The following is a 57671-nucleotide window of genomic DNA, read 5'->3' as shown; positions in this document are numbered from 1 at the left end:
GTGGCCGACCCGCCGGGTGTCACGGACGCCGCTCCCGGCGTGGCACCGATCGAGAAGTCGTCGCCCACCGGCACGCTGCCGCCGCCGGTGAAGGGGGCGAAGGTGTGGCTGAAGTACCACGTGTCCTGGGCGATCCCGGAGCAGGTGTCCGAGCCGCCGGTCCCCGGGCAGCCGCCGTTGTCGCGCTGCAGCGCCCAGAAGGAGAGGGTGCTGAGCCCCTTGGCGGTGGCCCAGTCGTAGACCGCGGTGGCGTCGGCCGTGGTGAAGGTCTCGGCGGCCCCGAAGTCGTCGATGCCCGGCATCTCGATGACGCCGATCATCCCCCAGAGCTGCGCCTCGGTCTTCGACGGGTAGAGCGCGGCGAGCTGCTTCTCCAGGCCACCGGTCGCGGTCTGGGTGTCGTTCGCCATGTTGTGGGTGGCGTTGTCGTAGTAGTCGAAGGTCATGAGGTTGACGACGTCGACCTTGGCACCGTAGGTGTTCGCGCTCTTCAGCACCGCGAGCCCGCTGCTCGCGAGACCGCTCGTGGTGGTGGGGAGCGTGTAGGAGAACTGCACCGAGCGGCCGTTGGCCGCCGCCCAGTCCTGCACCTTCTTGATGGCCTGGTTGCGGCGGTCGATGCCCGCCTTGTTGGTCAGCGAGTTGTCCTCGATGTCCATGTCGAGACGCGAGACGTCGTAGGTCGTGATGACCTTCTCGTACGCCGCGGCGATGGAGTCCACATCGGTGCAGCTGTCCGCGATCTCGGTGCTGCCGTTGTCCGCCGCGTACCCGCCGAACGACGGGATCACGTCGCCGCCGCGCGAGCGCATCGTCGTGATGTCCGCTCCGTACACGGAGGAGGACACCGGCTGGCCCGTGTCGCCGTTCCAGTAGGGCGTGCAGGAACCCTTCGCTTCGGACTGGAGGAAGGCCATGGTCAGGTACTTGGCGCCGGACTGCTGCGAGAGGTCCGCGAGGCTGTCGCCGTTGTACGCCTCGAAGTACGGGGCGAAGACGTGCGCGGGCAGGGGCGTCGCGGCCGCGTGCGCCGCGCCGCCTCCGACCAGGACCATCCCGGCGGAGGCCGCGGCGGTCACCAGAGTGGTCAGCAGGGCGCGGACGGATCTCTTACGTCTCATGGGGGCTCCCAGTGGGTGAGACAACAGGCGGATCGAGCCCCATGATTGGTCTGGACCAACAAGGCGTCAAGGGTCCAGACCAGTTCGTTCCCGAGTGTTTGCCTTGCACTCCCCCTGCCGGGCAACCGAATTGACGGCCCATCAGGTCACCACGGCGCCCCGCTCACCTCCGCCGCGCCACGACAAGGCGCCAGTGCGGGCTGCCGTCCGGGCGGCGTCCGAACTCCTCCAGCGGCAGCAGCTCCACCGAGAATCCGGCCCGGGTCAGATCGTCCCGCACAGCGCCCAGCGGGAACGTCCGGTAGTACATGACGAACTGCGGCCGCCACACCAGGTTCCGCACCCGCATCACCGAGTCGAAGCCGAGCAGCGTCCAGTACAGCGGATCACGGAAGGACTGCGGCGCCCCGATGGGGAACGCGAAGACCCCGCCGGGGCGCAGCGCCCGGTGGACCCCGGCGAACAGGCCTGGACGCTCAGCGGGCAGGAAATGGCCGAAAGCGCCGAAACTCACCGCCAGATCGAACGCGCTCCGGAACGGCAGGTCCCGGGCATCGGCGCGCACCCACTCGGCCGCCGGTGACCCCGCGCCGGCCGTCTCCGCCCGGCGGGCGGCCGCCAGCATCCCGGCGCTGAAGTCCACCCCGGTGACACGCTCCGTGCAGAGGGAGCGCAGCACCGGGGCGCCCGCTCCCGTCCCGCAGCAGACATCGAGTCCCGCACCGAACGGGCCGAGTGGGCGAAGCGCGCCGCCGACCGCGTCCAGGACGCGGTCGGGCGTACGGAACGGGGTCTGGTCGAATTTCGGCGCCAGCAGGTCGTAGCCCTGCTCGATCGAGGAGAGCGCCTGCACGGTCAGCTCCCGGAGAGTCGGCCCCTGCGGGGCGAACGGCCGGCGCACGCCCGTGAGCACGGCCGCGGCGCGGGAGGAGAACGTCGGGGCGCCGCGTTCCGCGGGCTCGTCGGCGAGTGAGGACATGGGCCGTGCCACCTTTCAGAGGCATCAGGTTACGTGGACGGCGACCCGGAGTATCCGGCCCGCTCTCCTTGCGGGCGCCGGGTGCGGGTGGTTCAGTGACAGGGAAGATATGAATCGGGGTTCAGACCATGGCGTACCGACCGACGGCCCGTACGGAGGCGACCCGTACCGCCCATCGCGAACGGCTGCTCGAAGCCGCCCGGAGCCTGCTGGCCGAAGGGGGTTACGCGGCGTCGGGTGTCGCCGCACTCGCGGCGCGGGCCGGTGTCTCCACCGGCAGCGTGTACAACCACTTCGCCTCCAAGCAGGAGCTGATGGCGGCGGTCTTCCGGCACACCGCCGGTCATGAACTCGCCGCCGTACGCGATGCGGTGCGGGCCGAGGACGACACCACGGCCCGGCTCGGCGCCCTGGTCGAGGTGTTCTCGTACCGTGCGCTGAAGTCGCCGCGTACCGCCTGGGCGCTGCTCGCCGAGCGGGTGGATCCACTGGTGGAGGCGGAGCGCCGCACCTATCGCAGCGGTTATCACGGGCTGGCCGAGGAGATCATCGCGGCCGGGGTCGCGGCGGGCGAACTGCCGGCGCAGGACCCCGGCCTCTCCGCCGCCGCAGTCATCGGCGCGATCAGTGAAGCCCTGCTCGGACCGCTCTCACCGGTCGGCGAAGAGCACCGCCCCGGGCCCGTGGTCGCCGCCATCAGCGCCCTCTGCCTCCGGGCTGTCGGCGCCCGCCGGCCCTGAGCCACTCCCGCCCGGCCCCGCCCGCACCACAGCCCGTCCCACCGACAGCAGACAGGATTCAGCCATGACGGAGCACCCGCCCCCCGCCGCCGGTCTCCCCGGGCCGCGGCTCACCCATGAGGTCGCCAACCAGGTGCCACCCCGCGTCGGCATCGACGAGTACGCGGCCAACACCCCGCTGATGGCGGCCGTCCGGGAGTTCGGCGCGGCCCGCCACGCACCCGGATTGCACGGGATCGGCGCTCTCGTCGGCTCCGGTGAATTCCAGGGCTGGGCCGAACTGGCCCACACCAGCCCGCCCGTGCTGCGGACCCACGACCGCTACGGCAACCGGGTCGACGAGATCGACTTCCACCCCGCGTACCACGAGGTGATCGGCGCCTCCGTGCGGCACGGCACCCATACGGCGGCCTGGGCGGACCCCAAGCCCGGCGCGGTGGTGGCCCGGGCGGCCTCCTTCATGCTGTTCGCCCAGATCGAGCCGGGCCACGCCTGCCCGATGTCCATGTCGCACGCCGTGGTCCCGGTGCTCCAGCGCGACCCGGAGGTCGGCCGCGACTGGCTGCCCGGTCTGTTCAGCCGCACCTACGACCCACGGCTGATCGCGCCGGGCCGCAAGGCGGGGCTCACCTTCGGCATGGGGATGACGGAGAAGCAGGGCGGCTCCGACGTACGGTCCAACACCACCCGGGCGGTCCCGCTGCCCTCGGACCCGGACGGCCGGGCCCATCTGCTCACCGGCCACAAGTGGTTCTTCTCCGCCCCGCAGTCGGACGCGTTCCTGGTCCTGGCACAGGCCGGGGCCGGGCTCACCTGCTTCCTCGTCCCCCGGGTGCTGCCGGACGGCACCCGCAACTCCGTCCGTGTACAACGCCTCAAGAACAAGCTGGGCAACAAGTCCAACGCCTCGTCCGAGGTCGAGTTCGACGGCACCTGGGCGCAGCGGGTCGGTGAGCCGGGCCGCGGCGTGCCGACCATCATCGAGATGGTGAACCACACCCGGCTGGACTGTGTGCTGGGTTCCACGGCCGGTATGCGGCAGTCGCTGTCGGAAGCGGTGTGGCACGCCACGTACCGGAGCGCGTTCGGCGCCCGGCTGGTGGACCAGCCGGCGATGACCGCCGTCCTCGCCGACCTGGCGCTGGAGACGGAGGCCGCCACCTGGACCTCGCTGCGGCTGGCCGCGTCGTACGAGGAGGGAAGCGGCGAGTCCGAGGTGGCGTTCCGGCGGCTGGCCACGGCGGTGTCCAAGTACTGGATCTGCAAGCGCGGTCCGCACCACGCCTATGAGGCGCTGGAGTGCCTGGGCGGCAACGGCTACACCGAGGACTGGCCGCTGGCGCGGCGCTACCGCGAACAGCCCGTCATGGCCGTGTGGGAGGGGTCGGGCAACGTGATCGCGCTCGACGTCCTGCGCGGGATCGCCAGAACACCCCGCTCCCTCGACGTCTTCTGGGCCGAGCTGGCAGGGACTTCCGGCGCGCATCCGGTCCTCGACGCGCACATCGGGCGGCTGCGCCGGAACCTGACCGAGGACCTGCGTGACCCCGTCGCCGCGCAGACCCGCGCGCGGGCCACCGTCGAGGGGATGGCGCTGGCGCTCCAGTCGTCGCTGATGCTGCGGTACGCACCGGACGCGTCGGCCGAGGCCTTCATCGGTGCCCGGCTCGGCGAGGACCGCGGACACCAGTACGGCACCTTGCCGCGCGGCACGGACGCCGCCTCGATCGTGGCGCGGCACTCCGGCGCGGACGCCGTACCCCCGGCCTGACACCGCGCGGCGCGCCGGACGGCACCGGTCACCGCCGTCGGCGGTCGCCCGGACGGTCGGGTCTGCCACTCTCTCGCAGCGTAGTTGACGTAGTGTCAGCTGAGCTGACCGTCCAGCAGCCGTTGTCCGCTGCGCACCGGTGCGGTGGACTCCCGCACCACGAGACGCGGACGGATGAGCAGGGACCGTCCGGCCGCGGGCGCCGCGTCGATGCAGGCCCGCAGCTGCTGGAAGGTCTCGGCAGCCATCTCCGGCAGCGGCTGGCGGACGGTGGTCAGCGGCGGCTCGAAGAGGTCGGCGAGCAGGATGTCGTCGAAGCCGACCACCGAGATGTCCTGCCCCGCGCTGTGGCCCGCGTCCTTGGCGCCCCGGCAGATCCCGATCGCGCACATGTCGTTGATGGCGACGAACGCGGTGGGCGGGCGGTCCCCGGTCAGCAGTTCCCGTGCGGCGTTCCGGCCCAGCTCGGCGGCGTCCTTGTCACCGAACTCCGTGGTCACCGCGCCCGGCCAGACCACCGCGTCCCGGGGGTCGAGCCCCGCCGCCTCCAGCGCGGCGTGGAAGCCGCGCAGCCGCTCACGGCGGTTGACGCTGTGCACGGAGCCGGAGACGAACGCCAGCCTGCGGTGGCCGAGTTCGATCAGATGACGGGTGGCCAGCTCGGCGCCCATCGCGTTGTCCACGCTGATGCTGGCCAGCGAGGGCGGGTCGCCCGCCTGCGCGGTCCGGTCGAAGGCGACCATCTTCAGTCCGCGGCTGAGCAGTGGCGTCACATGGTCGAGCGTGGGCAGTGAGGAGCAGAGGACGACCCCGCTCACTCCGTCGGCCAGTAGTTCCTCGCCGTACTTCAGCTCGCGGGCCGGGTCGCGCTCGCTGTTGCAGAGCAGGACGTGGTAGCCGTCGGCGAGCGCGATGGCCTCCAGCTCCCGGGCCAGCGCCCCCCAGAAAGGGTTGGCCACGGACGGCACGATGAGACCGATGACCTTGATCCGGCCGGTGCGCAGCATCCGGGCCGCCCGGTTGGGCCGGTAGCTGAGCTGCTCGATCGCCTGCTCGACGCGGGCGAGTGTGGCGGCCTGCATCCGGTCCGTACGCCCATTGAGGACGTTGGAGACCGTACTTGCGGAGACCCCCGCGGCCTCCGCGACCTGATGGATCGTTACCTGGCTCATGCCACCTCCGGTTCGGACCGCACTAGCGACGTCAGTGTACCGATTTACTGAACTCTCTTCACCGATACATCCGTTAACTTCTCTGAAAAATTCTTGTGTACCAGCTGTTGACGTCGTTCCAGAGGCGTTCCTAGTCTCAGTGCATCGATTTACAAGCACATCCCAGCCATTCGCCTGGGTGCTTCTGACTGGATCGATCCACTACCTTCACCTCAAGAGGGGTGCCCCATGGAACTCAGCAGACGGTCGATGCTCACGGTCATCGGCGCGGGGACCGCCGTCGCACTCACCGGCTGCGGCGCCGGCACCACGGCGGCGGGCTCGGCCGACGGCCCCGCCGAGGGCGAGATCACTCTCCTCACCCCGATCTACGAAGGCTCCGACGGCAAGCAGCTGCTGGAGCAGAAGATCCTCGGCGGGTTCCGCAAGAAGTACCCGCACGTCAAGGTCAACGTGGACTACACCACGTACGCGCAGCTGAACGAGAAGATCACCACCGGTCTCGCGGGCGGACTGCTTCCGGACGTCCTGATGATGGGCGTCGGCTGGATCCCGCCGTTCGCCGCCAAGCAGGCGATCGCCCCGCTGCCGGAGACGCTGGCCACCGCACACGACTACGAGAAGCGGGTGCTGGAGCCGTCCCGCCACGACGGGAAGCTGTACGCGCTGCCGGTCGTCCTCGACACCCGGATCGTCGTGTACCGAAAGGACCACTTCGCCGAGGCAGGCATCACGAAGACACCCGCGAACTGGTCGGAACTGCGCGCGGTGGCAAAGCAGTTGACGAAGCACGGGCGGATCGGTTTCGACCCGTTCTCGATCGACCTGCGCCAGTGCTGGGAAACCTTCCTCTACGCCAACGGCGGCTCGCTGTTCAGCGCCGACGGCAAGCAGGCGCGGTTCACCGACGCACGCGGGGTCGGGGCCCTGCAGTTCTTCAAGGACCTGATCTCCGACGGTTCGGCGGACTACACGAAGAAGACCGACGAGGGCGCCCCCTCGAATGTCCAGACCGGCAAGGCATCGATGATGATGACGAGCAGCGCCCTCTGGAACCAGCTCGAAACGCAGAACCCCGAGCTCATCAAGGAGGACAAGGTCGGCGCGTTCGTCCTCGCCAACCGCAGGCCCGCGATGCTCCAGGGCGGCACGCTCGTCACCCAGTCCGCGAGTTCCAAGCAGCCCGCAGCGGCCCGCGCGCTGGTCGAGTACCTCGCGACACCGGCATCCGTCCTCGGCGCAGCCGAACAGCGCGGCTCCGTGCCCGGCCTGAGCGATCTCAACAACACCGGCTACGTCAAGAAGAACAAGTTCGTCGGCCTCTCCCTGCGGAACATGAGCGCCGCCTGCTCCGAGGGCGGCACCGCGGCCTGGATGGAGATCCGCGAAAAGATCAAGCCGACGCTGGAACCCGCCATCGTGGGCGGCCAGTCCGCGAAGGACGCCATCGCGGAACTCGGCCGGCTCGCCGAGGCCGCCATCGGCCGGATGTAAGGACCCGTCACTGTGGGAGCACCATCCGTACTCAAGGCGCGGCCCGCCCGGCCGCCTTCCCCTCCCGGCAACACCACGCCCGTACGTACGCGTCGCACCCCGGCGGGCCCCGGCCGCAGGCGCCGCCGCGCCGGCATGCTGATGGTGGCGCCCGCGCTGCTGCACGCCTCGCTCTGGATCGGTCTGCCGGTCGTCGCCTCGGTGGTCCTGGCCTTCACCAAGTACGACGTGCTGACGGCGCCGCGCTTCGTGGGCCTGGACAACTTCCGGGAGATGCTCGGCGACGCGGTCTTCCGCAAGTCCGTTGCCAACACCGTCGTCTACACCTTCTTCACCGTGCCGTTCGGCATGGCGCTGGGGCTGCTGCTGGCGCTGGCCCTGCACACCGGGCTCAAGGCGCGGGGTCTGTTCCGCACCGCGATCTTCCTGCCCCAGGTGACGGCGACCGTCGCCATCGCGCTGGTCTGGCTGTGGATCTACAACCCGGGAAACGGTCTCTTCAACACACTGCTCTCGTTCGCCGGGATCAGCGGCCCCGCCTGGCTGTCGTCGACGTCCTGGGCGATGCCCTCGGTCATCCTGGTCGGCATCTGGCAGGGCATCGGCATGAAGATGCTGATCTATCTGGCCGCGCTCCAGACCCTGCCGAGGGAGCTGTACGAGGCGGCTTCGGTGGACGGCGCCTCCAGGACACGGCAGTTCTTCTCGATCACCCTGCCGCTGCTCAAGCCCGCGACGTTCTTCGTCCTCATCACCTCGATGATCAACGCGTTCCAGTCCTTCGACCAGATCTACATCCTCACCGACGGCGGCCCCGCCAACAGCACCACGATGATGACGTACGAGATCTACAAGTCCGCCTTCCGGGAGTTCCGCGTCGGATACGCCTGCGCGCAGTCGCTGGTGCTCTTCGTGCTGCTGATGGGATTCACCCTGGTCAACCGGCGGATCATGGGAGGCACCCGTGGCCACAGCTGAGCTCCGCAAGCCGAGGTCCCGCACGGCGCCGGTGCCGCCCGGCCGGGTGGCGCTCTATCTGACGCTGACGGTCGTCTCGCTGCTGATGGTGGTGCCGTTCGTCTGGATGGTGCTCACCTCGCTGAAGACCCCGGTGGAGATCGCCTCGTCCCACACCGAACTCCTCCCGGAGCACTGGCAGTTCGGAAACTACGCGGACGCTCTCAAGGCCGCGCCGTTCGCCACGTACGCCCGGAACAGCTTCATCATCGCCATCAGCCACACGCTGATCAACGTGGTGGTGGCCTCGATGGCCGGGTACTCACTGGCCCGCATCAGGTTCCGCGGCAGCGAGGTCATCTTCTACCTCTTCGTCGCCGCGCTGATGATCCCGACGTACACCAAGGTGCTGCCCGAGTTCCTGATCGTCCGCTTCATGCCGCTGGCCGGCGGGAACGACCTCTTCGGCCAGGGCGGCAGCGGCTGGCTGGACACCTGGTGGGCACTGATCGTGCCCGGCGCCGTCACCCCGTTCGCGGTCTTTCTCTTCCGGCAGTTCTATCTCGATCTGCCGGTGGAGCTGGAGGAGGCGGCCAGGCTCGACGGACTCGGTGAGTTCCGGATCTACGCCAGGATCATGACGCCGCAGGTCAAGCCCGCGCTCACCACCGTCGCGCTGCTCACCTTCGAGGCGTCGTGGAACAACTTCCTCTGGCCGCTGCTGGTGACCCGCAGCGACAACCTGAGGGTGATCCAGGTGGGGCTGTCCGTCTTCAAGACGGAGAACGGCACCCAGTGGCAGTACCTGATGGCCGGTACCACGCTGGCCACCCTCCCCATGGTCGTCCTCTTCCTCATCGGCCAGCGCTATTTCGTGCAGGGCTTCGCAACCGCGGGTCTCAAGTGACCTGCTCCAGAAAGGGCTTCACGCATGTCTGCTGATCTCAACGGATCCCGCGCACTGGTGACGGGAGCGGGCCACGGCATCGGCCGGGCCATCGCCGTCGCCCTGGCCGGGGCGGGCGCCGACGTCGCCGTGCACTACCACTCGTCCGCCGGGGAGGCCGGGCAGACCGTGTCCGCGGTCGGGGCGCTGGGCCGCCGGGTGAAGGCCTTCCACGCCGACGTGACCGTCAGCGGGGACGTGGACCGGCTGCTGGAGGAGGCCACCGGATTCCTGGGCGGCCTCGACATCCTGGTCTGCAACGCGGGCCATCTGATCGGCCGCGCGAAGATCGCCGAGATGACCGACGCCCACTTCGACCAGGTCATCGCCACCAACCTCACCTCGATGTTCCGCACCTGCCGGGCCGCGCTGCCGCACCTCGCACGGTCGTCCGCGGGCCGCATCATCACCATGTCGTCGCTCGCGGCGCACAACGGCGGCGGCCCCGGCTCGGTGGCGTACGCGGCGGCGAAGGCAGGCGTACGCGGTTTCACCAAGGGACTGGCGAAGGAGGTCGCGGCGGACGGGATCACCGTGAACGCCGTCGCCCCCGGCTTCATCAAGGGCACCGCCTTCCACGACACCTTCACCGCGCCCGCCGCCCAGCAGGCCATGGAGGCGGGTATCCCGGTCGGCCGGGCCGGCACCCCCGAGGACGTCGGCGCGGCCGTGGTGCATCTGGCGTCCCCCGCATCCGGTTTCCTCACCGCCACCACGGTGGACATCGACGGTGGCGTATGGCCCCGCTGAAGCGGATCGCCCGCGAGCGGGGCGGCTGGTGGCACGCGTACGTCTGCCCGGCGCACGGTGTGGAACTCGACCACGGCGATCTGCTCTCGGGGGTGTTCCCCGAGGGCGGGGCGCGCTGCGCGCACGGCTGCCAAGTCGACGACGAGAAGGTGCGCGGGGCCTGGCTGGTGCTCTCGCACCAGGCGTGGGCGCGCCGGCTGCGGCTGCTCGCGCACCGGGGCGAGCGCGCCGAGGCCGTCGCCCGGCTGACCGAGTACGCGCAGTTGTACGCAGAGCTGGCGGGCCGTCAGCATGACGCTGCCCAGGGCTGGATGCTGCGCGGCCGGCTCTTCCACCAGGCGCTCACCGACGCCATCTGGGCCGTGAACATCGGCCACGCGGTGAGCACACTCGCCGAGCGGGGCACCGCCGACCTGGCCCCGGTGCTGCCGCTGCTCGACGCCCTGGAGCAGGCGGCCCTCGATGCCCGCGGAGCCCTGACCGGTCAGGGGCTCCTGGCTTCCAACTACACCGCCTGGCTGAACGCGGCGGGCTCGGCGGCGGGCCGCGCGTCGGCCGCGGTGCGCGGCCTGGAGTGGGACGGCGACAAGCGGTGGCTGGAGGGCGAGCACGGCCTGTACGCGCATCTGCGGGCCGCGGTCGCCGACGACGGCTGGGAGTGGGAGGGCAGCACCTATTACCACGGCTTCGTGCTGCGGGCCGCGCTGCTCGCGCTGCGGTCGGCCGATCCGGCGGCCGTCCCGGCCGATGTCCTGGACGTACTGGCCGGGATGGTGGATGTGCTGGCGGCCGTCGCGACCCCGGGCGGGATCCTGCCCGCCCTGCACGACGGCCCGTACCTGCGCGGGCCGCTCGCCCTGGAATGGCTCGAACTGGCCTCGATGGCACGGCAGTTGGTTCCGTCGGCGAGGCTCGACACGATCGCGGTCCGGGCCAGGCAGGAGCTGGGTGACCACGACGACGGGCTCGACCGGGAGCTGGCCGGCTGGTTCGCGGGCCCCGCGCTGCCACCGCGCCCGGCGCCCGGCGCGGTCACCGTGTTCCCGACGACCGGGTACGCGGTGCTGCGCGGCGCGGGGATCCATGCCGTGCTGGACTTCGGGCCGCACGGCGGCTCGCACGGGCACCGCGACAAGCTGTCGCTCTACCTGTACGGGGACACCACCGCGTGGCAGCCGGATCCCGGTCAAGTCCCTTACGCACACACGGAGTTCCGGGAGCTGTACACGTCGTCAGGTGCGCACCCGGCGTTCCGCGCGGACGGCGCGGAACAGGCCGAGTGCGCGGGATTCCTGCTCGGCTCGGACCGCGCATCCGTCACAGCGGGGGTGAGCGGGGCGTACGAAGGGGTGCGCGCGGTCCGGCGGATCGCCCTCGGCAGCTGTTATCTGGTCGACCTGCTGACGGTGAGCGCCGACAGCGCCCGCCGGTTCACCGCACAGCTGCGCCCCGGGACCGCGCTGGACATCCGGGTGCGGGCCGCCGGCCCGGTGCGGACCACCTGGCACGGCGACGAGACGCTGCACGGCCTGCACACCCACTCGGCGGGCGTCCCGGTGCGCCCGTTGACCGTGCCGGGCCCCGGGCCGGCCGACGACCCGCAGCGCGTGCGCACCCGGGTCGACTTCACCGCCGAGGCGGAACGCGTCACCTTCGCCGCGGTGTACCAGGCGGCCGGGGCGGGCCCGGCTGTCACCGTCGCCCGGCTGGACGGTGACGTGCTGACGGTCGGACTGGCCGACGGCTCGACCGCGCTCTTCCGGACGGAGGACTGACCGTGCTGCTCTCCGCGACCCCGCCGCCGGGCCCGCGCCCCGCGCAGGAGGCCCGGCTGTACGAGGAGGCCGCCCGCCTCCGCGGACTGACCCCGCCCGCAGACCACCCGTCCGCCAGCATCACCTGGCTCGGCCCCGCCGCCTCCAACCCGGCACTCGCCTTCCGGACGGGCGGTGACCCCGCGCACCTCGCGGAGAGCCGCCGCTGGATCGAGGCCGCGGTTCGGCTGCCGCACTGGGGCAGGGCCCATATGCCGGACCACGATCTGGACGCGGGCTGGCTGCTGCACCACCTCTCCCTGGCGTACCGCTGGGCCGGGGACGCGCTGCCCGACGGGACGAGCGCGCTGCTGCGCTACAAGCTGCTCCTCCAGGGACGCCGGCTGTACGAGTTCGCGGTGGCGTCCGAGGGCCGCTGGTGGTCGTCGTCGTACTGGCAGAACCACAACTGGATCTGCTACGCGGGGCTCGCCACCGCGGGGTACGTGCTGGGCAAGGAGGAGTGGACCGACCGGGCCAGGGACAATCTCGGCCGGGTGCTCGACCTGCTGCCCGAGGACGGTTCGCATGCCGAGGGGGTCGTCTACTGGCGCTACGGCGTGCCCTGGCTCGCCATGCATCTGGATCTGCTCCAGGAGTCGGAGGGCACCGACTGGTGGGATCGCGGCGGGTTCCTCTCCCGCACCTTCCACTACCGGCTGCACCAGACCGCGCCGGGGTTCGCACTCAATGTGGACCACGGTGACTGCCACGACCGGCGCAGCGGTCACAGCGCCGGGCTCTACTACCGGCTCGCCGCGCAGTACGGCATCGCCGAGGCGCAGTGGATGGGGGATCTGGCCTCGGGCGAACTGCTGCGCGCGGAGGCCATGGAGAGCGGAGTGCGCCCCGGCATCCTCCCGGAGGCGTATCTGGAGTACCTCTGGTACGACCCGTCGGTCCCGGCCCGCAAGCCCACCGCGACGCGGGCGTTCTTCCCCGATCTGGGGCTGCTCGCCGCCCGTACCGGCTGGGACGACGGCGACACCCTGGTGTCGTTCAAGGCGAGTCCGGGCGGTGGCCACAAGGCGTGGGAGACCGCGGAGAAGCACCGGGCCGAACAGGGCTGGGAGACGCTGAACCAGGGGCACCACCACCCCGATTCGGGTTCGTTCGTGCTGGTCTCGCAGGGCGCTTTCCTCGCGGTCGACGAGGGCTACAGCAACAGCAAGCGGGCCGCGCACCACAATCTGCTGCTGGTCGACGGCCAGGGGTACGCGGACGAGGACCGCTACCACGTCTACGAGGGCATCCCCCACGAACGGCAGGCCAGGCAGCGCGATGTGCTGCTGGCCGGGGGCTGGGCGCACGCCACCGCGGAGATCGCCGCGATGTACGATCCGGCGCTCGGCGTGCACAGGCTCGACCGGACTCTGGTGTTCACCCCGGCGGGCCGGCTGGTGCTGCTCGACCTGGCCGAGGCGGGCACCGGGCGGGAGTGGTCGTTCCTGCTCCAGACCGACGCGCCCACCGAGGAGCTGCCGGACGGTACCCGGCTGATCCGGTCGGGCGAAGCGACCGCCCGCGTACGGCAGTTCGCGCCTGAGAGCGCCGCGTGGACCTCGAAGGTGACGGAGGTCGAGGCGAACCCGACGTCCAGCACCCCGGGGCTCACACTCACCCGGACCCTGCACACGCTGCGTTCCACCACCGCGCGTACCGCGTCCGGCCGGTTCCTCACCGCGGTCGAACCCGGTGCGGTGGGCTCGGCCCGTGCCCTGGAGTGCGCGGCGGGCGACGGGGTGGCCCTCGCCGGTGAACGGGTGCTCCTCTCCCCCGCTGCCCGCCGGATCAGGACGGCAGGGGTGAGCGCGGACGCGGCGGCCGTGCTGCTCGCCGACGGCGCGGCGCCGTACGTGGTGGCCGCCCGGCGGCTCGAACTCGACGGCCAGGTGCTGCTCGACACGGCGGAGCCCTACACCGGAAAGGTCGGCTGACCATGGCGCGAACCCTTTCGTCCAGCTGGCCGACGCTGCTGCGCGGGCTGGAGTTCGTCGCGTACCCGGCGGCTGCCGGGGCGGCGTGCGCCGTGCTCTCGCTCGGGGTGGTGACCTGGCTGCCCGCGCTGGCCGCGCTGGCGCACGCCCTCCAGCGGTGGCGCGTGGACGGCGACAGCCGGTGCTTCGTCCACACGTTCACCGCGTTCCCCCGGTACTGGCGGGCCCTGTGGCGGCACGGGCTGGTGTCCACCGCCGCCGCGGGGGTGCTCGCCGCCAACATCGTTCATCTGCTCGGGCGTTCGGAGCCCTGGACGTTCGCGGTGCTGGCCGCGCAGGTGGGTGTCGCGGCCGCGGCCGTCATCCACCATGTGGCGCTCGCCGCGGAGGCGGGCCGGGCCCCGGACGGATCAGTCGGCGCCTGGACACGGAACGCGCTCGCGCTGGGCTTCGGCTCCGCGGGCCGCGGCACCGCGCTGCTCGGCGCGGTGGTCTCAGCGATGCTCCTCTCGCTGGTCGTACCGCTGGGCCCGCTGCTGCTCGGTCCCAGCATCCCGGTGCTGCTCGCCCTCTCCTTCGGCGACAGTCCGTCCCCCGCCGGCCGGCGGGGACACACCCCGCAGCCGGCCAGGATGCGGCCCGCGTACGAGCGCGGCGGCCATCCGCACCCCGATCCATACCGCCTTCACCCGGAGTAAGGGGCCAGCGCCATGAACCACACGGAGCACACACACCACAGAGACAGCACACACCCCGTAGGCCCCGGGCCTCGGACCGGCGCTCTGCCCGGCGGGGCCAGCAGGCGTACCGTCCTGGCCGGCGCGGCGGCGGTCGGCGCGGGCGCCGTGCTGCCGCTCGCCCCGGGCGCGGGCCCGGCGCGGGCCGCGACAGGTGGCGCCGCCGCGCTGCGGGAACGCTGGCACACCCTGCTCACCGGCGGGCCGGACCTGGACCAGGGGGATCAGCGGATCGCGGCGGCCGTCGAACGTACCGGGAAGGCGGCGGTCACCGCCGCGAAGGGGCTCGACCCCACCCGGACCGACGGCCTCTTCCCCGATCTGACCGGCACGACGCTCTCCAACCAGGTCACGACGGCGTTCAAGCGGCTCGCCACGGCCGCGACCGGCTGGGCGGTCCCGGGCACCCCGCAGTACGGCGACACCGCACTGCGCGATCTGCTCCTTGCCGGGGTCGACTGGATGCTGGCCAACCGGTACGGACCTGCCCACACCCGGTACGACAACGACTGGGACTGGGAGATCGGTTCGGCGCTCGCCCTCAACGACGCGTCGGTGCTGCTGTACGACGCGCTCGGCGCCGACCGGCTGGCCCGGATCACCGCAGCGGTGCGGCACTACACGCCGGATCCGAACCTCTGGCGGGCCGACCGGCAGATCGCGACCGGCGCCAACCGGGTCTGGATCTCCACCGTGGTGGCCGTCAACGCCGTGCTGCGGGACGACGGCGGTGATCTGGTGCGGGTGCGGGACGCTCTTTCGGACGTCGAGGGTTCGGGCGCCAACAGCGTGCTCGCGTTCAACGACGTGAGCGCGGCGGCGGAGGGCACCGGCGAGGGCTTCTACTCCGACGGGTCGTTCCTCCAGCACTACAAGCACCCGTACAACGGCGGGTACGGCAAGGAGCTGCTCAGCAGTCTCTCCCGGCTCCTGCACCTGCTCGCCGGGACCGACTGGGCCGTCACCGATCCCGACCTCGACAACGTCCGCCGCTGGGTCGACGAGGGCTTCGACCCGCTGATCGCGCGCGGCGATGTGATGGCCTCGGTCTGCGGGCGGGAGATCGCCCGGCCCAGCAAGCAGGGCCATGTGTCGGCGCAGACGGTCGTCGAGGCGGTGGTGCGGCTGATCCCGGGCTTCCCCGGTGAGACCGCCGACCGCTTCACCGCGCTGGTCAAGCAGTGGATCGCCGAGGACACCTACCGGGACTTCCTCGGCGTGACCGATCTGGCGTCGCTGGTCGCCGCGCAACAGGTCATGGCGTCCGCCGTGCCGGCGCGCGGACGGCTGGTCGCGCACCAGCAGTACCCGCGGATGGACAAGGCGGCGCACCACCGGCCGTCGTTCGCGCTCGGCGTCTCCGCCTGCTCGACCCGGATCTACAACTACGAGTCGATCCAGAACGAGAATCTGCACGGCTGGCACCTCTCCGACGGGATGGTGCTGCTGTACACCGATGATCTCGGGCACTACAGCGAGGACTACTGGCCGACCGTCGACCCGGCGCGGCTGCCGGGCACCACCGTCATGGCCGGCCGGCCGGCCGACGCCGCGGGGCAGCGCACCACCAGTACGGCCGACTGGGCGGGCGGGGCGGGACTGCCGGGGACGACGCTGGGTGCGTACGGCATGGAGCTGCGGGCGTACGGCTCCACGCTGACCGGGCTCAAGAGCTGGTTCTGCCTGGACGACGTGATCGCCTGCACCGGCTCGGGAATCACCGCAGGCGCGGGCCGGGCCGAGACCGTCGTCGAGAACCGCAAGCTGCGAGACGCGGGAGCGGCGCTGCTGGTCGACGGGGTGCCGGCGGCCACCGGTACCGGCTGGTCGGCCGACCTGGACGAGGTGCGCTGGGTTCATCTGGAAGGCACCGGCGGCTATGTCTTCCCCGTGCCCGCCACGCTGCGCGGGCTGCGCGAGGAACGCACGGCGGCCTGGCGCGAGATCAACACCAAGTACGGCACGGACACCCCGGTGACCCGCCCCTATCTGACGCTGTGGCAGGACCACGGCGAGGCGCCGGACGGCGCCGGATACTTCTGGCTCCAGGCCCCCGCCGCGTCGGCCGAGCGCACCCGGCTCTGGTCGCAGGCACCGCCCGTCGAGCTGATCGCGGCCACCACCGCGGTCCACGCGGTGCGGCGCGTCGCGGACGGTCTGCTCGCGGCGAACTTCTGGACGGCGGGCACCGCACAGGAACTCACGTCGGACGGGCCCGCGTCGGTGCTGGTGCGGCCGGACGGGAAGACGGTCACCATCGCACTCTCCGACCCGACCCAGTTGCGGGCCTCGGTCACCGTCACACTGGCGCAGCGCGGCCTGACCGTCGTGTCGGCCGACAGCGGGGTGAGCACGGCCCCCGCACCGGAGGGCATCCGGATCACCGCCGACACCTCGGGCCGCCACGGCGCGGCCCTCGGCCTCACTCTGAAGAGGAGCTAGACCCTTGCTGTTCGACATGGAGCTCGATCGGCTGCGCGAGTACCGGCCGGAGCCGCAGGAGCCGGCGGACTTCGACGCTTTCTGGGAGAAGACGCTGGGCGAGAGCGCCCGGCACCCGCTGGCCGCCGAATTCGTCCCGTACGACGCCGGGTTCGCGACTGTCGACGTGTTCGACGTGACGTTCCGCGGCTGGGGCGGGCAGCCGGTGAAGGCCTGGCTGCTGCTGCCCCGCGACCGGGCGGAGCCGCTGCCCGCCGTCGTGCAGTACATCGGCTACAACGGCGGCCGGGGCATCCCGTACTCCTGGCTGACCTGGAGCGCGCTGGGCCACGCCCATCTGGTGATGGACAACCGGGGCCAGGGCGGTGGCGGCAAGCAGACGGCCGACACCCCGGACATCGGCCCCGAGGGGCACGGTTCGTCGTCGCCCGGCTTCCTCACCCGCGGCATGGAGGATCCGCGGCTGCACTACTACCGGCGGCTGATCACCGACGCGGTACGGGCGGTCGACGCCGTGAAAGCCCATCCGGCGGTGGACGCCGCCCGGGTCGCCGTCCTCGGCGGGAGCCAGGGCGGCGGTCTCTCACTGGCGGTCGCCGGGCTGCGCGACGACGTGGTGGCGGCCGTGGCCGATGTGCCGTTCCTGTGCCACTACCGCCGTGCCTCGCAGATCACCGACGCGGGTCCGTACGCGGAGATAGCACGCTGGCTCTCCGGGCACCGGTTCCGCATCGAGGAGGCGATGGAGACGCTCTCCTACTTCGACGGGGTCAACTTCGCGGCGCGTGCCACCGCGCCCGCGTGGTTCTCGGTGGGGCTGATGGACAGGATCTGCCCGTCGTCCACGGTCTTCGCCGCCTATCACCGCTATGCGGGGCCTGCCGAGATCGAGGTGTTCCCGTACAACGGGCACGAGGGCGGCGCCGAGTACGACCTGCCCCGCAAGATCGCGGCGCTGCGCGGGGTGTTCGCGCGGTAGCAACCCGACTGGGGTAGCTCACAACTACCGCTCTTTCGAGAGCAGTTGAGGAACCAGCCCCGATATGCACCAGTCCGACACCACACCACAGTCGTCATTTTGCGTGTGGACCGTGGTTTCTTGCGCAGACTCATAGACTTCCTGCGGAACCGCTCCTAGCCTTTCGGCGTCCGCAGAGTCCCGACGAGCCGCAAGGACGTATGTCTGTGACACCTCCCCCAAGACGCCGCCTGCTCCGCCGCGGCCTCTCCGCATCGCTCTCCATGGCACTCGCGGTGGCCGGAACGGCCGCAGCAGTGGTGCTCTCCAGTGCCCCCGCCGCCCGGGCGGCGGGGGTGCCGGCCCCCTCCCCCGTCGGTGTTTCCGGCCGGGGAGCCACCGTGCCGTTCAAGGAACAGGAGGCCGAGTACGCCGCCACCAACGGCACCCTGATCGGCCCCGACCGCCTCTACGGACACCTGCCGTCGGAGGCGTCCGGGCGTCAGGCGGTGACACTCGACGCGACCGGCGAGTACGTGGAGTTCACGCTCACCGCGCCGGCGAACGCGATGTCCTTCCGGTACTCACTGCCCGACACGTCGGACGGGGCGGGGCGGGACGCATCCATCGATCTGAAGGTCAACGGCAACCAGCTCAAGAGTGTGCCGGTCACCTCGAAGTACAGCTGGTACTACGGCGGTTACCCCTTCAACAACAACCCCGGTGACACCAACCCGCACCACTTCTACGACGAGACGCGCACCATGTTCGGCTCGACCCTGCCGGCCGGGACCAAGATCCGCCTCCAGGTCTCGTCGACCGCGCAGTCCCCCACGTTCACCATCGACCTGGCCGACTTCGAGCAGGTGGCCGCGCCGATCTCCAAGCCCGCGGGCGCGCTGGACGTGGTGAGCGACTTCGGCGCCGACCCGACCGGGGCCGCCGATTCGACCGCCAGGATCCAGGCGGCCGTGGACGCGGGCAAGGCGCAGGGCAAGACGGTGTACATCCCGCAGGGCACCTTCCAGGTGCGGGACCACATCGTGGTCGACAAGGTGACACTGGCCGGGGCGGGCCCCTGGTACAGCGTGCTGACCGGGCGCGACCCGACCGACCGCAGCAAGGCCGTCGGCGTCTACGGGAAGTACGCGTCGGCTGGCGGCAGCAGCGGCGTCACCCTCAAGGACTTCGCCATCATGGGTGACATCCGCGAGCGTGAGGACAACGACCAGGTCAACGCGGTCGGCGGCGCCCTCTCGGACTCCACGGTCGACGACGTGTGGATGCAGCACACCAAGGTCGGCGCCTGGATGGACGGCCCGATGGACAACTTCACCATCAAGAACAGCCGCATCCTCGACCAGACGGCGGACGGCGTCAATTTCCACATGGGTGTCACCAACTCCACCGTCACCAACACCTTCGTACGCAACACCGGTGACGACGGTCTGGCCATGTGGGCGGAGAACATCCCGAACGTCAACAACAAGTTCACGTTCAACACCGTGGTCCTGCCGATCCTCGCGAACAACATCGTGACCTACGGCGGCAAGGACATCACCATCTCCGACAACGTGATGGCGGACACCATCACCAACGGAGGCGGCCTGCACATCGCCAACCGCTACCCCGGCGTCAACTCCGGCCAGGGAACGGCCGTTTCAGGTACCACCACGGCCGCGCGCAACACCCTGATCAGGACCGGGAACAACGACTTCAACTGGCAGTTCGGAGTGGGCGCCGTCTGGTTCAGCGGCCTGAACGAACCGGTGAACGGCAACATCAACATCACCGACAGCGAGATCCTGGACAGCTCGTACGCCGCGATCATGCTGATCGAGGGCGCGACGAACGGCCTGCACTTCAAGAATGTGAAGATCGACGGCGCCGGGACGTACGCACTCCAGATCCAGGCACCCGGCACGGCCTCGTTCACCAATGTCACCGCCACCCATATCGCGCAGCCGAACCCGATCCACAACTGCATCGGTTCCGGTTTCGAGATCACCCAGGGCGCCGGTAACTCCGGCTGGTACGCCGACCCGCCGGTCTGCACCGGCACCTGGCCCACCCCGGTGTGGACCAACGGCGGTGTCCCGCAGGGCGGCGGCACACCGACCGACCCGCCGACCGATCCCCCGACCACGCCGCCCACCGACCCGCCCACGACTCCGCCCGCCGACCCCGGCAACCTCGCCAAGGGCCGCCCGGTCACCGATTCCGGCCACGCCGATGTCTACACGGCGGCCAAGGCGGTCGACGGCAGCGCCGACACGTACTGGGAGAGCACGAACCACGCCTTCCCGCAGACCCTCACGGTGGACCTCGGAGCGGCGAAAGCCGTGAAGCGGGTCGTGCTGAAACTTCCCCCGTCGGCCGCGTGGGCCACCCGTACCCAGACCCTGAGCGTGTCGGGCAGTACCGACAACTCCTCGTACAGCACGCTCAAGGCCTCGGCGGACCACACCTTCGACCCGGCGAGCGGCAACACTGTCACGCTCACCCTGCCGGGGACGGCGGTCCGCTATCTGCGGGTCACCGTCACCGCCAACACCGGCTGGCCGGCCGCACAGCTCTCCGAGCTGGAGGCGTACACCGGGTGACCGCCTCGGTCACCGGGCCTGACCGCCCGCTGACCGCCCCTCGACCGCCCCCACTGCGCCCGCCGTGCGTCACACGCATGGCGGGCGTAGCCTCGTCGTGTACGTCTCACCGGCCTGACCAGGCACATCTGCAGGAGGCGACGTTGACAGGACACCGCATGGCCAAGCCACTGGCAGCGGGTGCGGCGGCAGTCGTTCTGACGATCGCCGCGGGCAGCTCAGCCGTGGCGGACGGCGGGACAGGATCGCTGCCGGCCCAGGAGATCGCCAACAAGGCACATGACGCCCTCTTCGGGACCTCATCGCTGCACATCAGTGTGCACGGGAGATTCGGGTCGAGGGGCACCCCCACGACCATGGACCTCACCCTCGACCGGCAGGCCAACTGCCGGGGCTCGGTGAGCCTGGGCAGCCAGGGCTCCGTCGAGATCATCAAGCGGGGCGGCAAGGTCTGGATCAAGCCGGACGCCGCGTTCTGGAAGAACCAGGTGCCGGGCGGCAGCGCCGCCGAGGCCGTCCTCAACGGGCGCTATCTCGAAGGGTCGTCCAGCGACCTGCCGCTGCAGGGCCTCGCGAAGGTCTGCGATCTGGACTCGTTCCTCAAGACGAGCACGGAATCGGGCACTTCGGCCGGTGGTCCGCTGACCAAGGGCAAGCAGACGAAGCTCCACGGAATCGACGTCGTCCCGGTCAGCGGGGTGCGCGGCGGCCGGCTGGAGACCCTGTACGTGGCGACACACGGCAAGCCCTACCCCGTCCAGGTCACGGTGAAGGCCAAGGACAAGACCACCCTGGCCACCGTCGGGTTCTCCGGATTCGACAAACCCGTACCGTCGAGCACACCGTCGCCCGACCAGGCGGTGGACATCTCCAGGCTGCGGACCCAGGTCGGTCCGGCCGGCTCCACCTGAGAGAGCCCGGGGCAGACCCGGGTGCCTGCCGAACAGATGCGCCGGGGACCGGGCCGCCGTGGCCCGGTCCCCGGCGCCATGCCGTACGGCTCAGGCCGCGCCCCGGCCGGAGCGGCGGCGGACCGCGAGCACGACACCCGCACCACCGACCACCACGGCCGCCAGCACCCCGGCGGTCAGCAGTCCGGGCCGGTCGCTGGCGCTCCCGGAGAGCTCCTGGATGGCCACGCCCTGCCGCTGCGGGTCGGTGATCTCAGCGGCGGCCGGTGCCACCGGCCGGATCGGGCCGGCCGACTTGACTGAGCCGTCCTTGTTCAGCAGTACCTGCTTGCCGTTGGGATGACGGAAGTCGAGCATCCCGGCCAGCGACCCGGCCCGGGTGTCGAACGAATGGTCCCCGATGCGGCCGGTGTGCCAGTTCTCCTCGACGAACTTGATGATGGAGGTCTGCTCGGTGCGGGTGTGGTCGACCTTGTTGACCTTGCCGTACGGAGAGATGACCATCAGCGGCTGCCGGGCGCCCGGCCCGCACCGGTCGGCATAGCCCCCGGCCGCCTTCGGCCCCTTCCGGCACGCCGGTGAGTCCACCGTTTTGCCGTTCGTCTGCTTGCTCGTGTCCTGCGAGCCGTTGCGCGGCGCGGCGTACACGTGGTCGTACCAGCCGTCCGAGTCGTCGTAGGCGAGGACGACCGCCGTGTCCTTCCACTGCGGGGACTGCTGGATCTTGTTGATCTGGCCGATCAGGAAGTCCTGTTCGTCGGTGGGGTCGGAGTATCCGGCGTGCCCGTCCTGGTAGGCGGGCGCCTTGAGGAAGCTCACCGACGGCAGGTTGCCCGATGTGAGGGCTGCGTCGAAGTCCGTCAGGTCGTAGTTGTGGTTTGCCTGTCCGGCGTGGCCGATCTCGGCGACCGACTTCGGGGCCACGTGGTGCGGGTTCGCCGTCGACCGGTAGTACTGGAACGGGTCGTGGTGCGGGCTGTAGTCCACGACCTGCTCGCCGCCGACGTTCGCGTGCGTGGTGCCGCCGCACTCGGCGAGATGGTCCGAGGTGCCGTCCCACGGGGTGCTCGGCCGGAAGCCGCCCTGGAACCAGCCCCAGCTGACGTTCTTCTCGTTGAGGCGGTCGCCGATGTTCTTGCCGCCCAGCTCGGCGAGGGAGGACTTACTGGTGTGGTCGTTGCCCGAGCAGTCGTCGTAGGCCGGGTCCGGATCGGTGATCATGGTGCCGACCCCGTGCGCGTCGGGCGACGCGACCGCTGCGGGATCGGGCTTGTCGGTCCGCTCGGGGTGCTCGGTGGACGAGGCCGGATCGGTGGACACCACTCCGTGCGTCTGGCCCGAGACCAGCTCGATGGCACCGGGTGTCGAAGGACCGTATGCCGAGCCGAAGGAGTTGTCGTTGAGGGCGTAGTGCTGGGCGTAGTTCCACATCGCGGTGACGGTGTTGCCGTCGAAGTAGTCCATCGCGAGGCCGGGTTCGCCGAAGAGGTTGCCCGAGCACTTGCCCGAGTCGGTGTTCTCCACGAACTTGTCGGCCCTGCCGCCGTTGTACGCGTACTGCTCCGGACCGTACGAGTGGTTCTGGTCGCACGTCATGGCCTGGTCGGGGCTGAGCCGCTTGGGCAGGTACTGGTTGGGGTTCTTGTCGAGCAGACCGGCCGTACGGAGATTGTCGATGTCCCGGGGCGTGTGCGGGGACGGGGTGAACTTCGTACCGTCGGTGTTCGCGGCCTTCGGGTAGGTCGCGAAGTAGTGGTCGAAGGAGATGTTCTCGTCGAAGAGCACCACCAGGTGTTTGATCGGCGTCGCCGTGGAACTGCCGTGGTGCGCTGCGGCGGGCGCCGTGGCCCAGACGGGTGCGGCGCCGCCGAGAACGGTCAGCGCGGCGGCGCCGGCCAGCGCTCCCCAGCGGCGCGCGCCTGCTCCTCTGCCCTTGGTGCCCATGCGGTTCCGCCTTCCGGTGCCGGCCGGTGCACCCTGTCATGCACCTCTCAACATGCACACGATGCATCACCATGGCACGGGAGTGAACATCTGGCGTCCGATGGGACCACAAAATTGAGCAAACACCGCTGAGACGGCTCCCTGTGCAGAGCCGATCGGACGATCCCTCAGGACAGCCCCTCAAGAAAGCCCGTCAGGTCGGCGGCTCAGGACGACGCGCCGGGACGGGCGTTCAGGAAGGTCAATGGATCAGGACGACCGGCGTACGTCGCAGAGAGCCGCGATGTCCGCGAGTCGCTCCACCAGTCCGCTCACGGCCGCGTTCACCTTCTCGCGCTGGGCGCGGCCGAGCCGGGCGGGCGGAGTCCAGTGGCCGCCGTGCTCCTGACGGTCCAGCACCGCCCCCGTCCGGCCGAGCTCACCGTCCAGCTGTTCCAGCCGCGGATACCTGCCGGTGAGCACCGGGCGCAGCCGGGAGAGGACCACCCTGGTGCCGTCGAGATTGGCACGGGCCGTCGCGAGGTTGCTGCCGCTGCCGTAGTCGGTGCGGCCCGTGAGCTCGAACTGCACGGTGTTCTCCAGGATTTCGTGCGCGCGCAGCCCGAGGTCGAGGGGGTCCATCCGGGCCTGTCGCCACGCCGTGCGCAGCGCCCGTACGTCCTTGACCAGCCGGTCGGCGAACGGGCGCAGAGCGGTGGCGGACTCGCTGTGCCACAGCCCGTACTCGATGCGGTGGAAACCGGTGAAGTCATGGTCGTGAACGCCGCCGGCCAGGCCCGCGGTCGTTCCGTTGATCGCAGCGTCGGCGTCGCCGAACGCGCCGTAGGCGGCGCCCAGCCGTTCGTATGCGAGGTGCGCCGTGAGCCAGGCCGTCCTCGCCGACGCGGAGTCACCCGCCTGGACCGCGGTGTCGAGTTTCCGCGTGGCGCCGACGAGCGACCCCATCCGGCCCGTGACCCACTTCTGGTAGCTCAGCGTCGGCGGGATCAGATCGTGCTGGCTGACGGGCACCGCCGCGGGACCGCTGCCGCCGCCGGCGCCCCGTACCCGCACGGTGGGACCCGTGACGGAGGCCGCGTCGTCGGGGAAACAGCCGAAGGCGTACGAACCGGCCGCGATGGTCACCCGGAGCGCCCGGGTGGTGCCGGGCCCGAGCCCCTCCACCTCGCCGTACACGGCGCCGCTCGCCGCGTCCTTCAGATACACCTCGACCGGCGTGCTCGACGTGTTGTGCACATCGAAGACCTGGGTGCCGGGGCGCGGGTCGCGCCAGCCCGTTCCGCAGCTGCCCGCCGACGCGTCGACACCGGTGTGCGGCAGACCGTCGGAGGGCCCGGCGGCGGACGGTCCGTGGCCGCTCAGCAGCCCGGCGGCTCCGGCACCCGCGAGCGCCAGCGCGACAGCCGTCGCCACACAGCCCGCGATCAGCACACGGCGCGAACGGCGTACGGTCTTCTTGTCCGGCACACCGGCCTCCTGACGCAGCAGCCCGCGGAAGAACGACATCGTAGACCCGCGGCGGATCAACGGAGCGGGGCGCCGCAGGATTCCACCGGCCGCCGGCCCCACCGCCGGCCTCCCGGTCCGCCACGTCCGCAGTCCGCCTCCTCCCCGACCGGACACCTGCGCGAGCGGGCGGAATGATCACCGGCACGGCCTGCGACCGGCCCCGTTGATAACCTCCCCGGGTGACGATCGCAGCAGAAGCGGACGAACCCGCGAAGGGGGAGCCCGCAGCGGGTTCCGCGCAGCCGCGCCAGTTCATCGTGACGGTGTACGGCCTGTACTCCAGGACCGAGGGCGGCTGGCTCTCGGTGGCCACCCTGATCGGGCTGCTCGCGGACCTGGGAATCGAGGCTCCCGCCGTACGGTCGTCGATCTCCCGGCTGAAACGGCGGGGGCTCCTGCGGGCCGAACGGCGGGGCGGCTCGGCCGGGTACGCACTCTCCGACGAAGGCCTTTCGGTCCTGCGGGAGGGCGACCACCGGATCTTCCGCCGGGATCGCGCGACACCGGCCGACGGGTGGCTGCTCGCGGTCTTCTCGGTACCGGAGTCCGAGCGCAGCAAGCGGCACCTGATGCGCTCCCGGCTGACCAGGCTCGGGTTCGGCACGGCCTCCGCGGGGGTCTACATCGCGCCCGCGCATCTCTACGACGCCACAGCCGAAATGCTGCGCCGCCTGGAACTGGACGGCTACGCGGACCTCTTCCACGCGGACCACCTGGCGTTCGGCCCGCTGGACGAGAAGGTCCGGCAGTGGTGGGATCTCGACCAACTGGAGCTTCTGTACGGCGAGTTCGTACGGAAGCACGCGGGGGTACTGGAGGGCCTGCCGGCCCGCGCCGACGACCACGGCGGAACAGGCACCGGGCCGGCCGAGCGTGACGCGTTCGTGGACTACGTCCGCGTGCTCACCGACTGGCGGCAGCTCCCGTACCTCGATCCCGGGCTCCCGGCGGAGCTGCTTCCGGACCGCTGGGTCGGGATCCGGGCCGCCGAGTTGTTCTTCACGCTCCAGTCCCGGCTGGAGGACGGCGCGCGCGCCTACGTCGCGAGAGGGCTGGGCCCGGACGGCGACTCGGTTTCCACAGGCCGGGCGGCCGACCGCGGCACTCGATGGTGATCGCCCGGACAGCCCTTGGGAGCGGGCCGCCACCGGGGAGGCCGGTGACGTATACCTGTGCCACCCGTTCCTGAGGACGGCTTCGGTGCCTCACCCGAGAACTCCGTACCGGCGAGCGCGGCGGAGCCGGAGACCGAGGCGCCGACCCTCGCCACGGTCTCCGCGCTGCCCTCGCTCACGTACCCCTCCCCGTACCGTGGTTCGCTTCGGGCCGGTACCGCCGCGGAACGGGTCATCCGAATTCTTGGCCGTTCACCGGATCGCGCTCACAAAGACGCGTTCACGCAGCCCCGTTCACATAGATGCGAGGAACGCGCGTACCGACCCGCGTGACGACCTCGTACGCGATCGTGGCACCGGCCTGTGCCCAGTCCTGTGCGGTGGCCTCGCCCCGGTCGCCGGGCCCGAACAGCACGGCCTCGCTGCCCACCGGGGGCTCGTCGCCACCCAGGTCCACCATGAACATGTCCATGGCGACGCGACCGGCGATCGTCCGCAGCTTGCCGTCCACCAGCACCGGGCTGCTGCCCGAGGCGTGCCGCGTGATGCCGTCCGCGTAGCCGACCGGCATGAGGCCGAGGGTGGTCTCGCCGGGGGTGACGTAGTGATGGCCGTAGCTGACGCCGTGGCCGCCCGGTACACGCTTGACGAGGGCCAGCGCGGCGCTGAACGTCATCACCGGGCGCAGCCCGAATTCCTCCGGTGCGCCCAGCGCCGGGCTGGCCGAGAGGCCGTACATGGCGATGCCCGTGCGGACCATGTCGAAGTGGGACTCGGGCAGGGTGAGGGTGGCCGCCGAGTTGGCCATGTGCCGCACCTCGGGCCGTACGCCCTGCTCCTCGGCGTACGCCGTCATCTCCCGGAACAGGGTGAGCTGGGCGGCGATGGACGGGTGCCCCGGCACGTCGGCGCACGCGAAGTGCGAGAAGAGTCCGACGATCCGGACCAGTCCCTCGGCCTCCGCACGCAGTGCGGCCGCGACGAGTTCGGCCCATTCCTCTCCGGGCAGGCAGCCGTTGCGGCCGAGCCCGGTGTCGGCCTTGAGGTGCACGCGGGCGGGCCGTCCCGCCGCCCGGGCGGCCTCGGCGGCCTCCCGCACCGCCCATGTGCCGCCCAGCGAGACGTCTATGTCGGCCTCGATCGCCTGCTGCCAGGGCCCGCCCGGCACCAACAGCCAGCACAGGATGCGGCCGGGAAGCCCGGCCGCGCGCAGCTCGACAGCCTCCTCGGCCGTGGTGGTACCGAGCCAGCTCGCCCCCGCGGCGAGGGCCTCACGGGCGCACCGCACCGCGCCGTGGCCGTACGCGTCGGACTTGACGACGGCCATGACGGCGGCGCCCTCGGCCCGCGAGCACAGGGTCTGCACATTGGCGCGCAGGACGCCCAGATCTATTTCGGCACGTGCGCGCATGGCAGCGGTCGGCACAGCAGCTGTCTCACTCATCGTGTCCCCCAGTCTCCCGGAGGCCGCCGGCAGTCCTGGGACACCGCCCCCCCACGGTCCCCGGGGCACGCTCAGGTACTGGGCCGCCCCCACACGTATACCTTGTCGTTCTTCTTCAGCACGCTCCACGGTTTCTTCGCGTCGCCGAGCTTCATGTCGACGCCGCCCGTGGAACCGACGGTAGTGTAGATGCTGCTGTGGCCGGTGTGAAAGGTTTGGCGCCGTCGAAGAACTGGGCTTACGGCATGGGCCAGTTGCCCGGATCGATATCGACGATTCTTCCGACGTGGCGCCTTGATCACTGCCACGATGTCCGGATGTCCTCTTCCGTTCTTGCAGAGCTGTGGTTGCGAGGTGTCGCGGCCAACCGGGCCGCGCCGAGCGATGTGTTGATGCGGCTGCTGAACGGGCGAGCGCAAGCAGCCTGGACGGTCCTCTGCGAGGAGCGGGACCTTCCCGCTGACGTCATCGAGGCAGTGATAGCGCATCCGGACCGGGCGGTACGTCGTGGCTTCGCACGCAACCGGCATACCGCCCCCGAGCAGCGCGGCCGGCTCGTCACCGACTCCGACGCCTTTGTCCGCGCGGACCTTGCCTCAGGGCCTCGCCCCCGCCTGGGCAGGACCGATCCGCTGCCGGATGATGTGGTGGAAGCCCTGCTGACCGCGCGGGGCGAAGACAGTCGGGGTCAGATTCTGACACCGGACGAGATCAAGATGGAACTGGAGTTTTCCGGGCAGATCTCGCGGTCGTTCCGCCGCGGAATGCTGGACCACCCGAACTCCGAACTGCGCATCCAGGGCGTCGGCTTGTGGCTGTGGCTCACGCCTGAGCAGCGCGACGCGCTCCTGGCCGACCCGGATCCGGGGGTGCGCGAAGCCGCGCTGAGGGACAGCCGTGTTTCGGATCCCACAGCGATGGAGGCGGAGCTACCGGAGCGGGACTGCCACCACCGCTCTCTTCTGCTTGTCAACTACGCCGTCTCCCACGATGTCGCGGAGCGGTGTCTCACGGAACGACGCGACCTGTGGGCGCTCGCCCACAATCCCCATACGCCCAGCGATGTCGTCACCCGCCTTGCGTGCGACCCCGATCCCGAGGTGCGTGAACGAGTGGCCGCCAGAGCCGATCTGGGCCCGGTGCTGCTGGCAGAGATGGCCGAGGACCCGGACAGCGCCGTGCGTACTCGGGCCCTGTCGCATCAGCTTCCACGGACCTGGCCGGAGCGTGATGCCATCGATCAGGTCATCGGCCTCACTGCCGATGCCATCGGCCCTGTCCGCGAGATGATGATCGAGCCGGAGACGAGCTGGTACGAAGCGTGCGCAGTATCCACGCGTCCCCTGCTGCGCCGGGTCGCCGCGACCTGCCCCCGGCTGCCCCGGGAACTGGTGCACCAGCCTGGCCCAGCCGCCCTTACAGCTGCTTGCCGATCCTCAGCCGTGCGTACGCCGCGCCGCGGCAGCCAACCCGCTCCTTCCCCTCGAACTGATCTCATCGCTCCTGAACGACCCAGCGCTGGCAGAGGGAGCTGCAGCCAACCCCAAACTGCCTGCTGAGCGCCTTCGTGAACTGGTCGGCCTCAGCGGGGTCTAGATGCGCCGCGCAAGGCGGAGGATCGCCCCCGTACTGGACGTACTCGGGCTTTCGGCCGGTGCGGCGAGGAATGGGGGCTCCCCTGTTCGAGCGCAGTCGAGAACTTGGGGAAGTGTTGGGCGTCGCGACGGGGCGAACGTTGCCTGACGCGGCGCTAGCGCGCGCTCCATCCGCCGTCGAGCGAGAGCGAGGTGCCGGTGATGAACGCGGCCTGCGGCGCGCAGAGGTAGGCCACGGCCTCGGCGACCTCGTCCGGCTCGACAAGCCGTTTGAGCGCCGACTCCTTCAGCAGTACCTCGCTGACCACCCGCTCACGCGGGATCCCGTGGGCGGCGGCCTGGTCGGCGATCTGCTGCTCGACCAGCGGGGTGCGCACGTAGCCGGGGTTCACGCAGTTCGATGTCACACCGTGCGGGGCGCCTTCGAGCGCCGCCGTCTTGGAGAGCCCCTCCAGCCCGTGCTTGGCCGACACGTACGCGGACTTGTACGCGGAGGCGCGCAGCCCGTGCACGGACGAGAGGTTGACGATCCGGCCCCAGCCCTGTCCGTACATGTGCGGGAGAGCGCCCCTGATCAGCCGGAAGGGCGCTTCCAGCATCACGGTGAGGATGGTGTGGAAGACCTCCGGCGGGAAGTCCTCGATGGGCCGCACGAGCTGCAGGCCCGCGTTGTTGACGAGGACGTCCGTACCGGCGGCGGCCTGCTCCGCGGCGTCGAGATCGGTCAGGTCGAGTCCGTACGGTTCGACGGCACCGGGCAGCCCGGCGGCCCGGCCGGCGACCGCTTCGAGCCCCTCCTGGTCGCGGTCGACGGCCCGTACCGTGGCGCCGGCGGCGGCGAGACGCAGCGTGCAGGCGGCGCCGATGCCGCCCGCCGCGCCGGTGACGAGCGCGGTGCGGCCTGCGAGGTCCAGGCCGAGCGGGGCGGGTGCGGACGCGGGAGCGGTGTGGGTGGTCATGGGGCCGAGCCTAGGCATCGAGGGTGGGAGCGACCGTGGCCGGTTCGAACCACGTGGGGCCGTCGGTCAGGGCCCGCTTGATCCGTGTCAGCGCGAACTCGGCCAGCTCCGGAAGGGCGTCGACGGCGAACCAGCCGACGTCGAGGGACTCGTCGTCGTTCACCCGGGGCGCTCCCCCGGTCGCCCGGCAGAGCAGGCTGATGTCCATGAACTGGCAGTGGTCGCCGTTCGGGTACTGGATCTTCTTGAGTGCCTGGACGAGGACCACCCGCTCCACCACGCACCGTACGGCCGTCTCCTCGTGGACCTCCCGGACGGCTGTGTCGGCGGGCTGCTCGCCCGGCTCCGGGATGCCGCCGATGATCGACCACTTGCCGGTGTCGGCGCGCCGGTTGAGCAGCACCCGTCCCTCGTCGTCGAAGACGATGGCGCTCACGCCGGGCAGCAGAAGCAGCTGGTGGCCGGCGGTGGCCCGGATCTCGCGGATGAAGTCAGGAGTAGCCATGCTCCCGACCCTAACCGCCGCTCAGCGGCGCTCCGTCACGACGTGCGCCGCCGTACCGAGCGGGTGACCGCCCAGCCGACGCCGCCTGCGCCGAGCGCCACGAGCAGCCACTCGGGAAGCGTCCCCAGCCGGGTGGCCGGGGTCTGCGACGAGCGCTTCGGCACATCCGCCACCAGCGCGTCGGCGGTGAACATCTTGGTCTTCTGCGCGACCGAACCGTCCGGCCGGATGACCGCGCTCACACCGGTGGTGACGGGGACCATCACGGCCCTGCTGTGTTCGACAGCCCGTACCCGCGACATCGCGAGCTGCTGGTAGGTCATCTCGCTGCGGTCGAAGGTCGCGTTGTTGCTGGGTACGGAGATGATCTGCGCCCCCGCCTTCACCTGGTCCCGTACGGCCCAGTCGAACGCCGCCTCGTAACAGGTGACCGGGCCGACCCTGGTGCCCGCCATGTCGAAGTCGGCGGCCTTGTGTCCGGGTACGAAGTCCTTGCGGACCAGATCCACGTCGGAACTGAACAGCCGGAAGAACGACCGGTAGGGCATGTACTCGCCGAACGGCTGGAGCCGGCGCTTGTTGTACGTGTCGACGGGGCCCTTCCTGGGGTCCCAGAGGATCTGCTGGTTGAGCGGCGACCCCGCGCCGTTGTCCGGGGTGACGACGGCGCCGACCGAGATGGGCGCCTTGATCGCCTTGGCCGCCTCGTCGATCTCGTCGTAGGCGTCGGCGTTGAGGTACGGGTCGATGTCCGACGAGTTCTCCGGCCACAGCACCAGATCCGGCTGCTTGGCGCGGCCCGCCTTCACATCGGCGGCCAGCTTCAGCGTCTCCTTCACATGGTGGTCGAGCACCGCGCGGCGCTGGGTGGCGAAGTCGAGTCCCATCCGGGGGACGTTTCCCTGGATGAGGGCGACCGTGGCCGTGCCGTCCTCGGCGCTGGTGCTGACCAGCGGCAGCGCGGCGAACCCGGCCGCGACCGGCGCGACGGCGAGGACGGCGGCGATGGCGATCCTGCGGTCCGCGAAGCGGCGCAGAGCAGCCCAGCGGCGTACCAGCTCACCCAGGCCGAAGCCGCACAGGACGACGGCGAAGCCGAGCAGTGGCGTCCCTCCGACCGCGGCCAGCGGCAGGAAGACACCCTCGGGCTGCCCGAAGGCCACCTTGCCCCAGGGGAACCCGCCGAACGGTACTCGCGCTCGGGCCGCTTCGACGGCGATCCACACCGCGGCGGCCCAGAGCGGCCCGAGCGGCAGCCGGGAGACATACGCGATTCCCGCACCCGCGACAGCGATGAAGAGCGCTTCGACCGCCGCCAGGCCGAGCCAGGGGCCGGGGCCGACCTCGACCCCCGTCCAGACCAGCAGCGGGAGCAGATACCCGAGGCCCGCCAGGTAACCGAGGCCGAGTCCGGCCCGGGCCCGGCGTCCGTGCAGGGCCGTCCCCAGTACGGCGAACGCGACGGGCGCCAGCCACCACAGGGGCCGCGGCGGGAAGCTGGCGTACAGCAGCAGGCCGGACGCGGCAGCGGCGGCGGGCCGTACGAGACGGCGGGCCAGGCGTCGGCCGCGCGGTTCTCCGGCGGGCTGCGGTACGAGCCGTTCGGACTCGTCCGTGGGTGTGGTGGGGGCGCTCACCAGGCGGAGTCTACGGTGGTGGGCTGTGCGTCCGGCAAGCGCGGCCCGCGGCAGCGGCAGGGGAACGTCGCAGGCGACGGAGTGATGTCCCGGCGCCCAGCCCCTCGGGCAAGCAGCCGGACAGTCGTCAGCCGGGTGTGAGCCGCAGCCGGTCGCGGATGATCCGGACCGCCGCCTCCGCGTCGTCGACCGTGACGGTGAAGCTCCGGCCGTCCCCCAGCGTGAGGACGAGACCCTCTCCGCGGCGCACGACCACGGCGGTCCCCTTCTCGGGGCGCCACCGGTAGCCCCAGCCGCCCCACTGGCGGGGCGTGACGGCCGGATCGTAGTCGGCGCCCACCACATGGTCGAGGAGGATGCGGCGGCGCGGCAGACCGATGTAGCCGCAGCGCACTTCGAAGGAGTGCTCGTCGACCTTCACCGAGACATGCACGAAGGCGAGCGTGCCGTAGAGCATCAGGAGGCCGACCAGCACACAGCCGATCACGGCCATCAGCAGCGGCGCACCGTCAGCGGTCCAGGCGGAGTTCACAGCCAGTTCGATCCCGAGCGCCAGGCAGGCGGCCCCGGCGAACGAGAGCAGCCACTGCACGCGGTTGGTCGCCTGGCCGGTCCAGACCCGGGAGCCGGGCTCGCTGTGGTCCCTCATGCGTAGCAGCCTACTCACCTTCCGCGAGGGCGGCGGTGGTCCGGCGGGGGCACGGCCCTCAGCGCGCGGGGCTGACGGCCTGGAGCAGGCGCCCTTCCAGGTACGTCAGCGCGGCGGTGGGAAGCGGTCCCTGGTGTCCGCCGAGGAGCACCGTCAGCCGGGCACCCGCCGCGCCGTCGGCCGCGGGCCCGGCCCCGATGCGCCGCAGCGCCTGGGCGGCCACGGCCCCGGCCGAGCCGTACAGCTCGGCGGCGGGACTGCCGTGGCGCCGGACGGCGTCGGCGATCCGCTCTCCGACCAGTTCGTAATGGGTGCAGCCAAGGACGACGGCCCTTACGCCGGACGGGGTGCGGGCGGCTGCCGCGGCCACGGCCTCGTCGATCGCGGCCTCGTCGGCGTGCTCGACGGCGTCGGCAAGGCCGGGACAGGACACCTCGGTGACGTCGGCGCCGCCGGCGAACTGGCGGATCAGCGCGCGCTGGTAGTCGCTGCCGGTGGTCGCCGGGGTCGCCCAGATCGCGACGGATCCCCCGTCGGCGGCGGCCGGCTTGATGGCCGGCACCGTACCGATGACCGGGATGTCCGGTTCGAGTGCGGCGCGGATGGCCGGGAGGGCGTGCACGCTCGCGGTGTTGCAGGCGACGATCAGTGCGTCCGGCCGGTGGTCGGCGGCCGCGCGGGCCACGGCCAGCGCGCGATCGATGACGCCCTGGGGCCCGTGGACGCCCCAGGGCATGCCGCCGGGGTCGCTGGAGAGCACCAGATCCGCGTCGGGCCGCTGGCGGCGTACCGCGGCGGCAGCCGCGAGCAGGCCGATTCCGGAGTCCATGAGCGCGATCTTCACCCGGTCACCCTAGTCGACCGCCCACCCGGACCGGCCCCGGTGGGGCAGACTTCGGCGGATGAGCGCCATTGCCTGGATCGCCGTGTGTTCGCTGGCCGTGTGGATGTGGCTGCTGCTGGGGCAGGGTCTGTTCTGGCGGACCGACCAGCGGCTGCCCCCACGCACCGCCCCCGCCACCTGGCCCTCCGTGGCGGTGATCGTGCCCGCCAGGGACGAGGCCGGGGTTCTGCCGCTGAGCCTCCCCTCCCTGCTGGCCCAGGACTATCCCGGCGACGCCGAGATCTTCCTGGTCGACGACGGGAGCTCCGACGGCACCGGAGAGCTGGCCGCACGGCTGTCCGCACGCCACGGCGGACTCCCGCTGACCGTCGTCTCCCCCGGTGAGCCCGAGCCCGGCTGGACGGGGAAGCTGTGGGCGCTGCGGTACGGGATCGGGCTGGCCCGTGCCGGGGATCCCGACTACCTGCTGCTGACGGACGCCGACATCGCCCATGCGCCGGACAGCCTGCGCGAGTTGGTGGCCGCCGCGGGTTCGGCCGGGCTCGACCTCGTGTCGCAGATGGCGCGGCTGCGCGTCACGAGCTTCTGGGAGCGGCAGGTCGTGCCGGCGTTCGTGTACTTCTTCGCCCAGCTGTACCCGTTCCGGTGGATCAACCGGCCAGGTGCCCGCACAGCGGCCGCGGCCGGGGGCTGTGTGCTGCTGCGGACCGAGGCGGCGGAGCGGGCCGGTGTCCCGGAGTCCATCAGGCAGGCGGTCATCGACGATGTGTCGCTGGCCCGCACGGTGCAGCGCAGCGGCGGCCGCATCTGGCTGGGGCTCGCCGAGCGGGTGGACAGCGTGCGCCCGTATCCCGGGCTCGGCGATCTGTGGCGGATGGTCTCGCGCAGCGCGTACACCCAGCTCAGGCACAGTCTCCTGCTGCTCACCGGCACGGTGCTCGGCCTCGCGCTGATCTATCTCGCTCCGCCGCTCACGCTGGTTGCCGGTCTGCTGGGGCGCGATGCCCCCGCCGCCTGGGCGGGCGGGCTCGCCTGGCTGGTGATGGCGGGCACCTATCTGCCGATGCTGCGCTACTACCGCCAGTCGCCCCTGCTCGGCCCGGCCCTGCCGTTCACCGCGCTGCTGTATCTGCTGATGACGGTCGACTCGGCGGTGCAGCACTACCGCGGGCGCGGCGCCGCCTGGAAGGGACGGACCTACTCCAGGCCGGAAGCGGAACCGGAACCCGGGCCGGGTGCGGCCGGCGCGGCGGACCTCAGGACCGGATCCGACCCCCTCCCGCCCGGAGCGGCGCGGGACGTCTGAGCGCCGCTCCACGGGCGCCGCCACGGTCGTGCCCGGGGCGGCGGGGCGCTCACTTCCTGCCGGGTGTCCAGTTCATGCCCCAGCCGTACGCCTGGTCGACGGTGCGCTGCGGACTGACGCCACGGTCGGGCACCAGATAGCGGGCCTCGCGCTGGACGACGAGATCACCGGCGTTGTTGGTGATCAGCGCCAGCGCACAGACGGTGGACGGCACGGTGCATTCGTCGAGCGAGAAGTCGATGGCCGCGCCGTTCTGCGGCTTGAGCGTGACGGTCGCGTGCAGATCGGCGAAGCTTTTCGCCCCTTCGTAGATCGTCACGAAGATGAGGACCCGTCTGATGTTGTTCTTCTGGTCGAGGTTGACCGTCAGATTCTCCCCGGCCGAAACCGAGCCGGTGCGGTCGTCGCCGTCGAGATGGATGTACGGCGGCCTGCTCAGCGATCCGAACGCATTGCCCAGGGCCTGGACGACGCCCTTGCGGCCGTCGGTCAGCTCGTAGAGTGCGCAGAGGTCGAGGTCGATACCGGAGTTCATGGCGGCCACGGCCTTGCCGAGCTTGGCCGCCCAGCCCTTGGGCTGCTGCTGGCGGGTCTCCCAGTTGAGATTGACCCGCATGGCGCCCGATGTTCCGCCCTGCTTCGCGAGGGAGACCGCCGGCGCCTCCTTCGTCAGGGTGACCTTGCTCAGCCGTACGGGGGCGGGCGCGGTGGCCGGCGGCGGGGGTACGGGGGCGCTCTCCGGCACTGCGGATGTCTCTGCGGCGGCCTGCGGGGCAGCGGAAGTCCGCGGGGCGGGCCGCTGCGAGTCGTCCACGCTGATCCCGAAGTCGGTGGCCAGCCCTTCGAGCCCGCTGCCGTACCCCTGCCCGACCGCACGGAACTTCCAGGCGCCCTGGCGCCGGTAGAGCTCGCCGAGGAGGAAGGCCGTCTCCACCGTCGCGTCCTGGCTGTCGAACCGGGCGATCTCCGTGCCGTCCGCGGCGTCGAGTACCCGGATGTACAGCCCGGGCACCCGTCCGAAGCTGCCCCCGTCGGCCGACGCCGCGAGGACCACCCGCTCGATGGCGGGCTCCACCAGCGACAGGTCGACCGCGAGTGTGTCGGTCGCGGTGTTCGGGGTGGTCGTCTTGCCCTCGTGGCGGACCGCGCCCGAGGCGTGCTGAGGCTGGTTGTAAAAGACGAAGTCGGCGTCGGTACGCACCTTTCCCGATGCCAGCAGCAGGGCCGAGGCATCGACATCCGGCACCCCCGGACCCGGCCGCCATCCCCATTCGATCCGCACGGCCTGAGCCGACACCGGAACATTGGTTCCCTTAAGCATTGACATGCTCGCCCCCAACTGGCGTCGTGAAGCCGTAGGTTTCCGTACGGCCAACCTAATCCCAGCCACCGTGGAGCGCTCCCGAGGGGCGCGGGAAGATCGTTGCGCCGTCTGGCGGCAACCCGTCGGTAACCGGCCTGCGAGCAGGCCACTACCCGATCAGAGTCGGGTCTGACGACCGTTTTTGGCAAGTTCGCTCGCATTGGGGATCCACAGTCACCCGGAACACGCAAAACAACCCTCTTATCGGGCTCCCCAATCAGCACATCGTGGGCTTTACTTATGTGCCATGACGTCCCCCCGTGCGACCTACGGTGGCGGTTACTACTCCGCGCCGTCCTTCCCGGACACCCCTATCTACGATTCTCTCGTCGCAGAGCGGGGCACCCCTCAGATCGCTCCGATCAGAGTCCCGTCGGCTTACGACTCCGGCAACAGCTACCTGCCGGCGCTGCCCTCGGCACTGCCCGCGCTGCCGGCCGGCCCGTCGCAGCAGGCGCCGTCCTACGGCTATCCGCAGCCCATGGCGCAGCCCGCGCCGATGCAGCACGCGCCCGCGCCGTACATCCCGCAGCAGGCCACCGCGCCGCGCGGCTACCCGGGCCCGCAGCAGCAGCCGCAGCGGCCCGTCGGCGGCGCCGGATACGAGGCGATGCGTCCCGCGGCTCAGCGCCCCGCGCCCTCGCCGTACGAGGATCCGTACAACCGGCCCTACCAGGGGCGCGGCTACTGACCGGACCTCCTGCGTATCAGGACCGGATGGCAGAATGACTGCCGTGTCGCAACCGGTTCACGCAGTTCTGCACGGAATCCACATCCATCCGGTCAAGTCCCTCACGGGGTGTGCGCCGGGTTCGGCCGCGGTCGAACCCTGGGGGCTGGCCGGAGACCGGCGGTGGATGCTCGTGGACGAGAACGGGAAGGCCGTCACCCAACGCCAGCATCCACGGCTGGCGTTGGCAGCCGCGGAGCCACTGCCCGGCGGCGCCGTCAAGCTGTCCGCGCCGGGGCGCGAGCCGCTGACGGTCGCGGTGCCTGAGCCGGTGGGCGCGATCGGGGCGCAGCTCTTCCGGGACAAGGTCGACGTCGTCCCCGGGGGCCCGGCGGCGGACACCTGGCTGAGTTCGTATCTCGGCGCAGCCGTACGCCTGGTCCATCTCGACGAGCCCGCGGTCCGGCGCCCGATCGATCCGCGGTACGCCCGGCCCGGCGAGACCGTCAGCCTGGCCGACGGCTATCCGCTGCTGCTCACGGCGCTCTCCTCGCTCGACGCCCTCAACTCCCTCATCGCGGGAGGTGACCTGCCGGACGAGGGCCCCCTGCCGATGGACCGGTTCCGGCCAAATGTCGTCGTGGCCGGCACCCCGCCCTGGGCCGAGGACGGCTGGACCCGTATCGCGATCGGCGATGTGGTCCTCCGCGTCGCCAAGCCTTGCGGGCGCTGTGTCGTCACCACCGTCGACCAGCGAACGGCCGAGCGCGGCAGAGAACCGCTGCGCACCCTCGCCCGGCACCGCCGCGTGGACAATGACCTGCTGTTCGGCCAGAATCTCGTCCCCGAGAGGACCGGCGTCCTGCACGTCGGCGATCCGGTGCGCATCCTCGAATGAGCCCCGTTTCCCAGGGAACTCACAGGTACGGCAGGCTCGTTGTGCGGGAGTGAGATTCCTCTCGCCGCGCCCCGCCGCAGGCGGGCGGTGCCCAGTGAGGTCAGGACGGAAGCGGAAGGGGGTGCAGGACCGTGCGAGCAGCAGTCGGCGTGTGGCGTTGGCGGCACAATCCCCTGCGCCGTGGGACCGATGTCGCCGAGGCGTGGGTGGCACTCGTCGCGGTGGTGCTCATCACCGTCGCGGCGCCCCTCGTGGGATGGCTCAGCGGCTCCCTCACCGACAGCGCACTCCAGGACACCGCCCGGGCCCAGCGACGGCACCGGCACGCGACGACGGCCACCGTCGTGCGTGCGCTGCCCGAGCGGTCCGTGGTGGCCAATCCCGACGGGATCTCGGACGCCGTGCCCCGCGGGCGGGCGGCCGCCGTCTGGACCGGGGTGGACGGCAGCCGGCACCGCGGGACTCTCTCCACCTTCAGGGGCGGCAATCTCCCGGGCGACCGCCTGCGCGTCTGGACCGACGACCGCGGGCACCTCGTCAACAGACCCATGAAACCGCGTACGGTGCGTGCGCGCGCGGTGCTCGCGGGGTTCGGGGCGGCCGCGGGGACGGCCGGCCTCATCGTGGTCGGACGCCGTGTCGTCGTATGGCGGCTGGTACAGCGGCGGTACGTGCGGCTCGACCGCGCCTGGAGCGAAGCCGGTCCCGACTGGGGACGCACGGGCACAGGCAGCTGAGACCGGCTCTCGCGTCAACTCCCGTGTCCCGCGCGCGCTACGGTGGGGCCACATCCGTCGGGCACACGAGGTGGGGGCACAACAGCGCCATGGCACAGGGCACGGTCCAGGTGACGTACACCGGAACATCGAGGTGGCGCCGCCGCACAGGCGAGTATGTCTCCCTCTCCGCAGCCCTGGAGGCCGCAGGCGACGGTGACGTCCTCACGGTCGCTCCCGGCACGTACCGCGAGAATCTCGTCGTCCAGCACGCGATCACGCTGCGCGGCGCCGACGGCGCGGCAGGCTCGGTGCGGATCGCGCCCGCCGACGGCATCCCGCTCACCGTGCGGGCTTCCGCGGTCGTCCAGGACCTCCAGGTCGAGGGGCAGGACTCGTCCGCGCCCGCGCTGCTCGTCGAGGAGGGCACTCCCGAGCTGCTGGATCTGCGGATCGTCACCCGGTCCGCCGTCGGCATCGAGGTGCGCGGGGCGGCCCGGCCGACCGTGCGCCGCTGCACCGTCGACAATCCGGCGGGCGTCGGAATCGGCGTACTGGCCGGCGCGGGCGGGGTGTTCGAGGAGTGCGAGGTGGTCGCGGCCGGCCAGTCGGGCATCTCGGTGCACGGCGGGGCGCACCCCAGGATCGAGCGCTGCCGGATACACCACGCGTCCGGGGCCGGGCTGAGCGTGTCCGGCGAGGGCAGCGGCCTTGAAGCCTTCGGCTGCGAGATCTACGAGGTCAAGGGCACCGGTGTGCAGGTCGCCGCGCGCGCGTCGGCCCATCTCACCGACTGCACCGTCCACCGCACGTCGGCCGACGGCGTCACCCTGGACACGGACGCGGTGCTGACGCTGTCGGACTGCGACATCCATGACATCCCGGAGAACGCGGTCGATCTGCGGTCCCGTTCGGTGCTCACGCTGACGCGCTCGACCGTCCGGCGCTTCGGGCGCAACGGACTGTCGGTCTGGGACCCGGGCACCCGGGTGGATGCCAATCAGTGCGAGATCCACGACAGTACGGGCGACTACCCGGCCGTCTGGGTCAGCGACGGGGCGACCGTGGTGCTGGACTCCTGCCGGGTGCACGACGTACCGGACGCGATCTTCGTACTGGACCGGGGCTCACGCGCCGACGTGGTCGACAGCGATCTCGCCCAGGTGCGGAACACAGCGGTGTCGGTGAGCGATGGCGCCACGGCGCAACTGGACGACTGCCGGATCCGGGAGGCGTCCACCGGCGCCTGGTTCCGCGACCACGGCAGCGGGGGAACGCTCAGCGGCTGCACGATCGACGCGGCGCAGACCGGTGTCATCGTGACGAAGGGCGCCGATCCCAGGATCGAGCGGTGCACCGTGACCTCGCCGGCGGAGGCCGGCTTCTATGTCTCGGCCGAGGGACGCGGCACGTTCCACAACTGCCGGGTGACGGGCAGTGCCGGGTACGGCTTCCATGTCATAGACGGCTGCCGCACCACCTTGACCCGCTGCCGCACGGAGCGGTGCGCGCGCAGCGGTTACGAGTTCGCCGACGGCACCCTGAGTGAGGGCGGCGCGGGCGGACCGGTCGTCGAGGACTGCACCAGCGACGAGAGCGGCCTGCTGACCGAGCCGCACGGGGCGCCCGCCGTGGGGGCTCCCGCCACGGCGACCGCGACGCAGACGTCCGGTCTGCTCGGATCACTGCCCGGTGCCCGGCCGGCCCAGCCGTCCGCGCAGACGGCCGCCCCCGCCCCGGCCGCCGCGGACGGGCCCATACGCTCCTCGGTGGACGTCCTGGGCGAACTCGACACCCTGGTGGGCCTGGAGAGCGTCAAACGCGAGGTCCGCGCCCTCACCGACATGATCGAGATCGGCCGGCGGCGCGCCGCCGCCGGCCTCAAGGCCGCATCCGCCCGCCGCCATCTGGTGTTCACGGGATCCCCGGGTACGGGCAAGACCACGGTGGCCCGGCTGTACGGCGAGATCCTCGCCTCACTCGGAGTGCTGGAACGCGGGCACCTCGTCGAGGTCTCCCGGGTCGACCTGGTGGGCGAGCACATCGGCTCGACGGCCATCCGCACCCAGGAGGCCTTCGACCGGGCCCGGGGCGGGGTGCTCTTCATCGATGAGGCGTACGCCCTCTCCCCGGAGGATTCCGGGCGGGACTTCGGCAAGGAAGCCATCGACACCCTGGTCAAGCTGATGGAGGACCACCGGGACGCGGTGGTGGTGATCGTCGCCGGGTACACCGCGGAGATGGAGCGCTTCCTGGGGGTCAACCCCGGTGTGGCGTCCCGTTTCTCCCGCACCATCACCTTCGGCGACTACGCCCCCGAGGAGCTGCTGCGGATTGTCGAGCAGCAGGCGGACGAGCACGAGTACCGGCTCGGCGACGGCGCACCGGAAGCCCTCCTGAAGTACTTCACGGTGCTGCCCAAGGGCCCCGCCTTCGGCAACGGCAGGACCGCCCGGCAGACGTTCGAGTCGATGGTGGAACGGCACGCGGGCCGGGTCGCCCAGTTCGCCGAGATGTCGACCGACGATCTCAGTCTGCTGTTTCCGGAGGATCTGCCGGAACTGCCCTGACCCGCCCGGAACCGCCCGCCCGGGAGGCGTCCGCTCCCGAACCGGCCTGCCCGGGCCGGGATTCCCGCCCGGTGGGCTGAACCGGGTCCTGGTACGGAGCCTGGTGCGGCACCGTCGTCGCGAGCCGGTCGAGCAGCCCCGCGCGTTCCTCGGCGAACGCCGGGTCGGCCTGGTAGTCCGAGTGGCCCAGGACCGGGTCCGGCAGCGGGTGTTCGCGGGTTCTGCCGTAGGCGACCGGATCGAGCAGCGGTCCCCGGTCGACGTCACCACCGCGCAGCACCCAGCCTCCGATGGGGTCAGTCGCCCGCCACAGATTGCGCCAGCAGGGAACCTCCCGGTGCAGTCCGTCCAGGCAGTCGGGCCCGAAGTACGCCGGGAACCACCGCCCGTACAGCCGCTCCAGCGGTGAACCGTAGGTGAGCAGTGCGACCCTGCGGCGGGTGCGGGCGGGCAACTGCCAGACCGCGGCCGCGGCCAGCACGCTGCCCTGCGAGTGGCCCGAGATGACGAGCCGGCCGCCGGTGCGGTCGGTCCAGGTGAACATGCGCCAGGTCAGGTCGGGGACCGCGCGCTCGGCGTAACAGGGCGGCGCGAAGGGGTGCGCGGCGCGCGGCCAGAAGGTGCCGACGTCCCACAGGATGCCGACGCTGCGCCGGGCCGACGCGTCGCGGTAGGCGCGCCTGCCCAGGGTGACGAACAGTATGAAGCCGAGGCCGACCAGCCAGGACCCTGCCGCCTGGGCGGCGTCGGTGGCGGACGCGATGAAGGAGGGAGCCTCGTCGGCCGCCCGGCCCGGCACCTGCTCACTGAGCCAGGAGCCGACGAGCGCGCCCCCGCCGAGCAGCAGGGTGGCCGCCGAGACGATGCCGACGAACGGCGGCGCGGCGTCGGTGAGCTGGGCGCGGGCACGGTCCCCGGCGATCTGCCGGGTGCGCACGGTGTCCGGCTTCTCCCGCGGGTAGTCGGCCATGAGGGTCCGCTCGATACGGCGTTCCCGCCGCAGGGTCCGCAGGGCGTAGTACGCGACCGGGAGCAGCAGCAGGAGCAGCAGGACCGGGATGACGGACGCCTGCCAGCTGAGCAGCACCGGCGGTCCCGCGATGGAACTCTTCCTGCCCATGCCCGGGGTGCCCGGCCCGTCGAGCCAGTCGGCCACGCGCTGGGCGACACCGCCGGTCATCACGCCGCCGAGCGCGCAGGCGAGCAGGGCGACCGCGGGTCCGCCCAGTCCGCGCAGTGCCGTGCGGGAGTGGGGGGCCCGGCGGTACATCGCCATGGCGACGGCGGCCAGCACGACGACGAGGGCGAGTTGGGCGAGCGTCAGGATGCCGAAGGTACGGTCGCCCGGCAGAGTACCGCTCGACCGCCAGCCCGGCCGCGACCAGGCGGCGTATACGGCGGAGAGCGCGAGCAGGGCCAGTGCGCCGCCCGGCAGCAGGGTGACGACGGCCCGGTCGAGTTCGTCGTCGAGCCGGGTCTCGGTGCGGCCTCTGCGGCAGACCACCCAGATGACAACTCCGGCTGCCACCAGGAGCGTTGCTTCAAGGAGCCAGCCGATGGCCTCCAGGAGGGTCGCGGACGAGCGGCGGTCGAAGGCGGCGGCCGCGACGGTGAGTGCGGCGGCGACGGTCAGGAATCCGGCGGCCGTGTGCGCCGCGCGCAGCCGTGCGACCAGCCTGCGCCCGTACCAGAATCCGGGCCTGCCGAGCGCCGGGCCGCAGCCGTCGCCCTCGCTGTGTACGGCGTCGCCGGAGTCTCCGGGATGTGCGGGGCGTCCGGCATCCGCCGCACGGGCGTCCTCGCCCAGCGGCTGCTGGGACTCGTACGCGCTCCAGGTGCGGTTGGAGAGGTACCAGAGCAGCGCCGTCAGAGCCGCGGGGACGAGCGCCGCCGCGGCCAGCCGCCGGCCCGGCTGCGCCCACCAGCCGCCGCGGGCGGCGGCGAGGAACCCGAGCCAGGACTTCCCGTCGGAGCAGCCCGGCGACCCCGCGCACTGCCAGGCCGTCAGATCGAGGGCCACCTCGCAGGCCGCCGCGACGAGCAGCACGGTGAGGCTGAGCGCGACGAGCCGCACCAGCACCCCGTACAGCCGGACGGCCCGTCCCCCGCCGTGGCCGGAGGGCAGCATCCAGTGGGCGAGGTTGACCACCATGAAGGGGAGCAGGAGCAGCCACAGGGCGCGGGCGCTGTTGCCGGATGTGAGGTTGGACCAGACGTACGCCTCGGGGACCGGGCCGTCCCTGGTGTCCCGCGGGTGGGCCTCGGCGTCGGTGTCGTCGGCGCGGCGGTAGACGGCGGCCGTCTCGTCGCCGGTGACCCGGACGGTGCGCGCGTCACCGAGCATCTCCTGCGGGGTGGCTCCGCCGACGCCGTGGACGAGGAGTTCGAGGGCGGGGACACCGCTCTCGCCGGGAGACGGGGGTGGGGGCACGGCGGTGGCTCGCTCTCGTGGAGGGGACGGTCGGCGGTGTCTGCCCAGAATCCTGGACGGCTGCTGCCCGCCGCACGGCTCTCACTGAATCTCCCCCCGGAAGAGGTGCGGCAACCAGTGGCGCGGCGGGGAACTCTGCGTGCGAGGATGAGGGATCCCCGGTGGCCGGGGGCCCCGGCCTGATCCGAACGACAGGTCTTCGCTCCTGGCGCCGCATCGGCGCGTGGAAGGACCGGACCCTGCGGTGAGCGACAATCAGAATCTGCTCGCGGAGCAGCGTCGCGCCCTGATCCTCGACGAGGTACGGCGGCGGGGCGGCGTCCGCGTCAACGAGCTCACCCGCAAACTCAACGTCTCGGACATGACGGTCCGCCGGGACCTGGACGCGCTGGCGCGCCAGGGTGTCATCGAGAAGGTGCACGGCGGCGCGGTGCCGGTGGTCGAGGCGTCCACGCACGAGCCGGGTTTCGAGGCCAAGTCCGGTCTGGAACTCAGCGCCAAGGAGGACATCGCGCGGGCGGCGGCGGCGATGGCCGCCCCGGGCAGTGCCATCGCACTGTCCGGCGGGACCACGACCTACGCCCTCGCCCAGCAGCTGCTGGACGTGCCCGATCTGACCGTGGTGACGAACTCGGTGCGCGTCGCCGATGTCTTCCACGCCGCCCAGCGGGTCGTGGCCGGGGGCGGGCAGCGGCCGGGCGCCGCGACGGTGGTGCTGACCGGCGGAGTGCGTACGCCGTCGGACTCGCTGGTGGGCCCGGTGGCGGACCAGGCGATCCGGTCACTCCACTTCGATGTGCTGTTCCTCGGCGTGCACGGCATATCCGCCGAGGCGGGGCTCTCCACGCCCAATCTCGCGGAGGCCGAGACGAACCGCAGGTTCGTGCGGTCCGCGCGGCGGGTGGTGGTGGTCGCCGACCACACCAAGTGGGGCACCGTCGGGCTGAGTTCGTTCGCGACGCTGGAGGACGTGGACGCGTTCGTCACCGACTCCGGGCTGTCCGACGGAGCTCGCGAGGAGATCACCGAGTGTCTGCCGGGGCTCGTCGTGGCGGGTGGCCGCGAGGACACCGGCTGACAGCCCGTGGGCTCCATGATCCGCGGGGAGCAATCCGGAACGCCGCCGGCCACGAAGGACCACGTGGGGCCCGCACGGCACGGCCGTACGGGCCCCGGCGAGCAACCGGCCAGGAAAGGAAGTCCCGCGCGTGTCCGAACCGCGTAATGACGGCGTGCAGCAGCCCGCCCTGATAGTCACCAGGCCCTGCGCGGTCCCCCGGGCCGCGGTGCTGCTGCTGCACGGCGGCCGGGCCGACGGCCTGCGTCCGCCGCCGCCGTGGAACCTGCCGGAGGCCCGGATGCGGCCCATCGGCTCGCGGGTCGCCGAGGTCACCGCGGGGCACTCCGTGCTGATGGGGCGGGTCCGCTACCGGTACCGCGGCTGGAACGGCACCCGTGCGGACGCCGCGTACGACGCGCGGCGCGCCCTCGATGAACTCGCCGCCACCGCGGGCGCGGTCCCGGTGGTGCTCGTCGGGCACTCGATGGGCGGCCGTGCGGCGCTGAGCGCGGCATCGCACCCGCTGGTACGGGCGGTGGTCGGGCTGGCTCCCTGGTGCCCGCCGGACGAGGCGGCCGGTCATCTGGGCGGCCGCACGGTCGTGCTGCTGCACGGGGACCGGGACCGTACGACCGACCCCGGAGGGAGCGCCGATTTCGTGCGCCGGGCCCGGGAGGCCGGCGCCCGGGCGTGCGCTCTGACGGTCACGGGCGGGGATCACGCGATGCTCCGCAGGCCGGGCATCTGGCACGCGCTCACGGCCGGCACGGTCGCCGGCCTGCTGGAGCTGGGCCCGCTGCCGAGGGCGGTGGGCAAGGCCCTGGACTCCGGGGCCGCGCAGACGGTGTGAGACCGGTGCGGGGACGAGTGGCGGTGCCGGGGCGGCAGCGGTACGGGTGACGACCGTGTCAGCGCGCCGCGCCGGCACCGCGGGCGCTCCGGCTCACCTTCGCCGCCCAGGCGACCAGCGGCAGTTGGAGCGGCAGCCGCGCGAGCGCCGCCGCCTTGAGGGGCGCGGGGCGGTTCCGCCAGTCGTACGCCATCTGCACGTTCGCGGGGAAGACCGCCACGAAGAGACCGGCGGCGGCGCGAGCGCTCATCCTCCGGGTGGCGGGCAGCGCCACACCCGCCGCGAGCAGCAGCTCGACCGCCCCGCTGACCTGGGTGTAGGTCCGGGCCCTGCCCGGCAGCCAGGGTGGCACCGTGCTGTCGAACCCTCGTGGGGCGACGAAGTGGATCACCCCCGCGCCGGCCAGGAGCGCGACCAGGTACTTCGTAGGACGGTCAGTGGCCGGCATGGAGACCTCCAGGGTTCGGTGCGCCGCCGTGTACACCTCGCACATGTGCGCGTACGGGGTGATTCTTACTGCTCGGTAGCAGGATTGGGAAGCCGGGCGGTCTGCGCGGGAACGGCGGCTTCCCGCGGTGCAGACAGCTGATAAAGCGTCAGCTATGGTGTGCGGGCCCGTCCCCCACCGACCTCTGGAGGTGCGGCCCGATGGCTCGCCGACTCCGCTCCGTCGGCCTCGACTTCGTCGAGACCGCACCGCTGCGCCTGGTGTTCGCCGCAGGGGTGTCCGCCGACGCCGATGCCGTCTACCGGGCTCTGGCCGAGGACGTCGAGGACTGGCCGGCCTGGTTCACCGCGGTCACCATGGCCCGCGCCACCGAGAGCGGCCGCGAGGTGCGGCTCAAGGGCGGCACCCGTTTCCGGGAATCGGTGCTCGCGGCCGACCCCGGCGCCCGGTACGCCTACCGGGTGGACGAGACCAACGCACCGGGCCTGCGGGCCCTGCTCGAGGAGTGGCGGCTCACCGCCACGGACTCCGGGACCCGCGTCCAGTGGACGTTCGCGGCGGACGGACCCGCTCCGCTGCTCTCCGGGATCCGGTTCGGACGGTCCGGTCTGGGGCGCGCCTTCCGCGACGCCGCGCGCAGGCTGGACGGCCGGATCGCCGCGGCCGCCGCGTAGCCCGGACTGTCACCCGGTCCAGACGCCGGTGGCCAGCAGCCGTTCGACGGCCGCGGCGTACGGCGTGATGTCGAGGCCCTGCTCCTCCAGCCAGCTGTCGGAGTAGTACTTGTCCAGGTAGCGGTCGCCCGGGTCGCAGAGCAGCGTGACCACACTGCCCGACCGCCCCTCGGCCACCATCTCGGCGACGATTTTCAGCGCGCTCCACAGCCCCGTACCGGTCGATCCGCCCGCTTTGCGCCCCATGACCCGGTCGAGTGCGCGGACCGCGGCGACGCTGGCCGCGTCCGGCACCTTCATCATCCGGTCGATGGCACCGGGCACGAAGCTCGGCTCCATCCGGGGCCTGCCGATGCCCTCGATGCGGGAGCCGCAGTCGCTGGTCGCGGTCGGGTCGTTCCGGGTCCAGCCGTCGAAGAAACAGGAGTTCTCCGGGTCGGGGACGCAGATCCGGGTGTCGTACTGCATGTAGTGCACATAGCGGGCGATGGTCGCGGATGTGCCGCCCGTCCCCGCCGTCGCGACGATCCAGGCGGGCTCGGGGTACCGCTCCAGCCTCAGCTGCTGGTAGATGGACTCGGCGATGTTGTTGTTGCCGCGCCAGTCCGTGGCCCGCTCCGCGTACGTGAACTGGTCGATGTAGTGGCCGCCGGTCGACGCGGCGAGAGCGGCCGCTTCCTCGTACATCTTCCGGGAGTCGTCCACGAAGTGGCACTGCCCGCGGTGGAATTCGATCAGCCGGCACTTCTCCGGGCTGGTCGTGCGCGGCATGACGGCGATGAAGGGGACTCCGATGAGTCCGGCGAAGTACGCCTCGGAGACCGCTGTCGAACCGCTGGACGCCTCGATGACCGGCTTCCCGGGCCGGATCCACCCGTTGCAGAGCCCGTAGAGGAAGAGGGAGCGGGCGAGCCGGTGCTTCAGGCTGCCCGTGGGGTGGGTGGACTCGTCCTTGAGATACAGGTCGATGCCCCACTCCTCGGGGAGCGGGAAGCGCAGCAGATGGGTGTCGGCGGACCGGTTGGCGTCGGCCTGGACCTTGCGGACGGCCTCTTTGAGCCAGGCCCGGTACTCCGGGTCGCTCCGGTCCACATCGGTGGTCGCCGCGGCTCCGCCCTCAGGTCCCTGTGCGCTCGTGCTCACGCGTGCCGCCCCTCATGATTCCGCTCCGGTCTCCGTCCGTGACCATACCCGCCCCACCTGCACAAACATTCACTTTGACCAACCATAGGGCTGACTTGTGGAACTGCCGGACATACCGGCACATGCCAATGCGGCCCGGTTACCCCCGGCGCACTGGTGCGCGGGCCCGCGGCCCGGCACACTTCCCGGAGGGAGACGAACGGAAGAGGGCGGGGAGCGCAATGTCGGAGGCCGAATTCACTGCGACGGGTGTACGGATCGAGCGGTGGACCCGTTCGCTCACCCGAGCGGGACAGGTACTGATCAAGGACGGCAGACTGGCGCTGCTCACCAGCAGCGGACGCGAGATCGACAGCGCCCCGCTGACCACGGTCAGCGCGGGAAAGCCGTGGTTCGCCAAGGTCGGCCGCATGGTGGCGACCGTCAACGGCACCCGCTACCGGCTGACCATGGGCCAGCGGAACCTGCCGCTCGACAGCTCCAGGTCGGTCGCCAGGTTCATGGACGCGGTGCACAGAGGCAGCAGGCGCTGACACAGACGCGAGTTGCGAAGCCGTATCCCCTGGGTGACTCTGGTGTCACATCACTAACGGTTTACCGGCGGTCACGCTGAGAGCGGCTTTCCGCCGGGCCACTTCGTCTTCTTCCGGACCTCATTCGGGGAGTCGCAGCCGTGATCACCCAGCCGACCAGGCATTGCGCAGTAGAACTCCAAGCCCTGCCGTCCCGCATCGGGCAGGTCCGCAGAATCGTATCGGCGCAACTGCGCTACTGGCATCTCGATCCTCTGATCGACCAAGCAGCGCTGGGCGTCACCGAGTTACTCACCAATGTCCACCGCCACGCCCAGCCGGACAAGCTGTGCACAGTCGAGATGGATCTGCTCCTCGACCGGCTCACGGTCTCCGTCCACGACCACGACCCCCGGATGCCCAAGGTGTGCGACGCCGAGCAGTTCGCCACCTGCGGGCGCGGACTGTCGATGATCGCCGCCGTCAGCGAGTGCTGGGGTGTACGGCCGCAGGGGGCGACGGGGAAGATCGTCTGGTTCACACTGCCGGCCGCGCCGCCCGCCACACCACTCGCCCACCGTGCTCCGGTGTACGGCGCGACGACGTCCGGGCCGTTCGCCGACGACCGCCCGGCGGCCCAGACCGCGCTGGTGGGCTGACCGGACGGGTCAGACGGGCCCGCTCCTGGAGGTGGGACCGAACTGCTCGTCCAGGACGGACAGCCGGCGCCAGTACTCCTCCTCGTCGATCTCGCCGGAGGCGAACCTGCGGCCGAGAATCGCGATCGGCGCGTGCTCGCCCTGGGCGGAGCGCACCTGGCCGGGGCCCTGCCACGGGCCTCGCCCGCGGCGCCACACGGTACGGCGCAGAACGGTGACGACCGTGAAGACGACCGCCGCCCAGAGGAACGGGAAGAGCAGGATCCACGGTCCGGGTCCCGCGAAGGCCAGCGTGTTCATGTCGGTTCAGCTCCTCGGTGGGAAGGTTCCCTGCTGGGTCCCTACTGGCATCGAGCCTCCCTCCAGGACCGGCCCACGGCGTCGTACCGCCAGCGGCTGTGCGCCTGCGCCGACGGGAGTACGAAGAGGTCCGGCCGGGGGGTACGAGCGGTCTCCCGGGAGTACGAGAGGCCTCCACGTCCGCCCCCGGCGCCCTCCCGTCCGGCCGGCCGCGCCGTATCGCCTTCGGCTGCCCGGTCCGGCCTCAGCTCGCGTGGACGCGCTCGCCGCCCACGTACGTCAGCGCCACGCCCGTGCCGCCGATCTCCTCCGGCGGTCCGGCGAACGGGTCGCGGTCGAGCACCACCAGATCGGCGACGGCTCCGGCCCTGATCGTGCCCCCGTCGTCCAGGCCGTTCACATGGGCCGAGCCGGCCGTGTAGGCGGCCAGCGCGGTGCCGAGGCCGAGGCGCTGCCCGGGCAGGAAGGGCGGCCGGTCCTCGCCGTGGGCGGTCCGGTTGACGGCGACGTGGATGCCCTGGAGCGGGTCGGGGCTGCTCACCGGCCAGTCGCTGCCCGCCGCCAAGGTGGCCCCGGCGCGTAGCAGATCGGCGAACGGGTACTGCCGGGAGGCGAGTTCGCCGCCGAGGAAGGGGATGGTGAGTTCGTCCATCTGCGGCTCGTGGGTGGCCCACAGCGGCTGCAGGTTGGCGATCGCGTCCAGCCGGGCGAAGCGCTCCACGTCGTCCGGGTGGACGACCTGGAGGTGGGCCAGGTGGTGCCGGTTGCCGCGGCGGCCGTTGGCGGTCAGAGCGGCCTCGACGGCGTCCAGCGCCTCGCGGACCGCCCGGTCGCCGAGCGCGTGGAAGTGGACCTGGAAGTCCAGTGCGTCCAGCGCGGTGACATGGTCCCGCAGTGCGGCCGGGTCGACGAAGCTGAGCCCGCTGTTGGCGGTGACGCAGCCGCAGGAGTCCAGGTAGGGAGCGGTCATCGCGGCGGTGAAGTTCTCCGTGATGCCGTCCTGCATGATCTTGACGGAGTCGGCCCGGAAGCGCCCGGCGCGCAGTTTCGCACGGCGTTCCACCAGTTCGGGGATCTGCTCGGCGCCCCGTGAACGGTCCCACCACAGTGCCCCGTTGACGCGGGCCGTGAGGCTTCCGTCGCGGGCGGCGGTGAGGTAGGCGTCGGAGACGTCGGGGGTGCCGTTGAAGACGCCGAGGATGGCGTCCTGCCAGCCGGTGATCCCCAGCGAGTGCAGTACGGCCTGGGCGCGCAGCAGCCCGGCGACGCGGTCGGCGATGGTCGTTCGCGGGACGAGGCGCGCCACCAGGCCGGTGGCCCCCTCCTGCAGCATGCCGCCGGGGGCCCCGCCGGGCTCACGCTCGATCCGGCCGTCGGCGGGGTCGCTGGACTCCGCGGTGAGTCCGGCGAGTTCCAGGGCCCGGGTGTTGGCCCAGGCGCCGTGGTGGTCGCGGTTGAACAGCAGTACCGGGCGGTCCGCGACGACTGCGTCGATGAGCTGCCGGGTGGGCACACCGCCGGCGAAGGACTCCATCGACCAGCCGCCGCCCGTGATCCACTCCCGCTCGGGGTGGGCGGCGGCATAGGCGGCGATCCGGCTCCGGTACTCCTTGATGTCGGTGGTGCCGGTGAGGTCGCACTCCCCCAGCTCGACACCCGCGAAGACGGCATGGACATGGGCGTCGGTGAAACCGGGGACCAGCAGCCGCCCGGCCAGGTCGACCACCTCGGTGCCGGGACCGATCAGCTCGCGCACCTCGCTCCCTCCGACGGCGACGATCCGGTCGCCCCGGACAGCCACCGTGTTCGCACCGCCAAGGGCGGGATCGGTCGTGAAGGCGGGACCGCCGGTGAATACGAGATCGGCGTGGGTGGTCATGCGGTGCTCCTCGGCTGATGCGGGGTCGGGTGGTGGGGCCGGACGGTGGTGGGCCCGGGGGCGAGCAGGTATGGGGCGTCGGTCGCCGGGCCGGTGTCGAAGTACGCGGATCTGCGGACCCACTTGGCCCAGGCGGCCGCCAGCACACCGGAGACGACCATCAGCACCGGCACCATCAGCGCGAACCAGCCGTTGTCGGCGCTGAGCGCGAAGTGGTCGGTGGAAGTGGCGTACCCCCAGCACATGTAGCCGCCCAGCGCGAACAGCACCATCGCACTCAGCACCGGAGCGACGACGGATCCCAGCGCTTCCCGGAGTGCGCCGCGCAACAGGCCGCGGAAGCGGACGGCCGCCGCGAGAGCGGTGAGGCCGTAGTACAGGGCGACGACGATACCGATGGCGTTGACCGCCGCGCTGATCAGGTCGCTGACCCTGGGGATGACCAGCGACCCCACGGCGACCAGCGAGGCGATCGCGCCGACCAGGAGGGTGCCCAGGGCAGGTGTGCCGTACTTCGGGTCGATCCGGGTCCAGACCCGGCCCAGGGTGCGGTCGCGGCCCATGGCGAACATGCCGCGCACGGTCGGGATGACGCCGGACTGCAGTGAGGCCACCGCCGAGAACATCAGCGCGACCAGCGGGAGTGCCGCCAGCGGCTGGTGGGCGAGCCGGTTGCCGAAGAAGGTGAGCCCTTCGGCGCCGTGATCGGCCAACTGCGCCGGGGAAAGCACCCGTTGGAACGCCGTCCCGCCGAGCAGGAACAGGGCCAGCATGGTGACCAGCGCGATCAGCCCGCCCCGGGAAGCGTCGCGCGGGTCCCGGACCTCCTCCGAGACGCTGAACGCGGCATCGAATCCCCAGTAGCAGAAGACCGCCAGGACCATCCCCTGGGCGAGCCCCGAGAGGGAGGGGATGGTGAGGGGGTTGAACCAGTCGGAGCTGAAGGCATGGGTGCCCGCGAAGAGCCCGTACCCGCAGAAGCCGAGCAGCACCAGGTACTCGAACGCCAGCAGGTAGCGCTGGATACGGGCGGCGACGTCGATGCCGGTGACCGCGGCGACCGTCACACAGGCCAGGATCACCAGCCCGATCAGGGTGGTCTGCAGGGTGTTCCCGGGGTCCAGGACCAGCCCGGCGACCGAGTGCAGCCCGGCCTCGCCCGCCAGTTGCAGGACCACCGAGCCGGTGACGGTGGTGGTGTAGGCGAGGAAGACGACGGTGCCGACGATGTTCACCCAGCCGGACAGGGCCCCAAGCCAGGGGCTGAGCGAACGCCCCACCCAGACATAGCTGTTGCCGCAGTTGGGCTCGGTCCGGCTGAGACGGGCGAAGGCCGCGGCGATGCCCAGGACCGGCAGGAAGGCCAGCAGCATGATGACGGGCAGATGGAGCCCGACCGCTCCGGCGATCAGGCCCATGCCGATGCCGATGCTCGATGTGGCGGCGGTGCTGGACGCGGCGATCACCACACCGTCCACCACACCGAGGGACTTCCTCAGGTCTGCTGCCATCGGGCCACCGCTGCTTTCGCTAGTGCCGCGACGGGCATCGTCCGCCCGTCCGGGAGCGGCGCGAACGTGGGCTGTCGCGGCACGGATGCCACGACAGGCACTGCCCTCGCCTGCCGGAGCCACATGGAAGCGCGTGGGCTCTTACCAAGTCAACGGCGTTGACATAAGGTCGCCGCCATGACGGACGGAAGCGAACGGCAGGTCACGACCGGAGCCCGGCGGCGGCGCACCAAGCAGGGCACGGCGCTCTCGGAGGGGCTGATCGTCGAGACCGCGCTGCGCCTGATCCGGCAGCACGGCGCGGGAGCGCTCACCGTACGGCGGCTGGGCGCGGCCCTCGGAGCGGACCCCAGCGCCCTGTACCGCTACTTCCCGAACACCGACGGGCTGCTGCTGGCCGTCGCCGACGAGCTGATCGGCCAGTCCTTCGCGGGCTGGGCGCCGACCGGGGAGTGGCGAAAGGACCTGCGCGAGCTGGGACTTCGGATGCACGCCGCCTACCAGGAGCATCCGCAGGCGGCGATGCTGGCGGCGCCCCGGGTCACCGGGCGGCCGCACGAGGTGTACGCGATCGAGTCGATCCTGGGCGTGCTGCGCCGGGCCGGCTTCCCCGACCCGGAGGCGGTACGGATCTACCACAGCTTCGTCGACACCAGTCTCGCGTTCGCGGCGCTGGACGCGAGCACCATGGCCCTGCCACCGCAGGCGCGGGAGGCGGAGCGGCAGGTCTGGCACCGCACCTACGCGGCGCTGCCGGCCGCCACGCACCCCCATATCGCGGCGACGGCGGCGCTGCTGCCGGCAGAGATGCAGCGCACGGCCTACGTCCAGAGCCTTGACCTGCTGCTGGAGGCGGCGGCCGCGCGGCTCGCCCTCAGCCGATGATCGAGAGCGGGTCGTCGAGGACCGGCTGCCAGGCCAACTCGGCTGCCCCCACGAGGCTGTTGTGGTCCAGCGTGCACGGCAGGATCGGTACCCCTCCGCTGCGCCCCCACAGGCTCCGGTCGGCGACGACCGCGCGCAGCCGCTCGGGGTCCGCGTCGAGCAGCTCACGGTGGAGACCGCCGAGGATGATGCGGTCCGGGTTGAGGATGTTGACGAGACCGGCCAGACCCAGCCCGAGGCGGTCGACGATCTCCTGTGCGGCGATCCGAACCCCCGGGTCGTCGTACTCCGTGCGGAGGATGTCCCGGGACTGCTGGAGCAGCGAGCCCTCCGGGCCCGGGGCGCGTCCCGCCGCGGTGAGGAAGGCGAGCGGGTCGGTCTCGACGTCGAGGCAGCCCCGGCTTCCGCAGTAGCAGGCGCGGCCCTCGGGGTTGACCGTGACATGGCCGACCTCCAGGGCCAGGCCCGAACTCCCGGTGTGCAGGCGGCCGTCGACGACCAGGGCGCCGCCGACACCACGGTGCCCGGTGGCCACGCAGAGCAGGTGGTGTGCGCTGCGGCCCGCTCCGTGACGGTGTTCGGCGAGTGCCGCGAGGTTCACGTCGTTGCCGGTGAAGGCGGGGCCCGTGATGCCTGCCGCGCGGACCCGGTCGGCGAAGATGTCGCGGACCGGGGCGCCCGCGGGCCACGCCAGGTGCAGGGGGTTGAGCGCGGTGCCTTCCGGTTCGGCGACGGCCGACGGCACCGCGAGCCCCGCGCCGACGCAGCGCAGACCGCTGTCGCGCAACAGCGCGGCCCCCTCGTCGACGACCGCGCCGAGGACCTGCGCGGGGTCGGCGGAGACCGTGACACAGCCGGGCGAGGTGGCGACCGCCCGGCCGCCGAGCCCGATGAGCGCGGCACGGAAGCCGTCCGCGTGCACCTGGGCCGCGAGTACGACGGGGCCGTTGTTGTTGACCGACAGCCGGTGCGAGGGCCTGCCCTGGGAGCCGGCGGCAGCGGGGCGCGAGTCGACCTGGATCAGTCCGAGCGATTCGAGCTCGGCGGCGACAGCGCCCGCGGTGGCGCGGGTGACACCCAGCTCCGCCGTGAGCACGGCCCGGGTGGGCGCGCGGCCCGTGTGGACCAGTTCCAGCGCCGGTCCCAGCGCGCTGCGGCCACGCTCCAGTCTGGTCCGGTTGGTCGTCACCTTGCCGTTCATGGGGGCGAGTCTCCCATGATCCCGGGCGGCGGAAGGCGATCCGGTACCGCCCTTGTCCACGGGCAGCGCTCCCCCTATCCTTCTTTTGTGCCGAATCTAAACAAAGTCGGGACGGCTCTCTCGGGAGGCCCCGGCGAGAACAGCGTCGCACCCTCCCTGCTCCGTCTGCGGGTCACCCTCACGGTCTTCTTCGCCCTGGACGGCTTTCTGTTCGCCGGCTGGGTGGTCCGCATTCCCGCGATCAAGCAGCAGACCGGTGCCTCGGCGAGCGCACTCGGCCTGGCGCTGCTGGGGGTGTCCGCAGGGGGCGTGATCACGATGATGCTCACGGGGCGGCTGTGCCGGCGCTTCGGCAGCCATCCGGTCACCGTCGCCTGCGCGGTCCTCCTCTCGCTGAGCATCGCGCTGCCGCCGCAGACCCACTCGGCGCTCGCGCTCGGCCTGGTCCTGCTGGTCTTCGGTGCCGCGTACGGCGGGCTCAACGTCGCGATGAACAGCGCCGCAGTCGATCTGGTGGCCGCGCTGCGCCGTCCGGTGATGTCCAGCTTCCACGCCGCGTTCAGCCTCGGCGGCATGGTCGGAGCGGGGGCGGGCGGACTCGTCGCGGGCCGGCTGTCGGCAGCGTCCCACCTGTTCGGCCTGACCGTCATCGGTCTGCTGGTGGCCTGCGCCGCCGGGCGCAGCCTGCTCCGGGAACCGGTCCCGGCTGCGCCCCGGACCGCGGTGCGGGACACGGCGCCGCGCCGCCTCGACGGCCACAGCCGGCGGCTGGTGCTGGTCTTCGGGACGATCGCCCTGTGCACCTCGTACGGGGAGGGGGCCATGGCCGACTGGAGCGCCCTGCATCTGAAGCAGGATCTGCATACGCAACCGGGGCTCGCGGCAGCCGCGTACTCGCTCTTCGCGCTGGCGATGACGGTCGGCCGGTTCACCGGCACCGCCCTCCTGGAACGTTGCGGCCAGACCCGCGCTCTCGTCGGAGGCGCGACCGTGGCGGCCGCGGGCCTGCTGCTGGGAGCCCTCGCGCCCACGACCTGGCTGGCACTGACCGGCTTCGCGGTGGCGGGTCTCGGGCTGGCCAACAGCTTCCCGGTGGCGATCGCCCGGGCCGGCGCGCTGGCGGGCCCCGGCGGGGTCGCCACCGCGTCCACGCTGGGCTACGGGGGCATGCTCATCGGACCGCCCGTGATCGGCTTCCTCGCTGACTGGCTGACGCTGCCCGTCGCCCTCACCACGGTGGCGCTGCTCGCCGCGGTCGCCGCCCTGATCGGATACGCCACCCGCAACGCGTCGGCCCCCGGGACCGCCTGAGGCCCTGGCACAATCGCGCACATGGAGACCCTGCCGACCGGCACACTCATCCCGGCCCTCGACCGTGAGGGCCGTCTGCTCGCCGACGCGGCCGAGCGGGCGGGCACCGGGGCCACCGTGCCCACGTGCCCCGGCTGGCACGTACGGGACCTGCTCCGGCACACGGGCGCGGTGCACCGCTGGGCGACGGCGTTCGTCACGGAGGGACACACCCGCTTCCGCCGCACCGGCGCCGGGCCCGCGCTCGACGGGGACGAACTCGTCGACTGGTTCAGGGAGGGGCACCGGTCGCTGGTGACAGCGCTGACCACCGCGCCGGAGGACCTGGACTGCTGGACCTTCCTGCCCGGGGTGTCCCCGCTCGCGTTCTGGGCACGGCGTCAGGCGCACGAGACCACCGTGCACCGGATGGACGCCGACGCGGCGCTCGGTGCCGAACCGGGCTCACCGGAAAGGGAGTTCGCGGCGGACGGCATCGATGAGCTGTTGTGCGGGTTCCACGCGGGGTCCAGGAGCCGGGTGCGTACGGAGGGGCCGAAGGTGCTCCGGGTGCGGGCCACCGACACCGGAGACGTATGGACCGTCCACCTCTCCGCGGGACCGCCACGAACCGGGAGCACCGGCGCCGGGCCGGCCGACTGCGAGCTGACCGGGGACGCCGCGCTGCTCTACGCCACGCTCTGGAACCGCCGCCCCCTCTCCGCCGTGTCCGTCACGGGTGACGCGGCCCTGGCCCGGCTCTGGCGGGAGACCTCCGCGATCACCTGACCCCGGGCGCCCCGGCCGTCGGCGCGGTGGTGCGCCGGGCGGTGTGGCGGAGGCGGCCCGGGTTCAGCCCAGCCAGCCGGGGCGCACCAGCCCCGACTCGTACGCCAGCACCACGAGCTGAGCCCGGTCGCGGGCGCCCAGTTTCACCATGGCGCGGCTGACATGGGTCTTGGCCGTGAGGGGGCTGACGACGAGCCTGCGGGCGATCTCGTCGTTGGTCAGACCGATGCCGACCAGGGCCATCACTTCCCGCTCGCGTTCGGTGAGCCCGCCGAGGCCGATGGCTGCGGCAGGTTCCTTGGAACGCGCGGCGAACTCCGCGATGAGCCTGCGCGTCACCCCCGGCGAGAGCAGCGCGTCACCGTCGACCACCGCCCGCACCGCGCGCAGCAGTTCGTCCGGCTCGGTGTCCTTGACCAGGAAGCCGGAGGCCCCGGAGCGGATCGCCTCGAAGACGTACTCGTCGAGCTCGAAGGTGGTGAGCATGACCACCCTGACCCCGTCGAGCTCCGGGTCCGCGGTGATCTTCCGGGTGGCGGCGAGACCGTCGAGCAGCGGCATCCGGATGTCCATCAGCACGACGTCCGGCCGCAGTTCCCGCACCAGCGCCAGCGCCTCGGTGCCGTCGGCGGCCTCGCCGGTCACCTCGATGTCGGGCTGAGCCCCGAGCAGCGCCCGGAATCCGGCTCTGACCAGGGACTGGTCGTCGGCGAGCAGGACACGGATCACAGCGACTCCTTCGGTGCGGCGGGCGGTCCGGCAGGTGGGTCGGCGGGCGGCTCGACGGTCGGTCCGGCGGTCGGTCCGGAACCGGGCGCGGAGGCCCGGCCGGTGAACGGGATGACGGCCTCGACCCGGAACCCGCCTCCGGGGCGCGGCCCCGCGTCGATCGTGCCACCCAGCGCGGCCGCCCGCTCCCGCATCCCGGCCAGGCCGTTGCCGCTGCCTCCCGCGTCGCCGCCGGTGGCCGGTCCCTCGTCCTC

50 protein-coding genes (2 of these 50 only partly in view) are annotated in these 57671 nt (G+C 71.6%); 28 read left to right on the top strand and 22 right to left on the bottom strand.

Annotated elements, in window-relative coordinates:
• Positions 1-1121, bottom strand: partial view of a glycosyl hydrolase family 18 protein gene (locus tag OG285_RS34230; protein WP_356831879.1) — the 5' portion only. It extends 634 nt beyond the left edge of the window; the window shows 1121 of its 1755 coding nt (coding positions 1-1121); it begins with the start codon at positions 1119-1121; its stop codon lies beyond the left edge, outside the window.
• A 163-nt stretch (positions 1122-1284) separates the two neighbouring features.
• On the bottom strand, positions 1285-2100 hold the full coding sequence (locus OG285_RS34225) for a class I SAM-dependent methyltransferase (protein WP_371793254.1): 816 nt from the start codon (positions 2098-2100) through the stop codon (positions 1285-1287).
• 128 nt (positions 2101-2228) lie between these two features.
• Between OG285_RS34225 and OG285_RS34220 the strand changes: the two genes are divergently transcribed.
• Positions 2229-2840, top strand: a complete 612-nt coding sequence (locus OG285_RS34220; RefSeq protein ID WP_356831875.1) for a TetR/AcrR family transcriptional regulator — start codon at positions 2229-2231, stop codon at positions 2838-2840.
• 64 nt (positions 2841-2904) lie between these two features.
• Positions 2905-4611 (top strand): acyl-CoA dehydrogenase family protein, encoded by a 1707-nt coding sequence (locus OG285_RS34215; protein WP_356831873.1) that lies wholly within the window; start codon positions 2905-2907, stop codon positions 4609-4611.
• A gap of 95 nt (positions 4612-4706) precedes the next feature.
• Here OG285_RS34215 and OG285_RS34210 read toward each other — a convergent pair whose 3' ends face one another.
• A complete protein-coding gene (locus OG285_RS34210; RefSeq protein ID WP_356831871.1) occupies positions 4707-5783 on the bottom strand; it encodes a LacI family DNA-binding transcriptional regulator in 1077 nt (358 codons plus the stop codon).
• 228 nt (positions 5784-6011) lie between these two features.
• Between OG285_RS34210 and OG285_RS34205 the strand changes: the two genes are divergently transcribed.
• From OG285_RS34205 to OG285_RS34155, 11 genes are all read left to right on the top strand, one after another.
• The gene (locus OG285_RS34205; RefSeq protein ID WP_371793253.1) at positions 6012-7277 is read left to right on the top strand and encodes an extracellular solute-binding protein; all 1266 of its coding nucleotides are present in this window, start codon (positions 6012-6014) and stop codon (positions 7275-7277) included.
• A gap of 12 nt (positions 7278-7289) precedes the next feature.
• Positions 7290-8255 carry a carbohydrate ABC transporter permease gene (locus OG285_RS34200; RefSeq protein ID WP_371793252.1) on the top strand — a complete coding sequence of 322 codons (966 nt, stop codon included), beginning with the start codon at positions 7290-7292 and terminating at the stop codon, positions 8253-8255.
• A complete protein-coding gene (locus OG285_RS34195) occupies positions 8242-9141 on the top strand; it encodes a carbohydrate ABC transporter permease (protein WP_356831865.1) in 900 nt (299 codons plus the stop codon). Before OG285_RS34200 ends, OG285_RS34195 begins: the two co-directional genes overlap by 14 nt.
• 24 nt (positions 9142-9165) lie before the next feature.
• A complete protein-coding gene (locus tag OG285_RS34190) occupies positions 9166-9930 on the top strand; it encodes an SDR family NAD(P)-dependent oxidoreductase (RefSeq protein WP_371793251.1) in 765 nt (254 codons plus the stop codon).
• The gene (locus OG285_RS34185; RefSeq protein ID WP_371793250.1) at positions 9918-11705 is read left to right on the top strand and encodes a heparinase II/III family protein; all 1788 of its coding nucleotides are present in this window, start codon (positions 9918-9920) and stop codon (positions 11703-11705) included. Before OG285_RS34190 ends, OG285_RS34185 begins: the two co-directional genes overlap by 13 nt.
• A gap of 2 nt (positions 11706-11707) precedes the next feature.
• Complete coding sequence (locus OG285_RS34180) at positions 11708-13681, top strand: hypothetical protein (protein WP_371793249.1); 1974 nt, start codon at positions 11708-11710, stop codon at positions 13679-13681.
• A 2-nt stretch (positions 13682-13683) separates the two neighbouring features.
• The gene (locus OG285_RS34175; RefSeq protein ID WP_371793248.1) at positions 13684-14379 is read left to right on the top strand and encodes a hypothetical protein; all 696 of its coding nucleotides are present in this window, start codon (positions 13684-13686) and stop codon (positions 14377-14379) included.
• A gap of 12 nt (positions 14380-14391) precedes the next feature.
• Positions 14392-16860: a polysaccharide lyase 8 family protein gene (locus OG285_RS34170; protein WP_371793247.1), complete on the top strand. Its 2469-nt coding sequence runs from the start codon at positions 14392-14394 to the stop codon at positions 16858-16860.
• A 4-nt stretch (positions 16861-16864) separates the two neighbouring features.
• Positions 16865-17839, top strand: a complete 975-nt coding sequence (locus tag OG285_RS34165; protein WP_371793246.1) for an acetylxylan esterase — start codon at positions 16865-16867, stop codon at positions 17837-17839.
• A gap of 206 nt (positions 17840-18045) precedes the next feature.
• On the top strand, positions 18046-20421 hold the full coding sequence (locus OG285_RS34160; protein WP_371793673.1) for a discoidin domain-containing protein: 2376 nt from the start codon (positions 18046-18048) through the stop codon (positions 20419-20421).
• A gap of 158 nt (positions 20422-20579) precedes the next feature.
• Complete coding sequence (locus OG285_RS34155) at positions 20580-21332, top strand: hypothetical protein (protein WP_356831849.1); 753 nt, start codon at positions 20580-20582, stop codon at positions 21330-21332.
• 90 nt (positions 21333-21422) lie between these two features.
• Here OG285_RS34155 and OG285_RS34150 read toward each other — a convergent pair whose 3' ends face one another.
• Positions 21423-23276 (bottom strand): phospholipase C, encoded by a 1854-nt coding sequence (locus tag OG285_RS34150; protein WP_371793245.1) that lies wholly within the window; start codon positions 23274-23276, stop codon positions 21423-21425.
• A gap of 249 nt (positions 23277-23525) precedes the next feature.
• A complete protein-coding gene (locus tag OG285_RS34145) occupies positions 23526-24782 on the bottom strand; it encodes an EfeM/EfeO family lipoprotein (RefSeq protein ID WP_371793244.1) in 1257 nt (418 codons plus the stop codon).
• 188 nt (positions 24783-24970) lie between these two features.
• On the opposite strand from OG285_RS34145, the gene OG285_RS34140 reads away from it, so the two are divergent.
• Entirely contained in the window at positions 24971-25900 is a 930-nt protein-coding gene (locus OG285_RS34140; RefSeq protein WP_371793672.1) for a PaaX family transcriptional regulator C-terminal domain-containing protein, read from the top strand.
• Positions 25901-26180: 280 nt separating this feature from the next.
• Here the strand turns inward: OG285_RS34140 and alr are convergent, their stop codons facing one another.
• Both alr and OG285_RS34130 read right to left on the bottom strand, forming a co-directional pair.
• Positions 26181-27344, bottom strand: coding sequence for an alanine racemase (alr, locus tag OG285_RS34135; RefSeq protein WP_371793243.1), 1164 nt, complete (start codon positions 27342-27344; stop codon positions 26181-26183).
• Between the two features lie 71 nt (positions 27345-27415).
• The gene (locus tag OG285_RS34130; protein WP_371793242.1) at positions 27416-27652 is read right to left on the bottom strand and encodes a hypothetical protein; all 237 of its coding nucleotides are present in this window, start codon (positions 27650-27652) and stop codon (positions 27416-27418) included.
• Positions 27653-27661: 9 nt separating this feature from the next.
• Between OG285_RS34130 and OG285_RS34125 the strand changes: the two genes are divergently transcribed.
• Entirely contained in the window at positions 27662-28903 is a 1242-nt protein-coding gene (locus OG285_RS34125) for a hypothetical protein (RefSeq protein ID WP_371793241.1), read from the top strand.
• A 191-nt stretch (positions 28904-29094) separates the two neighbouring features.
• Here OG285_RS34125 and OG285_RS34120 read toward each other — a convergent pair whose 3' ends face one another.
• From OG285_RS34120 to OG285_RS34100, 5 genes are all read right to left on the bottom strand, one after another.
• Entirely contained in the window at positions 29095-29898 is an 804-nt protein-coding gene (locus OG285_RS34120; RefSeq protein WP_356831837.1) for a 3-hydroxybutyrate dehydrogenase, read from the bottom strand.
• 10 nt (positions 29899-29908) lie between these two features.
• A complete protein-coding gene (locus OG285_RS34115; protein ID WP_371793240.1) occupies positions 29909-30403 on the bottom strand; it encodes an NUDIX domain-containing protein in 495 nt (164 codons plus the stop codon).
• 35 nt (positions 30404-30438) lie between these two features.
• Positions 30439-32040, bottom strand: a complete 1602-nt coding sequence (lnt, locus tag OG285_RS34110) for an apolipoprotein N-acyltransferase (protein ID WP_356831833.1) — start codon at positions 32038-32040, stop codon at positions 30439-30441.
• A gap of 127 nt (positions 32041-32167) precedes the next feature.
• Complete coding sequence (locus tag OG285_RS34105) at positions 32168-32689, bottom strand: hypothetical protein (protein WP_356831831.1); 522 nt, start codon at positions 32687-32689, stop codon at positions 32168-32170.
• Between the two features lie 58 nt (positions 32690-32747).
• On the bottom strand, positions 32748-33533 hold the full coding sequence (locus tag OG285_RS34100; RefSeq protein WP_371793239.1) for a glutamate racemase: 786 nt from the start codon (positions 33531-33533) through the stop codon (positions 32748-32750).
• Between the two features lie 58 nt (positions 33534-33591).
• Between OG285_RS34100 and OG285_RS34095 the strand changes: the two genes are divergently transcribed.
• The gene (locus OG285_RS34095; protein WP_356831827.1) at positions 33592-34839 is read left to right on the top strand and encodes a glycosyltransferase; all 1248 of its coding nucleotides are present in this window, start codon (positions 33592-33594) and stop codon (positions 34837-34839) included.
• Between the two features lie 49 nt (positions 34840-34888).
• Here the strand turns inward: OG285_RS34095 and OG285_RS34090 are convergent, their stop codons facing one another.
• The gene (locus OG285_RS34090) at positions 34889-36166 is read right to left on the bottom strand and encodes a TerD family protein (protein WP_371793238.1); all 1278 of its coding nucleotides are present in this window, start codon (positions 36164-36166) and stop codon (positions 34889-34891) included.
• A 283-nt stretch (positions 36167-36449) separates the two neighbouring features.
• Between OG285_RS34090 and OG285_RS34085 the strand changes: the two genes are divergently transcribed.
• The 4 genes from OG285_RS34085 (at position 36450) to OG285_RS34070 (ending at position 41056) form a co-directional block, all read left to right on the top strand.
• Positions 36450-36893 carry a DUF6643 family protein gene (locus tag OG285_RS34085; RefSeq protein WP_356831823.1) on the top strand — a complete coding sequence of 148 codons (444 nt, stop codon included), beginning with the start codon at positions 36450-36452 and terminating at the stop codon, positions 36891-36893.
• Between the two features lie 43 nt (positions 36894-36936).
• Entirely contained in the window at positions 36937-37770 is an 834-nt protein-coding gene (locus tag OG285_RS34080) for an MOSC domain-containing protein (protein ID WP_371793237.1), read from the top strand.
• Between the two features lie 131 nt (positions 37771-37901).
• The gene (locus OG285_RS34075) at positions 37902-38507 is read left to right on the top strand and encodes a hypothetical protein (RefSeq protein WP_356831819.1); all 606 of its coding nucleotides are present in this window, start codon (positions 37902-37904) and stop codon (positions 38505-38507) included.
• 89 nt (positions 38508-38596) lie between these two features.
• A complete protein-coding gene (locus tag OG285_RS34070) occupies positions 38597-41056 on the top strand; it encodes a right-handed parallel beta-helix repeat-containing protein (RefSeq protein ID WP_356831817.1) in 2460 nt (819 codons plus the stop codon).
• Here the strand turns inward: OG285_RS34070 and OG285_RS34065 are convergent.
• Positions 41016-43400, bottom strand: coding sequence for a hypothetical protein (locus tag OG285_RS34065; RefSeq protein ID WP_371793671.1), 2385 nt, complete (start codon positions 43398-43400; stop codon positions 41016-41018). The two genes, OG285_RS34070 and OG285_RS34065, sit on opposite strands and share 41 nt — an antisense overlap.
• Positions 43401-43731: 331 nt before the next feature.
• On the opposite strand from OG285_RS34065, the gene OG285_RS34060 reads away from it, so the two are divergent.
• Positions 43732-44565 carry a DeoR/GlpR family DNA-binding transcription regulator gene (locus tag OG285_RS34060; RefSeq protein WP_356831815.1) on the top strand — a complete coding sequence of 278 codons (834 nt, stop codon included), beginning with the start codon at positions 43732-43734 and terminating at the stop codon, positions 44563-44565.
• Positions 44566-44695: 130 nt separating this feature from the next.
• The gene (locus OG285_RS34055) at positions 44696-45397 is read left to right on the top strand and encodes an alpha/beta hydrolase (protein WP_371793236.1); all 702 of its coding nucleotides are present in this window, start codon (positions 44696-44698) and stop codon (positions 45395-45397) included.
• A gap of 58 nt (positions 45398-45455) precedes the next feature.
• Here the strand turns inward: OG285_RS34055 and OG285_RS34050 are convergent, their stop codons facing one another.
• On the bottom strand, positions 45456-45845 hold the full coding sequence (locus tag OG285_RS34050) for a hypothetical protein (RefSeq protein ID WP_371793235.1): 390 nt from the start codon (positions 45843-45845) through the stop codon (positions 45456-45458).
• Between the two features lie 200 nt (positions 45846-46045).
• On the opposite strand from OG285_RS34050, the gene OG285_RS34045 reads away from it, so the two are divergent.
• Complete coding sequence (locus OG285_RS34045) at positions 46046-46519, top strand: SRPBCC family protein (RefSeq protein WP_356831811.1); 474 nt, start codon at positions 46046-46048, stop codon at positions 46517-46519.
• 9 nt (positions 46520-46528) lie between these two features.
• Here the strand turns inward: OG285_RS34045 and OG285_RS34040 are convergent, their stop codons facing one another.
• Positions 46529-47662, bottom strand: a complete 1134-nt coding sequence (locus tag OG285_RS34040; protein ID WP_356831809.1) for a PLP-dependent cysteine synthase family protein — start codon at positions 47660-47662, stop codon at positions 46529-46531.
• A 221-nt stretch (positions 47663-47883) separates the two neighbouring features.
• On the opposite strand from OG285_RS34040, the gene OG285_RS34035 reads away from it, so the two are divergent.
• Together OG285_RS34035 and OG285_RS34030 are read left to right on the top strand one after the other, a co-directional pair.
• Complete coding sequence (locus OG285_RS34035; protein ID WP_356831807.1) at positions 47884-48195, top strand: hypothetical protein; 312 nt, start codon at positions 47884-47886, stop codon at positions 48193-48195.
• A gap of 140 nt (positions 48196-48335) precedes the next feature.
• Positions 48336-48833 carry an ATP-binding protein gene (locus OG285_RS34030; RefSeq protein ID WP_371793234.1) on the top strand — a complete coding sequence of 166 codons (498 nt, stop codon included), beginning with the start codon at positions 48336-48338 and terminating at the stop codon, positions 48831-48833.
• A 9-nt stretch (positions 48834-48842) separates the two neighbouring features.
• On the opposite strand, the gene OG285_RS34025 is transcribed toward OG285_RS34030, so the two are convergent.
• From OG285_RS34025 to OG285_RS34015, 3 genes are all read right to left on the bottom strand, one after another.
• Entirely contained in the window at positions 48843-49133 is a 291-nt protein-coding gene (locus tag OG285_RS34025) for an SHOCT domain-containing protein (protein WP_371793233.1), read from the bottom strand.
• A 244-nt stretch (positions 49134-49377) separates the two neighbouring features.
• On the bottom strand, positions 49378-51012 hold the full coding sequence (locus tag OG285_RS34020; protein WP_371793232.1) for an amidohydrolase: 1635 nt from the start codon (positions 51010-51012) through the stop codon (positions 49378-49380).
• A complete protein-coding gene (locus OG285_RS34015; protein WP_371793231.1) occupies positions 51009-52523 on the bottom strand; it encodes an APC family permease in 1515 nt (504 codons plus the stop codon). Before OG285_RS34015 ends, OG285_RS34020 begins: the two co-directional genes overlap by 4 nt.
• A 177-nt stretch (positions 52524-52700) precedes the next feature.
• On the opposite strand from OG285_RS34015, the gene OG285_RS34010 reads away from it, so the two are divergent.
• Positions 52701-53408: a helix-turn-helix domain-containing protein gene (locus OG285_RS34010; protein ID WP_356831797.1), complete on the top strand. Its 708-nt coding sequence runs from the start codon at positions 52701-52703 to the stop codon at positions 53406-53408.
• Here OG285_RS34010 and OG285_RS34005 read toward each other — a convergent pair.
• A complete protein-coding gene (locus tag OG285_RS34005; RefSeq protein ID WP_356831795.1) occupies positions 53398-54609 on the bottom strand; it encodes an ROK family protein in 1212 nt (403 codons plus the stop codon). The two genes, OG285_RS34010 and OG285_RS34005, sit on opposite strands and share 11 nt — an antisense overlap.
• Before the next feature lie 87 nt (positions 54610-54696).
• Between OG285_RS34005 and OG285_RS34000 the strand changes: the two genes are divergently transcribed.
• Together OG285_RS34000 and OG285_RS33995 are read left to right on the top strand one after the other, a co-directional pair.
• A complete protein-coding gene (locus OG285_RS34000; protein WP_371793230.1) occupies positions 54697-55920 on the top strand; it encodes an MFS transporter in 1224 nt (407 codons plus the stop codon).
• Between the two features lie 30 nt (positions 55921-55950).
• Complete coding sequence (locus OG285_RS33995) at positions 55951-56688, top strand: maleylpyruvate isomerase family mycothiol-dependent enzyme (protein WP_371793670.1); 738 nt, start codon at positions 55951-55953, stop codon at positions 56686-56688.
• A 63-nt stretch (positions 56689-56751) separates the two neighbouring features.
• Here the strand turns inward: OG285_RS33995 and OG285_RS33990 are convergent, their stop codons facing one another.
• The gene (locus OG285_RS33990) at positions 56752-57417 is read right to left on the bottom strand and encodes a response regulator transcription factor (protein WP_356831789.1); all 666 of its coding nucleotides are present in this window, start codon (positions 57415-57417) and stop codon (positions 56752-56754) included.
• Positions 57414-57671, bottom strand: the final stretch of a protein-coding gene (locus OG285_RS33985; RefSeq protein WP_371793229.1) for a sensor histidine kinase. The gene runs 1158 nt beyond the window's last position; 258 of the gene's 1416 nt are visible here — the last part of the coding sequence; its start codon lies off the right edge, out of view — the gene reads right to left on this strand; it ends in the stop codon at positions 57414-57416. Before OG285_RS33985 ends, OG285_RS33990 begins: the two co-directional genes overlap by 4 nt.

The organism is Streptomyces sp. NBC_01471 (genome assembly GCF_041438865.1).
Taxonomy (GTDB): Bacteria; Actinomycetota; Actinomycetes; order Streptomycetales; family Streptomycetaceae; genus Streptomyces.
The sequence above is the reverse complement of the archived record's forward strand: the minus strand, read 5'-3'. Positions and strand labels throughout refer to the sequence as shown.

Excerpts from the sequence above, each read along its gene's own strand:
- OG285_RS34225 (WP_371793254.1), bottom strand. The coding sequence starts at position 2,100 with ATGTCCTCACTCGCCGACGAGCCCGCGGAACGCGGCGCCCCGACGTTC.
- OG285_RS34220 (WP_356831875.1), top strand. The coding sequence starts at position 2,229 with ATGGCGTACCGACCGACGGCCCGTACGGAGGCGACCCGTACCGCCCAT.
- OG285_RS34215 (WP_356831873.1), top strand. The coding sequence starts at position 2,905 with ATGACGGAGCACCCGCCCCCCGCCGCCGGTCTCCCCGGGCCGCGGCTC.
- OG285_RS34210 (WP_356831871.1), bottom strand. The coding sequence starts at position 5,783 with ATGAGCCAGGTAACGATCCATCAGGTCGCGGAGGCCGCGGGGGTCTCC.
- OG285_RS34205 (WP_371793253.1), top strand. The coding sequence starts at position 6,012 with ATGGAACTCAGCAGACGGTCGATGCTCACGGTCATCGGCGCGGGGACC.
- OG285_RS34190 (WP_371793251.1), top strand. The coding sequence starts at position 9,166 with ATGTCTGCTGATCTCAACGGATCCCGCGCACTGGTGACGGGAGCGGGC.
- OG285_RS34185 (WP_371793250.1), top strand. The coding sequence starts at position 9,918 with ATGGCCCCGCTGAAGCGGATCGCCCGCGAGCGGGGCGGCTGGTGGCAC.
- OG285_RS34175 (WP_371793248.1), top strand. The coding sequence starts at position 13,684 with ATGGCGCGAACCCTTTCGTCCAGCTGGCCGACGCTGCTGCGCGGGCTG.
- OG285_RS34170 (WP_371793247.1), top strand. The coding sequence starts at position 14,392 with ATGAACCACACGGAGCACACACACCACAGAGACAGCACACACCCCGTA.
- OG285_RS34155 (WP_356831849.1), top strand. The coding sequence starts at position 20,580 with ATGGCCAAGCCACTGGCAGCGGGTGCGGCGGCAGTCGTTCTGACGATC.
- OG285_RS34150 (WP_371793245.1), bottom strand. The coding sequence starts at position 23,276 with ATGGGCACCAAGGGCAGAGGAGCAGGCGCGCGCCGCTGGGGAGCGCTG.
- OG285_RS34145 (WP_371793244.1), bottom strand. The coding sequence starts at position 24,782 with ATGTCGTTCTTCCGCGGGCTGCTGCGTCAGGAGGCCGGTGTGCCGGAC.
- alr (WP_371793243.1), bottom strand. The coding sequence starts at position 27,344 with ATGAGTGAGACAGCTGCTGTGCCGACCGCTGCCATGCGCGCACGTGCC.
- OG285_RS34125 (WP_371793241.1), top strand. The coding sequence starts at position 27,662 with ATGTCCTCTTCCGTTCTTGCAGAGCTGTGGTTGCGAGGTGTCGCGGCC.
- OG285_RS34120 (WP_356831837.1), bottom strand. The coding sequence starts at position 29,898 with ATGACCACCCACACCGCTCCCGCGTCCGCACCCGCCCCGCTCGGCCTG.
- OG285_RS34115 (WP_371793240.1), bottom strand. The coding sequence starts at position 30,403 with ATGGCTACTCCTGACTTCATCCGCGAGATCCGGGCCACCGCCGGCCAC.
- OG285_RS34105 (WP_356831831.1), bottom strand. The coding sequence starts at position 32,689 with ATGAGGGACCACAGCGAGCCCGGCTCCCGGGTCTGGACCGGCCAGGCG.
- OG285_RS34095 (WP_356831827.1), top strand. The coding sequence starts at position 33,592 with ATGAGCGCCATTGCCTGGATCGCCGTGTGTTCGCTGGCCGTGTGGATG.
- OG285_RS34090 (WP_371793238.1), bottom strand. The coding sequence starts at position 36,166 with ATGTCAATGCTTAAGGGAACCAATGTTCCGGTGTCGGCTCAGGCCGTG.
- OG285_RS34085 (WP_356831823.1), top strand. The coding sequence starts at position 36,450 with ATGACGTCCCCCCGTGCGACCTACGGTGGCGGTTACTACTCCGCGCCG.
- OG285_RS34070 (WP_356831817.1), top strand. The coding sequence starts at position 38,597 with ATGGCACAGGGCACGGTCCAGGTGACGTACACCGGAACATCGAGGTGG.
- OG285_RS34065 (WP_371793671.1), bottom strand. The coding sequence starts at position 43,400 with ATGCTCGGTGACGCGCGCACCGTCCGGGTCACCGGCGACGAGACGGCC.
- OG285_RS34050 (WP_371793235.1), bottom strand. The coding sequence starts at position 45,845 with ATGCCGGCCACTGACCGTCCTACGAAGTACCTGGTCGCGCTCCTGGCC.
- OG285_RS34045 (WP_356831811.1), top strand. The coding sequence starts at position 46,046 with ATGGCTCGCCGACTCCGCTCCGTCGGCCTCGACTTCGTCGAGACCGCA.
- OG285_RS34035 (WP_356831807.1), top strand. The coding sequence starts at position 47,884 with ATGTCGGAGGCCGAATTCACTGCGACGGGTGTACGGATCGAGCGGTGG.
- OG285_RS34025 (WP_371793233.1), bottom strand. The coding sequence starts at position 49,133 with ATGAACACGCTGGCCTTCGCGGGACCCGGACCGTGGATCCTGCTCTTC.
- OG285_RS34020 (WP_371793232.1), bottom strand. The coding sequence starts at position 51,012 with ATGACCACCCACGCCGATCTCGTATTCACCGGCGGTCCCGCCTTCACG.
- OG285_RS34015 (WP_371793231.1), bottom strand. The coding sequence starts at position 52,523 with ATGGCAGCAGACCTGAGGAAGTCCCTCGGTGTGGTGGACGGTGTGGTG.
- OG285_RS34010 (WP_356831797.1), top strand. The coding sequence starts at position 52,701 with ATGACGGACGGAAGCGAACGGCAGGTCACGACCGGAGCCCGGCGGCGG.
- OG285_RS34005 (WP_356831795.1), bottom strand. The coding sequence starts at position 54,609 with ATGAACGGCAAGGTGACGACCAACCGGACCAGACTGGAGCGTGGCCGC.